Origin of the sequence: Streptomyces capillispiralis (assembly GCF_007829875.1) — a bacterium.
Taxonomy (GTDB): Bacteria; Actinomycetota; Actinomycetes; order Streptomycetales; family Streptomycetaceae; genus Streptomyces; species Streptomyces capillispiralis.
In genome coordinates, this window is record NZ_VIWV01000001.1 from 1196687 (window position 1) to 1252455 (window position 55769).

Below are 55769 nucleotides of genomic sequence, written 5' to 3' on the forward strand. Positions count from 1 at the left end.
CGGGCCGAGGCGAGCATGGCCAGGGTGGCGATGAAGGGGACCATCCCGCCGTAGGCGATGAGCACCCCGTTGACCAGACCGCAGCCGACTCCGACGGCGACGGCGGTGAACAGGATGCCGCCGAATCCGTACTCCTGGGTGGCGACCGTGGTGGCCCACACCGAGGCGAGGGCGACGATCGCGCCGACCGACAGGTCGATGCCGCCGGAGATGATGACGAAGGTCATGCCGACGGTGACGACACCGATGACGGATGCCTGGGTGAGGACGAGCTGGAGGTTGCGGGTGTCCAGGAACTCGTCCGGTTTGGTGATGCCGCCGATGAGGATCAGTACGGCGAGCACGCCGAGCAGGGACAGCGTGCGGACGTCGGCGCGGAACAACACGGCGCGCCAGGCGGGCGTTTCGGCGGCCGACGGCACCTTGTCGGTGCTGTCCCGCGGCGGGGAGGCGTGTTGCGTCATGACGCCGGGCTTCCTTCCATGACCAGGTCGAGTACACGGTGTTCGTCGAGTTCGCGGGCGGGCGCCGTGTGGACGACGGTGCCTTCGCGCAGGACCAGGACGCGGTCGGCGAGGCCGAGCACCTCGGGCACCTCGCTGGAGACCAGCAGGACGGCGAGGCCCTCGTCCGCCAGCCGGCGGACGACCGCGTAGAGCTCGGCGCGGGCGCCCACGTCGACGCCGCGGGTGGGTTCGTCGAGCAGCAGCACCCGGCAGCCGCGCAGCAGCCAGCGGGCGAGCACGGCCTTCTGCTGGTTGCCGCCGGACAGGGTGCGCACCGGCACGTCCGGGTTGTCGGGGCGCAGGGACAGTTCGCGCACGGCGGCGCGTGCCGCGCCCAGTTCGGCGCCGCGGTCGATCCAGCCGGCCCGCGCGAAGCGGGACATGGAGGAGACCGACACGTTGCGGGTGACGGACTCCAGCATGAGCAGGGCCTGCGCCTTGCGTTCCTCGGGGGCGAGCCCGAGCCCGGCGCGCACGGCGGCCCGCACGCTGCCCGGTTTCAGGGGCTTGCCGTCGACGAGGACCCGGCCGGTGTCCGGTTTGCGGGCGCCGTAGACGGTCTCCAGGATCTCGGAGCGTCCGGAGCCGACCAGTCCGGCGAGCCCGACGATCTCACCGGGGCGCACCTGGAGGTCGAGCGGGGCGAACTCGCCCTTGCGGGACAGCCCTTCGACGGTCAGCACGGGTTCGCCCTGCGGTGCGGCGGCGGGCCGTTCCGGGAAGACGTACTCGACGTTGCGTCCCGTCATCAGCGCGACGACCTCGCTGGTGGGCGTGGACTTGGCGGGCAGTCCGCGGGCCACGGCGCGGCCGTCCTTGAGGACGGTCACCCGGTCGCCGATGCGCCGGATCTCCTCCAGGCGGTGCGAGATGTAGACGACGGCGACTCCGTCCGCGGTGAGGTCGCCGACGATGCGGAAGAGGTTGTCGACCTCGTCCGGGTCGAGGGCGGCGGACGGCTCGTCCATCACGATGAGCCGTACGTCGTGGGAGAGCGCCCGCGCCATGGACACGATCTGCTGGTGCGCCGCGGACAGGTCGCCGACCAGCCGGCCGGGGTCGATCTCCGGGTGCCCGAGCCGCTTGAGCAGCTGGGCCGTCGACTCCCGGGCGGCCTTGCCCCGTACGACGAACCCGGCGGTCGTGGGTTCGTGGCCGAGGTGGACGTTCTCGGCGACCGACAGGTGTTCCACCAGGTCGAGTTCCTGGTAGATGGTGGCGATGCCGAGGCGCATGGCGGCGATCGGTGAGCGGAGCACGACCTCGTCCGAACGCCAGCGGATGGTGCCCGTGTCGGGCTGGTGGGCGCCGGCCAGCACCTTGATCAGGGTGGACTTCCCGGCGCCGTTCTGGCCGAGCAGGCAGTGCACCTCGCCGGCCTGGACGTCGAGATCGACGCCGTCCAGGGCCCGGACTCCGGGGAAGGACTTGGTGATGCCGGACATGCTGAGCAGCGGTGGTTCTGGTGCCATGCGGATATCCCCTCGGCGGGCATGCGGGCCGGTGTCAGGGCGATCCCCTTGCGGGGCAAGCGTTTTCGGGCAGCGCGGGGTAGGGCGGTGGCGGTGTGTGTGGTGCCTGGTACCGGTGAACTGGTCCGTGCGGTGGAGCGGGTGGGGTGGTGCCGGTGCGGTGTACGTCGCGGTGGAGCAGGTGCGGCGTACGACGCGGTGGAGCAGGTGCGGGTGCGGCGTACGACGCGGTGGTGCGGCTCGGTGGAGCGGGCGCGGTGGTGGCCGTGCCGTGAAGGTGCTTACGCGGGTGAGAACAGGTGGTCGCTGATGAGCCGGGCCGCGCCGATGACTCCGGCGGTGGGTCCCAACTCGCCCAGGACGATGGGCAGGTTGCCGGTGGCCAGGGGCAGTGACTGTCGGTAGACCTGGGTGCGGATCGCGGCGAGCAGGGTGTGCCCGAGGCCGGTCACCCCACCGCCGATCACCACCAGGCCGGGGTTGAAGAAGCTGACCAGGCCGGCGATGACCTGGCCGGTGCGGTTGCCGCCCTCGCGGATCAGATCGAGGGCGGTGGCGTCACCGGCCGCGGCCGCGGCGGCGACGTCGACGGCGCTGAGTGTGCCGTTCGACTCCAGCCGGCCGGCGAGTTCGGCGGAGAGCCGCTGTTCGGCGGCTTCCATGGCGTCCCTCGCGAGGGCCGCGCCGGAGAAGTGCGCCTCCAGGCAGCCCCGGTTGCCGCAGGCGCACGGGCGGCCGTCGGGCACGGCCTGGATGTGCCCGATGTCGCCCGCGCTGCCCGTCGTACCGCGGTAGACCTCACCGCCGACGACGATGCCGCAGCCGATGCCCGTTCCGATCTTGACGACGAGGAAGTCGTGCACGGTGCGGGCGACGCCCGCGTGCTGCTCCCCCATCGCCATCAGGTTCACGTCGTTGTCGACCATGACCGGGCAGCCGAGGTCCTGGCTGAGCGCCTCCCGCACGGGGAAGCCGTCCCAGCCGGGCATGATCGGCGGAGCCACGGGGATGCCCTCGGGGAAGCGGACCGGGCCCGGGACGCCGATGCCGGCGCCGTCGAACCCCTCCGCGAGCCCCGAGGCCCGCAGCTTCGCCGCCATGGACAGCACTTGCTCGAAGACCACGACCGGGCCCTCGCGCACGTCCATGGGCTGGTTGATGTGTCCCAGGATCTCCAGTTCGGCGTTGGTGACGGCGACGTCGACCGAGGTCGCGCCGATGTCGACGCCGAGGAACCGCAGGTGCGGGTTGAGCCGGATGTTGTGGGAGCGCCGGCCGCCGCGCGAGGCGGCGAGTCCGTCGGCCACGACGAGATCCGTCTCCAGCAGCCGGTCCACCTCCACGGCCAGTTTCGACCGGGAGAGGTCGACCTGGTCGCCGAGCTGGGCCCGGGAGTTGGGGCCACCGTCGCGCAGCAGCCTGAGCAGTCGGGCCTGGTGAGCGTTGGCGGGTCGCGCGGTCATACGTCTCACGAGCCCCTCCCCGCCTCGATCGGCCTGTGCGCGCCGGATTCCGGCCACGTGTGTGTGGCGTGCTTTCGGATGGGAAAGTAGCAGCGCCTGCCGGAGGTGGGAAGAAGTCGCGCAGGAATTGGCCCCTACTTTTTCCACTCACAGGACAAAGGAGCGCGCGGGGACGCCTCAACAAGGGGCAAAGGGTGCGAACCGACGCGCCGGAGGGCTCAGGACTTCGAGCGCGCGTGGTACGAGCGGCGGGTGTGTTCGGTGTGTTCGCGCATGAGCCCGGTCGCCAGCTGCTCGTCGCGGGCGGTGATGGCGGCGATCATCTCGCGGTGCTCCACCCAGGACTGCGCCCCGCGCTGGCGGGCGACCGGCGTGTAGTACCAGCGCACGCGCCGGTCGACCTGGGCGGCTAGCTCCGCCAGCACGGCGTTGCCGGCGAGCTCCATGATCTTGGCGTGGAAGCGGGCGTTGAGGGCGACGGCGGCGTCCACGTCGTCGGCGTCGACGGCCTTCAGGCCCTCGGCGAGGATCGCCTCCAGCACCTCGATGCCCGCGCTGTCGGCGTGCCTCGCGGCGAGCCGGGCCGCCTCGGCCTCCAGCAGCGTGCGGACGGTGAGGAGCTGGTCGGCCTCCTCCTCCGTGGGCTCGTGCACGAACGCGCCCTGCGCGGGCCGCAGATCGACCCACCCCTCGGTGTTGAGCCGCTGCAGCGCCTCGCGCACCGGCTGGCGGGAGACGCCGAGGTGCCCGGCGAGCTCGCTCTCGACCAGGTGCTGGCCCGGCTGGAGGGCGCGGGTGGTGATGAGTTCGAGCAGTGCCTCGTAGACACGGTCGCGCAGCGGGCCGGGCCGTTCGAGCCTGGGCACCGCCCCCTGGGGCAGTCCTGCCGACAACATCGCGGTCCCCCTCCTCGGCGGCGCCGCTCACCGCCACGCACGCCGGTGTCACCGCCACGCCAGTAGTGATTGTCTTTCGTCTACAGTCTACGGCGCACACCGGCGAGTGGGGCGAGGAGTGTCCGCGGGCCGGCGAGTCGGCCTCGTCACACCCCTCCGGGGGATGCGCGCGGAGCCGCTCAGGGGCAGCGCACGACCTGTCCCGCGTACGACAGGTTCCCACCGAAGCCGAAGAGCAGCACCGGCTGCCCGGTCGACACCGCGCCCTGTTCGACGAGCTTGGAGAAGGCCAGCGGGATGCTGGCGGCCGAGGTGTTCCCGGACTCGACGACATCGCGGGCGACGACGGCGTTGACGGCGCCGATCCGGCGCGCGAGGGGTTCGATGATCCGCAGGTTGGCCTGGTGCAGCACCACGCCGGCCAGGTCCTCCGGCGCCAGCCCGGACTTCTCGCAGGCCTGGCGGGCGACGACGGGCAGCTGGGTGGCCGCCCAGCGGTAGACGCTCTGGCCCTCCTGGGCGAACCGCGGGGGCGTGCCCTCGATCCGTACCGCGCGCCCCATCTCGGGCACCGAGCCCCACAGCACCGGGCCGATGCCCGGCTCCTGGCCCGGCGCACAGGCCTCCACCACGGCGGCGCCCGCCCCGTCCCCGACGAGCACGCAGGTGGAGCGGTCGGTCCAGTCGGTCACGTCGGTCATCTTGTCGGCGCCGACGACCAGCACCCGGCTCGCGCCGCCGGCCCGGACGGCGTGGTCGGCGGTGGCGAGGGCGTGGGTGAAGCCGGCGCACACCACGTTGATGTCCATGACGGCGGGCCCCGGCATGCCGAGGCGGGCCGCGACCCGGGCGGCCATGTTGGGCGAGCGGTCGATCGCGGTGGAGGTGGCGACCAGGACCATGTCGATCTCGGCGGGGGTCCGGCCGGCCGCCGCCAGCGCCTTGGCGGCGGCGTGCGCGGCCAGCTCGTCGACCGGCTCGTCGGGGCCGGCGACGTGCCGGGTGCGGATGCCCACCCGGCTGGTGATCCACGCGTCGCTGGTGTCGACCATGCCCGCCAGGTCCTCGTTGGTGAGGACCCGGGCGGGCTGGTAGTGGCCGACGGCGGCGATGCGCGAGCCGATCATGGGTGCTTCCCCCTTGTGGGTCAGTTGCGGGATGCACCAGTCTGATCAGTGACTCACCGGTACGACGGCAGGTGAAGCGACAGGAAACCGGTGCCTGCCTTGTCGGCTTCCGTCAGACCTGGCGGGGGCCGCGCGGGGGGGCGGGGCTGTCAGCCGGTGAACAGCTGTGTCGCCTTGCGCACGAGCTCGTACAGCCCGTAGGCGAGCGGCACGCCCACCCACAGCCAGGCGAAGGTGATCAGCCCGCGGCGGCCGGGGCTAGGCGGACTCTGGCTGCTCTCGCCGGTCATCGGCGGCCTCCTTCGGCGTCTCGGGGCTCTGGACGTGGTGGCGGGGGTGGACGGGCCGGACGAGTTCGTTGGCGACGAAGCCGACGACGAGCAGCCCGATCATGATCATCAGTGACGTCCCGTACAGGGACGGGCCGTGCCGGCCGGCCTCCTCCTGCCGGTCGGCGACCCAGTTGACGATCAGCGGGCCGAGCACGCCGGCCGTGGACCAGGCGGTGAGCAGCCGGCCGTGGATGGCACCCACCTGGTAGGTGCCGAAGAGGTCCTTCAGATACGCCGGGACGGTGGCGAAGCCGCCGCCGTAGAAGGAGAGGATCACCAGGGCGCACAGGACGAACAGCGGTGTGGAGGAGTCGCCCAGCAGCGCGATGAGCGCGTACATCAGCGCGCCGACGCCGAGGTAGACGCGGTAGATGTTCTTGCGGCCGATCAGGTCGGAGGTGGTCGACCAGCCGATGCGGCCAGCCATGTTCGCCGCCGAGAGCAGGGCGACGAACCCGGCGGCGGCCGTCGCCGACACCGGCGTGGAGGTGTCGGCGAAGAAGTCGGTGATCATCGGGGCGGCCTTCTCCAGGATGCCGATGCCCGCGGTGACGTTCATGGTGAGCACGATCCACAGCAGCCAGAACTGCGGGGTGCGCACGGCGGAGCGGGCCGAGACCTGCGGTCCGCCGGCCGCGGCGGGCGCGCCGGGCACCGGGCGGTCGGTGCGCGGCACCCGCACCAGCACCACGCCGAGCAGCATGAACACGGCGTACGTCAGTCCGTGCACCAGGAAGGCGAGCGCGATGCCGGTGCTGTCGCTGCCGAAGGAGTCGAGCATCCGCGCCGACCAGGGCGAGGCGATCAGCGCGCCGCCGCCGAAGCCCATGATGGCGATGCCGGTGGCCATGCCGGGCCGGTCCGGGAACCACTTGATGAGCGTGGAGACGGGCGAGATGTAGCCGATGCCCAGGCCGACGCCGCCGACGAAGCCGTAGCCGAACACGATCAGCCAGTACTGCTCGGTGGCCGCGCCCAGCGCGGAGAGCAGGAAGCCGGAGGAGAAGCAGACCAGGGCGACGGTCATCGCCCAGCGCGGGCCCCGGCGTTCGACGAGGGTGCCGCCGAACGCGGCGGACAGGCCGAGCATGACGATGCCGAGCTGGAAGGGCAGCGCGCTCTGGGTGCCGCTGAGGCCGAGCGCGGACTCCAGCGGCGGTTTGAACACGCTCCACGCGTACGCCTGGCCGATGGAGAGGTGGACGGAGAGCGCGGCGGGCGGAACGAGCCAGCGGCTCCAGCCCGGGGGTGCGACGGGGGGACTCATGAGTCCCCAACCGTAGGGAGCGAAGTGGCCCTTGAGAAGGCAGTTGAGCAGACAACCACTGGTGCTGCACAAAGCCTTGCTGGGGCCACCTCCATACTGTAGACAATATTTCGTCGACAGAGATTCGGCAGTTCCCGTCATCCCTCGGTATCCCTCGACCGGACGGAGCTCCCCTCGCCATGAAAGTCGCAGTCCTCGGCGCCGGGGCGATCGGCGCCTACGTCGGTGCCGCGCTCCACCGTGCGGGCGCCGACGTGCATCTCATCGCCCGTGGACCGCATCTGGCGGCCATGAGGCGGTACGGAGTGCGGGTGCGCAGCCCCCGCGGTGACTTCACCGCCCATCCCCACGCCACCGACGACCCGGCCGAAGTGGGCCCGGCCGACTACGTGTTCCTGGGGCTGAAGGCCCACTCGTACGCGGCGTGCGGGCCGCTGATCGAGCCGCTGCTGCACACCACCACGGCCGTGGTGGCCGCCCAGAACGGCATTCCCTGGTGGTACTTCCACCGGCACGGCGGGCCGTACGACGGCCGCCGCCTGGAGAGTGTGGACCCCGACGGCGCGGTCAGTGCGGTGCTCGCGCCCGAACGGGCCGTCGGCTGCGTCGTCTACGCGGCCACCGAACTCGAACAGCCCGGGGTCGTCCGGCACGTGGAGGGCACCCGCTTCTCCCTCGGCGAGCCCGACCGGAGCGTCTCCCCGCGCTGTCGGGCGCTGAGCGAGGCGATGCGGGCGGGCGGCCTGAAGTGCCCGGTCGAGCCGGACCTGCGCAACGACATCTGGCTGAAGCTGCTGGGCAACATCTCCTTCAACCCGATCAGCGCCCTCGCGCGCGCCACCATGCGGCAGATGTGCCTGCACGGCGGCACCCGCCGGGTCATCGAGACCATGATGGCCGAGACCCTGACGGTCGCCGGCGCCCTCGGCTGCGAGGTCGGCGTCTCCATCGAACGCCGGCTCGCGGGCGCCGAGAAGGTCGGCGACCACCGCACCTCCACGCTCCAGGACCTGGAACGCGGCAAGCCGCTCGAACTCGACGTGCTGCTCGCGGCCGTGGTCGAGCTGGCGGAGATCACCGGCGTCCCGGTGCCCACCCTGCGCACCGTGCACGCCCTGTCGGACCTGCTCGCGCTGAGGAGCGCCGCATGAGCGAACGCGAACCGAACCGACCCGGCCCGGAACGACGGGACCGGAGGCAACCGAACCCGAACCCACGCGACCGGAGCCCGAAGACCTACACCCGCCTCACCCACCCGCTCGTCCGGGACACGCGCGACGCGCCGTTCCGCCGGGCGACGTGGGACGAGGCCCTGGACCGTGCCGCCCGGGGATTCCGGGCGGCGCGGGGCGCGTTCGGCATGTTCTCCTGCGCCCGCGCCACCAACGAGATGAACTACGTGGCGCAGAAGTTCGCCCGGGTCGTCATGGGCACCCACAACGTCGACTCCTGCAACCGCACCTGCCACGCCCCGTCCGTGGCGGGTCTGTCGGCCGCGTTCGGCTCGGGCGGCGGGACGTCGTCATACGAGGAGATCGAGCACACCGACGTCATCGTGATGTGGGGCTCCAACGCCCGCTTCGCCCACCCGATCTTCTTCCAGCACGTGCTGAGGGGGATACGCAACGGGGCCCGGATGTACGCGGTCGACCCACGGCGGACGTCGACGGCCGAGTGGGCGGAGAGCTGGCTGGGCCTGAACGTCGGCACCGACATCCCGATGGCGCACGCGATCGGCCGCGAGATCATCCACGCGGGCCTGGTCGACGAGGCGTTCGTGCGGCGGGCGACCACCGGCTTCGACGCGTACAAGGCGCTGGTCGAACCGTGGACGCTGTCCCTGGCCGAGAAGGTGACGGGCGTACCCGCCGCCGCCATACGGGAGTTGGCGCACGCCTACGCCCGCGTCGAACGCGCCCAGCTCTGCTGGACCCTCGGCATCACCGAGCACCACAACGGCACCGACAACGTCCGGGCCCTGATCAACCTCTCCCTGCTCACCGGCCACGTCGGCCGCTACGGCTCGGGGCTCCAGCCGCTGCGCGGCCAGAACAACGTGCAGGGCGGCGGCGACATGGGCGCCATCCCCAACCGCCTCCCCGGCTTCCAGGACATCCTCGACGCCGGCACCCGGGCGAAGTTCGAGTCCGCCTGGGACACCGTCATCCAGCCGCGCTACGGGCTGAACCTGACGGAGATGTTCGAGGCGATGGAGGACGGCTCGCTGCGGGCGGTGTACTGCATCGGCGAGAACCCGGCCCAGTCGGAGGCGGACAGCGAACAGGCCGTACGACGGCTGCGGCAGCTGGACTTCCTGGTGGTGCAGGACATCTTCCTGACGAAGACCGCCGCACTCGCCGACGTCGTCCTGCCCGCGACCGCCGGCTGGGCGGAGACCGAGGGCACCACCACCAACAGCGAGCGGCGGGTGCAGCGGGTCCGCCGGGCCGTGGTCCCGCCCGGTGAGGCGCGCGAGGACATCGACATCCTCTGCGACCTCGCCGTCCGCCTCGGCCACGACTGGAAGTACGCCGACGCCGAGGCCGTCTGGAACGAGCTGCGCTCGCTCTCCCCCGACCACCACGGCATGACGTACGAGCGCCTGGAGGAGCACCAGGGCATCCAGTGGCCCTGCCCCCGCACGGACGCGCTCGAACCGCCGTACCTGCACGGCCGGTTGTGGGACCCGGACCCGGCGGCGCGCGGCCGGCCCGCGCCGTTCGGCATCGTGCGGCACGACCCGCCGGTGGACCTCACCGACGAGGAGTACCCGATCCGGCTGACCACGGGCCGGCGCCTCGACTCCTACAACACCGGTGTGCAGAGCGGTGGTTACGCCTCGCCGCTGCGCCGGGGCGAGTCCGTCGAGCTGAGCCCGGAGGACGCCGAGCGGTACGGCGTCGTGGTCGGCGAGCGGGTGCGGGTGACCTCGCGGCGCGGGTCGGTGCTGGCGCCGGTGTGGGTCGACACCGCGCTACGGCCGGGGCTCGCGTTCATGACGTTCCACTTTCCCGACGAGGTGGACACCAACCGGCTGACGATCGAGGCGAACTGCCCGATCGCGGGGACGGCGGAGTTCAAGGCGTCGGCGATCCGGATCGACAAGCTCCCGGCTCCGACACACGTGAGGTGAGCACCAGTGGACCTGCACTTCGGTGACAGCAAGCCCACCGACGAGGAACGGGCGGCGGTCGACGCGCTGCTCGGGCCGCCCGAGTCCTCCTGGGAAGGCGCCGACCGCTCCGACGCGGACCTCAGGTGGGCCCGCGGCGGCCGGGCGGCCCGCGACCGCCGCGACCTGCTGCTGCCGGGGCTGCACGCCCTCAACGACCGGGTCGGCTGGATCAGCGAGGGCGCCCTGGACTACCTGTGCCGCCGGCTGACGGTGCCCCCGGCGGAGGCGTACGGCGTCGCCACGTTCTACGCGATGTTCTCGGTCCGCCCCCGCCCCGCGACCGTCCTGCACGTCTGCACCGACCTGGCGTGCACGGCGGCCGGGGCGGCCGGGCTGTGCGCGGGCGTCGAGGCACGCCTGGGCCCGGGCAGCGGCGTACAGGTCGAACGCGGCCCCTGCCTGGGCCTGTGCGAACGGGCACCGGCGGCCCTGGTGATCCGGGCCGGGGAGGATCCGGCCGGCCCGGCGCCCGGGAACCCGGGCGGAAAGGTGCCGACCGGCCCGGCTCACGGGGATCAGGCCGGGGGGAATGCGGCCGGGAAGGATCCGGCCCGTCCGGCGTTCGCGGGGGAGGCCGTTCCGGCCGGAGGGGTGCCTGGCGGCTCGGCCCCCGGGGCCGGAAGCGGGGCCGGGGACACGGCCCCCGGGGCCGGAAGCAGGGCCAGGGACACGACTCCCGGCGTCGGAAGCAGGGCCAGGGACACGACTCCCGGCGTCGGAAGCAGGGCCAGGGACACGACTCCCGGCGTCGGAAGCAGGGCCAGGGACACGACTCCCGGGTGGCGGCGGGACATCCCACGCGCCACCGCCGTCGTCGCCCCCGCCACCCCCGACGCCACCGTCGCAGCGGCCACCGCCCCCGAGAACGCCCCCGCCGAACCCCCGCCCGCCGCGGCCGTCCCCCAGGCCGGCGATCCCGCCCTCACGCTGCTCCGCCGCGTCGGCACCACCGACCCCGCCTCCCTCGACGACTACCGGGCGAACGGCGGCTACGCCGCCCTGCGCCGCGCCTTCGCCCTCGGCCCCGCCGGCGTGATCCGCGAGGTCACCGACTCCGGGCTGCTCGGGCGCGGCGGCGCCGCCTTCCCCACCGGCCGCAAGTGGCAGGCCACCGCCTCCCAGCCGGACCACCCGCACTACCTCGTCTGCAACGCCGACGAGTCCGAACCGGGCACCTTCAAGGACCGCGTCCTCATGGAGGGCGACCCGTACGCCCTGGTCGAGGCGATGACCATCGCGGCGTACGCGACCGGCGCCCACCGGGGCTACCTGTACCTGCGCGGTGAATACCCGAGGGCCCTGCACCGCATGGAGCACGCCATCGGCCGGGCCCGCGCCCGGGGTCTGCTCGGCGACGACATCCTCGGCCAGGGCCACTCCTTCGACATCGAGATCCGGCGCGGCGCGGGCGCCTACATCTGCGGCGAGGAGACGGCCCTGTTCAACTCCATCGAGGGCCACCGGGGCGAGCCGCGCTCCAAGCCCCCCTTCCCGGTGGAGAAGGGCCTGTTCGGCAAGCCGACGGTCGAGAACAACGTGGAGACCCTCGTCAACGTCCTGCCGGTCCTCACCATGGGCGCCCCGGCCTACGCGGCGATCGGCACCGAGAGGTCCACCGGGCCGAAGCTGTTCTGCGTCTCCGGCAGCGTGGCCCGCCCCGGCGTCTACGAACTCCCCTTCGGCGCGACACTGGGCGAACTCCTCACCCTCGCCGGTGTGCGGGACAACCTGCGGGCGGTCCTCCTCGGCGGCGCCGCCGGCGGCTTCGTACGCCCGGACGAGCTGGACATCCCGCTCACCTTCGAAGGCACCCGGGAGGCGGGCACCACCCTCGGTTCCGGGGTCGTCATGGCCTTCGACGACACCGTCCCGCTGCCCCGCCTCCTGCTGCGCATCGCCGAGTTCTTCCGCGACGAGTCGTGCGGCCAGTGCGTGCCCTGCCGGGTGGGCACCGTGCGCCAGGAGGAGGCGCTGCACCGGATCGTGGAGCGCACCGGCGCCGACGCCGCCGGGGACGTCGCCCTGCTGCGCGAGGTCGGCCGCGCGATGCGGGACGCCTCGATCTGCGGTCTCGGACAGACCGCGTGGAACGCCGTGGAATCCGCCATCGACCGTCTGGGGGCGTACGAATGACCGTGACACCGCTGGGGATTCCCCGACGGCTGCTGGAGTTCACCCTCGACGGGGAGCCGGTCCGCGCGCCCGAGGGGTCGACGATCCTGGACGCCTGCCGGGCCGCGGGCAAGGACATCCCGACGCTGTGCGAGGGCGACACACTGACCCCGAAGAACGCCTGCCGGGTCTGTGTGGTGGAGGTCGAGGGCTCGCGCACCCTCGTGCCCGCCTGCTCGCGCAGGGCGGAGCCGGGCATGCGGGTGCGCACCGGCACCGAGCGGGCCCGGCACAGCCGCAAGGTCGTGCTGGAACTCCTCGCCTCCTCCGTCGACCTGTCGACCACCCCCCGGGTCGCCGCATGGCTCAAGGAGTACGAGGCGAAACCGGACCGCTTCGGCCCGGACGCGGCCCGGCTCAACGAGGAGCCGAAGGTCGACAACGACCTCTACGTGCGCGACTACGACAAGTGCATCCTCTGCTACAAGTGCGTGGACGCCTGCGGCGACCAGTGGCAGAACACCTTCGCGATCTCGGTCGCCGGCCGGGGTTTCGACGCGCGGATCGCGGTCGAGCACGACGCCCCGCTCACCGACTCGGCGTGCGTGTACTGCGGGAACTGCATCGAGGTGTGCCCCACGGGCGCGCTGTCGTTCAAGTCGGAGTTCGACATGCGCGCGGCGGGTACATGGGACGAGGCGCGGCAGACGGAGACGACGACCGTGTGCGCGTACTGCGGAGTGGGCTGCAACCTCACCCTCCATGTGCAGGACAATGAGATCGTGAAGGTCACCTCGCCGCACGACAACCCGGTGACCCACGGCAACCTGTGCATCAAGGGCCGCTTCGGCTACCAGCACGTACAGAACCGGGACTGATCGGGGCTGAAGGACACATGGGACGAGTCACGGAACGACGCAAGGTGCTCCGCATCCGGGACGGGGCGGTCTCCAGCCGCCCCGACACACTCGTCGCCGAGGAACCCCTGGAGATCCGGCTGAACGGCAAGCCGCTGGCGATCACCATGCGCACACCGGGCGACGACTTCGCGCTGGCGGCCGGCTTCCTGGTGAGCGAGGGCGTGCTCGCCGCCGCGTCGGACCTGCGGAACATCGTCTACTGCGCCGGGGCCACCGCCGACGGTTCCAACACCTACAACGTGGTGGACGTGCAGACCGCGCCCGGCGTGGTGATCCCGGACATCACGCTCGAACGCAACGTGTACACCACGTCCTCCTGCGGCCTGTGCGGCAAGGCCAGCCTGGACGCGGTCCGCACCACGGCCCGCCACCCCATCGCCGACACTCCCCCGCTGCGCGTGACCCCGGAGCTGCTGGCGAGCCTGCCCGACCGGCTGCGCGCGGCCCAGCGGGTCTTCGACCGCACGGGCGGACTGCACGCGGCGGCCCTGTTCGACGAGGGCGGTGAACTGCTCGACGTCCGGGAGGACGTGGGCCGGCACAACGCGGTCGACAAGCTGGTCGGCCGTGCCCTGCAAGGCGGGAACCTGCCGCTGTCGCGGACGATCCTGCTGGTCTCCGGACGGGCCTCGTTCGAGCTGGCGCAGAAGGCCGTCATGGCCGGGATCCCGATGCTGGCGGCGGTCTCGGCGCCGTCCTCGCTCGCCGTCGACCTGGCGGCGGAGACGGGTCTGACGCTGGTGGGCTTCCTGCGGGGCAGTTCCATGAACGTGTACGCGGGTGAGGACCGCATCGCCCTGCGGGCCGCGGCCGCCCGCGGCTGACCGGTCCCCTCGCTGCACGGCGGCGGGGCCCCTGCCGGCGGGGAGCGCCCCCTGCGCCGCGGGGTCCCGCCTCAGCCGTCCCCCCAAAGGCGCCATGGACCGGGGCCGTGGCAGCCACTAACGTCCCGGAGCGTGCCCGACGACGCAGCACGAGCACGACGGCGGACGGGGACCGGGATCGCCCTGGCGCTGGCCCTGGTCCTCGGGGCGGTGCTGGTCACCGGTCTGCCGGAGGACGACGGCCGTTCACCGGGCGGCGCCGGCTGCCGGCCGCGTACGGTCGCGTCCGTCACCGCCGACGACGCCCTGACCTCCGAGTTCGCCCGCTACGGTGACGACGCCGCCCGCACCGACGACTGGACCGGCGGGGACGGCACCCACTCGGTGCGGCTGCCGGACGGCCGGCTGCTGTGGCTGTTCTCGGACACCTATCTGGGCCGGGTGCACCGCCCGCCCAACCCGGTCGGCGAGTCCACCGCCTGGCGGGACACCACGGCCCCGCTGGTGCGCAACTCGGCCGTGCTGATGCGCGACGGCCGCCTGGAGGGCACGCTTCCCGCCCCGCTCTTCCCCGACCCGGCGCCGGACCGGTGGCGCTGGCCGGTCGCCGCCCGGGTCGAGCCGCGCTCCCCCGGTTCCGCCGAGCGGGTCGTCCGGGTGCTGCTGTGGGTGCGTACGGCCGGGCAGCCGCCGTGGATCTACGGCGTGCCCACCGCCACCGAGGTCGCCACGCTCTCCCTGCCGGACCTGCGGCTGGAGTCGGTCGTGACGGTGCACGACCAGCGGCGGGTCGCCGACCCGTCCCGGCGGGTGCTGTTCGGGACCACCCTGGTCGGGGAGGACGGCTGGACGTACGTCTTCGGCGGCGACGACGGGAGGCCCGCCGCCCGCCCGGCCTCCCACGCGTACGTGGCCCGCGTTCCCGAGGGCGGGCTCGGCGATCCGGCGGCCTGGGAGTACTGGAACGGCTCGGACTGGCAGAGCCGGGCCCGCCCGCGCCCGGTGCTCGGCGACGGGCGGCGCACCGGTGTGGGCAGCGCGTTCTCCGTGGTGCGGGACGGCGGGACGTATGTGCTGTTCACGATGGCCGCGGGCGCCGAGGGGCTGACCACGGTGGCGTCGTACTGGTCCTGCTCGCCGACCGGGCCGTGGCACGGACCGGTGGAGGCGTTCGCCCCCGCGCTGCCCGGGGACGGGACGGCGGCCTACAACCCGCAGACGCACCCGGAGCTGAGCGGCGACGGGCGGCTGGTGCTCAGCTACGACGTCAACTGGCTGGAGACGACCGGCGCGGCCGTGATGCTCAGCCGGAACGTGTCCCTGTACCGACCTCGGTTCGTGACCGTCCGGCTGGGTCCGGGACGGTGACCTCCGCCTCCGGGTCGCGGGACCGGCGCTTGGCGATCACCGCGCACACCATCAGCTGCATCTGGTGGAAGAGCATCAGCGGCAGCACGGCGAGCGAGGCCTCGGCCCCGAACAGCACGCTCGCCATGGGCAGCCCGGCGGCCAGCGACTTCTTGGAGCCGGCGAACTGGATGGCGATCCGGTCCTCCCGGCCGAACCGCAGCGCCTTCGCGCCGTACCAGGTCAGCAGGAGCATCACGGCGAGCAGCACGGCCTCCACGGCGAGCAGTCCGCCGAGCCGGGCCGGGCTCACCCGGTCCCAGACGCCCTGCACCACGCCCGCGCTGAACGCGGTGTAGACGACGAGCAGGATCGAGCCGCGGTCGACCAGCCCCAGCACCTTGCGGTGCCGGGAGACGAAGGAGCCGATCCAGCGGCGCATGAGCTGCCCGGCGACGAACGGCGCCAGCAGCTGCAGGACGATCTTCAGCACCGAGTCGGCGGAGAACCCGCCCCCGCTGCCGCCGAGCACCGTCGCCGCGAGCAGCGGGGTGACGACGATGCCGACCAGTGAGGAGAAGGAGCCGGCGCAGATCGCGGCGGGCACGTTGCCGCGGGCGATCGAGGTGAACGCGATCGACGACTGGATGGTGGACGGGACCAGGGTGAGGAAGAGCAGCCCTTGGTACAGCGGGTCGGTCAGCAGCACCGGAACGAGTCCGCGGGCGGCCAGGCCCAGCACCGGGAAGACGACGAAGGTGCAGGCCAGCACGGTGACGTGGAGCCGCCAGTGCTTCAGCCCGTCCAGCGCCTCACGGGTGGAGAGCCGGGCTCCGTAGAGGAAGAAGAGCAGGGCCACGGCGGCCGTGGAGGCGCCGGAGGCGACGTCGGCGCCGGTCCCGCGGGCCGGGAGCAGCGCGGCGAGCCCCACCGTCCCGAGCAGGAGCAGGATGTAGGGGTCGATCGGCATCCGGCTCGGCGGGCGCAGGCGTTTCACGGGGCTCCACTGCTTCATGTGCTCGGTGGCGGGTTCGGGAGGCCGAGGGCCCCCTCTCCATCGTGCTCCCTCCCGCCGTGATCGGGAATCCGGTATACCGCTCTCACTGTCATCACGTTCCACGATGACCGCGTAGGCTGCCCGGTATGTACGACCCCACGCAGCTGCGGACCTTCCTGTCGGTGGCGCAGACGCTGAGCTTCACCCAGGCGGCGCGGCGGCTCGGGCTGCGCCAGTCGACCGTGAGCCAGCACGTGCGGCGGCTGGAGGAGGCCGCCGGGCGGCAGCTGTTCACCCGGGACACCCACTCGGTGGAGCTGACCGAGGACGGCGAGGCGATGCTCGGTTTCGCGCGGCGCATCCTGGACGTGCACGAGCAGGCGGCGCAGTTCTTCACCGGCACCCGGCTGCGCGGCCGGCTGCGGTTCGGCGCGTCGGAGGACTTCGTGCTGACGCGGCTCCCGGAGATCCTCGAGCGGTTCCGGCACGAGCACCCGGAGGTCGATCTGGAGCTGACGGTCGAGCTGTCGGGCACCCTGCACGAGCAGCTCGCGGCGGGCCGGCTGGACGTGGTGCTGGCCAAGCGGCTGCCGGAGGATCCGCGGGGCGAGCTGGTGTGGCACGACGAGCTGGTGTGGATCGGCGCGCCGGGGCTGCGGCTGGACCCCGGCCGTCCGGTGCCGCTGATCGTCTACCCGCCGCCGGGCATCACCCGGGCCCTGGCCCTGCGGGCGCTGGAGCGGGAGGGCCGTCAGTGGCGCATCGTGTGCACCAGCGGCAGCCTGAACGGTCTGCTCGCGGCGGCCCGTGCCGGGCTCGGGGTGATGGTGCACTCACGCGGGCTTATCCCGCCGGGGCTGGTGCGGATGCCGGAGCGGGCGGGACTGCCGGAGCCGGGCGAGGTGGACTTCGTGGTGGTGCACGGCCGACGCCGCCCCTCCGCGCGGGGCGCGGCCGACGCCCTGGCGGCGGCAATCCTCGCGGGCGGCGACCGGCTGCACCGGGGCGGGCGGCGGTGACGTTTCGGCCCGCCCGTGCGCTGACCTGAGGGGGCGGTTCCGCGACCCCAAGGGCCGGTCATGCGGGCGTACAGATTCGGTGGAGATTACGGCACCGGAACTTACTCCACCGTCAGGTTTCCGCCCGGCACCTCCCCGTCTGCGCGCATATTTCCGTCACCGACCAGCGTGAACGGGAGCCGCACCCGCGCCGCGACCCCCTCCCGCCCCGTGGCCGTGTGGGGTAGCTTTCACGGCGCTGTGCGGGACGACGCCGTCGCCGCACCAGTCCGGGCGCTGAGGAGCGGGGAGCGGGATTGCGCGAGTTCACCAACCCTGCGTTGCCGTTGGCACCTCCGGTGGGCGGTCTGGCCGACGTGGTCTTCACGTACGCCGACGAGGACCCGTCGTACGTCGCGCTCGGCCGCAAGGACGACTCCGGCCGGTGGCGCGACGTGACCAGCGCCGAGTTCCGCGACGAGGTGCTCGCCCTCGCCAAGGGCCTGCTCGCGGGCGGGATCCGGTTCGGCGACCGGGTCGCGATCATGTCCCGCACCCGGTACGAGTGGACGCTGTTCGACTTCGCGCTGTGGACGATCGGCGCACAGGTCGTCCCCGTCTACCCCACCTCCTCCGCCGAGCAGTGCTGCTGGATGCTGTACGACGCCGAGGTGACGGCCGCGGTCGTGGAACACGAGGACCACGCGATGACCATCGCCACCGTCATCGACCGGCTGCCGGCCATGCGCCGGCTGTGGCAGCTCGACGCGGGCGCGGTGCAGGAGCTGTACGACGCCGGCGCGCACCTGGACGACGAGGTGGTGCACCGGCACCGGCAGGCGGTCACGCCCGACTCCGTGGCGACGATCATCTACACCTCGGGCACCACCGGCCGCCCCAAGGGCTGTGTGATCACGCACGGCAGCTTCATGTACGAGGCGGACACCGTCATCGAGCGCTGGGAGCCGGTGTTCCACTCCCGCCGGGGCGACCAGGCGGCGACGCTGCTGTTCCTGCCGCTCGCGCACGTCTTCGGGCGGATGGTGCAGGTCGCCGGGATCCGCGGGAAGGTGAAGTTCGGCCATCAGCCGCAGCTGAACGCGGCGGCCCTGCTGCCCGACCTGGCCGAGTTCCGGCCGACGTTCTTCCTGGCCGTGCCGTACATCTTCGAGAAGGTGTTCAACGCGGCGCGGCGCAAGGCGGAGCGGGAGGGGCGCTCGGGGCCGTTCGAGAAGGCCGTCGAGGTGGCGATCAAGTACGCGGACGCCGTCGAGTCCCGGGCCTGGGGCACCGGTCCGGGGCCGTCCGCGGCGCTGCGGATGCAGCACCAGCTCTTCGACAAACTCGTCTACTCCAAGATCCGCGCCGCGATGGGCGGCAGGATCCGGCAGGCCATGTCGGGCGGCTCGGCGATGGACCGGCGGCTCGGGCTGTTCTTCGCGGGCGCGGGCGTCCGCGTCTACGAGGGGTACGGCCTGACCGAGTCGACGGCGGCGGCCACCGCCAACCCGCCCGAGCGCACCCGCTACGGCACGGTCGGCCAGCCGATTCCCGGGGTCACCGTGCACATCGCGGACGACGGCGAGATCTGGCTGCGCGGCGACAACATCTTCGCGGGCTACCTGAACAACCCCAAGGCCACCGACGAGGCCCTGCACGAGGGCTGGCTGGCCACCGGTGACCTCGGCTCGCTGGACGAGGACGGCTATCTGACCATCACCGGGCGCAAGAAGGAGATCCTGGTGACCTCGGGCGGCAAGAGCGTCTCGCCGGGGGTGCTGGAGGAGCGGGTGCGGGACCATCCGCTGGTCAACCAGTGCATCCTCGTCGGCAACGACCGTCCGTACATCGCCGCCCTGGTCACCCTCGACCAGGAGGCCGTCGAGCACTGGCTGGCGATGCGCGGCAAGCCACGGATGCCGCCGGTGGAGCTGGTGCGCGACACGGAGCTGGAGACGGAGGTGCGGCGCGCGGTGGTCGCCGCGAACACCCTGGTCTCCCAGGCCGAGTCGATCCGCACGTTCCGGATCCTGGCGCAGCCGTTCACCGAGGAGCACGGACTGCTCACGCCGTCGCTGAAGCTGAAGCGGAAGGCGATCGAGAAGGCGTACGCGCGCGAGGTCGAGGCGCTCTACCAGGCATGAATCCGGCCGTCAGGAATGCGGCGCGGGCCGTGATCGTTGACGATGGGAGTACCACCTGACCACAACCGAAGGATCAAGAGCTCGTGAGCAAGGTCCCCCCGATCATCCTGAACAACGGCGTCGAGATGCCCCAGCTGGGCTTCGGCGTCTGGCAGGTGCCGGACGACGAGGCCGAGACGGCGGTCGCGACGGCGCTGGAGGCCGGCTACCGCAGCATCGACACCGCGGCGATCTACGGCAACGAGGAAGGCACCGGCAGGGCCATCGCGCGCTCCGGCGTCGCCCGCGAGGACCTCTTCGTCACCACCAAGCTCTGGAACAGCGACCAGGGGTACGAGTCCACCCTGCGGGCCTTCGACACCTCCCTGTCGAAGCTCGGCCTGGACTACGTCGACCTGTACCTCATCCACTGGCCCACGCCGAAGCGCGACCTGTACGTCGAGACGTACAAGGCGTTCGAGAAGCTGTACGCGGACGGCCGGGTCCGGGCCGTCGGCGTGTCGAACTTCCTGCCCGAGCACCTGGAGCGGCTGACCGGCGAGACGTCGGTCGTGCCGGCGGTCAACCAGATCGAGCTGCACCCGCACCTGCAGCAGCACGAGGCGCGTGAGTACCACGCGGAGCGGGGCATCGCGACCGAGGCGTGGTCGCCGCTGGGTTCCGGCAAGGGCATCCTGGAGATCCCGGCGATCGTGGCGATCGCGCAGAAGCACGACCGCACCCCGGCGCAGGTCGTGCTGCGCTGGCACCTCCAGCTCGGCAACGTCGTCATCCCGAAGTCGGTGACGCCGTCCCGGATCGCGGAGAACATCGACGTCTTCGGGTTCACCCTGGACGCCGAGGACCTCGCGGCGATCAGCGCGCTGAACGAGGACCGGCGGCTGGGCTCGCACCCCGCGGAGTTCAACGCCGGCTGACCCGGTGCGCGTCGCGTGACGGCCTCCCCGGCGGCGGGGAGGCCGTCACGCGTTTCCGGGCGCGGGCGGCCGGTACGGCCGGGGGCGTCGTCCCGCCCGCGGTCCGGGAGGGGAGGAACGCCACGCCGAGCGCTACACGGGCCGCACCGCCGAGTGGACCGTGTGGGCCGCGAGCACGAACACGTCCGGGCGCTGGTGCACGCCCGCCGGGTCGGCCGGGTCGAGGAGGCGGTCCAGGGTGGCGCGGTCGTCGGCGTCCAGGTCCTCGGCGACGACCTCGCGGGTGCGGGTGAGGGCGGCGACGACATAGGCGCGGGCGCGGTCCGTGGCCGGGGCGGGCAGGTCGAGGAGGAAGGTGCGCGACCGGGTGTGGTGCAGTCCGGCCGAGGTGAGCAGGGCCGGCCAGTCCTCGACGTGCGCCACCGAGCCGGGCAGCTCGGCGCGCATCCGGCTGAAGCGCTCCTCCTCCGCCGCGTCGATGCGCGCCTGGAGTCCGGGCCGGCCGAAGCCGATGTCGCGGGGCAGGAACCGGGCGGGCAGGCCGCCCTCCATCACCGCGAGGGTGCCGCCGGGCGCGAGCCGCTCGGCGCACGCGGCGAGCGCGGCCCGCTGGTCGCCCAGGTGGTGCACGCTGCGGCTGGCCCACAGCAGGTCGGCCGGGTAGTCCAGTTCACCGAGCACCTCGGGGAGCTCACCGGCGAGGGTGCCGAAGCGGTCGGCGACGCCCTGGCGGACGGCCCGGGCGCGGGCCCGCTCCAGCAGCGGTTGGGAGGAGTCGACGGCCACGACCCGGGCGCCCGGGAAGGTCTCGGCGAACAGGGAGGAGATGACGCCGGGACCGCTGCCCGCGTCCACGATCAGGCCCGGCTCGGTGACCTCCTTCGCCAGCCAGGTCAGGGCCCGCTCGTACAGCGGGGTGAACAGTTCCGCCTGTGCTTCGAGCAGGGGAGCCAGCTCGGCCCAGTCGATGTCGCCGTGGTCGTGGCCGTGCCGCTGCTCGTGCTCGTGGTGGTGCGCCATGGTGGTCAGCCTCTCCGCTCGGACGCCGTCAGGGTGCGACGGCACACCGGGTGGGAGCAAACGAAGTTGCCGCTCCCGCAAGCCCGGCCCGGGGGCGAGGGTGTGCGCGTTCCGCCGGGACCGGGGGCCGGCCCCGGCGGAACGCCGGTCAGCCCGTCACGACAGCGGCGGGTAGGCGTTCTTCATCAGCTCCTGGAACTGGGCGGAGAACCAGTGCCCGGAGATCGGGGCATTGCCCAGCGCACCCGACATGTTGTTGTCGTTGCGCGGGTTGCCGGTGTACGTAGGGTCGCACATCCGGTCGAAGCCCTTGCCCTCGTCGTTGTCGATGGGCTCGCTCGCACCGTCGGACTCACCCGGGGGCTTCATCCAGACGTACGCGTCGATTCCGGACTCCGGGGCGGCCTGCGGCCGCTCACCGAGGCCGGCTCCGGACTGGTTGCACCAGTTGCCGGTGTTGAAGCGGCGGTCGTAGCGGCCGCCGTCGACGTAGGTGTCCACGCTGGTCGTGGCGCCGGGTCCGGTGGGCCGGTTCGCCCCGCCCCAGCCGTTGCGGGAGGTGTCGATCAGCATGCCGATCTTCGAGTCGAAGCCGAGCGAGACCAGCTTCTCGCGCAGGGCCTTCGCGTACGACAGCTCGTCGACGTAGCGGTTCCAGCTGACCCACTTCGACTCGCGCACCGACTTGCCCGCCACGGTGTCGCCGATGGAGAAGTGGTCCTCCTTCAGCGCGCTGTAGTTGGCCGTGTTGGCGATGAAGCCGTGCACGTCGGCGACGGTCGCGCCCTCGGCGGTCGCGGCCTGCTTGAACATCTCGGCGGAGGCGCCGAAGTTGTCGTCCCAGCCGAGCCAGCCGTGGTGTCCGGCGTCCACGTAGTTGTAGACGTTGGGCGCGTCGCCCAGCTTGTTCAGGGCGTAGCCGACGCCCTTCACGTAGTTGCCGTTGGCCTTCATGGTGTCGCAGTTGGGGGTGGCCGTGGCGCGCGGGGAGACGTTGGTGACCAGGTTGGGCAGGGAGTCGATCTCGACCGTGGTGACGATCCGCAGCGAGGCGTACTTCGGGTCGGCGAGGATGGCCGCGATCGGGTCGATGTACTCGGTCTTGTAGCGGTCGATCTCCGTCGGGCCGAGCTCGCCGTTGGAGGCGAGGGCGGCGCAGTCGCGGCCGGGCAGGTTGTAGATGACGAGCTGGACGACGAGTTCGCCCGAGCCCTTCTGCGTCAGCGCCTCGTCGAGGTGGTCGCGCAGGCCCATGCCGCCGTTCACCCCGTTGATGGCGGCGGTACGGTCGAGCCAGACACCGGTGGGCTGGTTGGCGATGCGGCTGCCGCCCGGCTCGGCGGCGGCCTTCGCGGACCACTCGGGGTTCACGTACACCTTGGCGCCGCTGTAGGGGTTGTCCACCCGGGTGCCCGGGGCGGGCGGGTCCGTCGGGTCGGGCGGGTCGGTCGGGCCGCCGGAGTCGACGTTGCAGGTCACGCCGTCGAGGGTGAACGTGGCGGGGACGGCGTTGGTGCCGCTGTAGCTGCCCTGGAAGCCGAAAGTGGCCGAACTCCCGGTCGCCAGGGTGCCGTTGTAGGACTCGTTGGCCGCGGTGACGTTCGCGCCGGACTGGGTGACCTTGGCGTTCCAGCCGCTGGTGACCTTCTGGTTCCCGGCATAGGTCCACTTCAGCGCCCACGACGACTTGGCGGCGCTGTTGTTGGTGACCGTCACGGAGGCGGTGAAGCCGGTGCCCCACTGGTTCTGCACCTTGTAGTCCACGGTGCAGGGAACTGCGGCCGCGCCGGTGTCGCCGGGGACGACGGCGAACGCCGTCCCGGAGGCGCCGGCGACCAGCGCCATGGCGGCGAGGAGCGCGGTTCTGGTGCGACTCATGAGTGCGGGTTTCCTTATCCGTAGGGGGCTGTCCTTCATCGGCGCGCGACGCGGTCGCACGCCTGGTGCCTTACGGGGTGGGAGTGCCGTGGCGACCCGGTTGGGGCGGGTCTCGGTGCGGGCCCGGAAGCGTCCGGGCAGCACGCGACGGCGCGGGATCCCACGGGAGGGCGCAGACCCCGCGTCAGGTGATCCACTGGTACGCGGGGATGGCTAAAAGTACTGAACGCGGGGGGTGGCGCATGAGCGACTCCTTGCAGATCGGACGCGTCGTGACGGACGCGCCGGCTGATGGAACCGCTCCCACTGGTGCTCTTGAAGCTAGCGCCAAGTGACGGCGAAGAACAGAGGAGTTACCGACTTTCCCTCAGGTCGGGGCGTCGAATCTTTTCGACTCAGCACAAGCCTTGACCGCTCCGTACCCCGTCCTCACTATGGGAGCGCTCCCACTGGTTCAAGGCTTGACATCACCGAGTCGCAGGAGGAACCAGCACATGCATCCCCCACCCAGGAGACGCGGCGGCGTCCGGCGGCTGTTGACGGCCGCCGCGGCCGCTCTGGCGCTTCCGCTGACGATGCTCTCGTCGGGCTCGACCCCAGCTCAGGCGGCGGCCGTCCAGTGCAGCGTCGACTACCGCACCAATGACTGGGGCTCCGGCTTCACCGCGGAGCTGACCCTCACCAACCGCGGTGCGGAGGCCGTGGACGGCTGGACCCTGACGTACGACTACGCCGGTAACCAGAGGCTCGTGAACGGCTGGAACGGCGGCTGGTCGCAGTCCGGGAAGACCGTGACCGTGAAGAACGCCGGGCACAACGCCCGGATCGCCGCCGGCGCCGCCGTCACGACCGGCGCCCAGTTCTCCTACAGCGGCAGCAACGCCGCTCCCACGTCCTTCGCGATCAACGGCACCACCTGCACCGGCGCCCACCAGCCGCCGATCACCGTGCTGACCAGCCCCCAGGCCGGCGCCGTCTACACCCAGGGCGAGACGGTCCCGCTCGCGGCCACCGCTGCGGCGGCCGACGACGCCACGATCACCAAGGTGGAGTTCTACGACGACACCGAGCTGCTGGGCACGGACAGCAGCGCGCCCTTCACGCTCTCCGTCGCCGGTTTGACCGTGGGCAGTCATTCACTGGTGGCCAAGGCGTACGACAGCATGAACGCCTCCGCGAGCTCCACGCCGGTCGGCATCACGGTGGCCTCGGGTCCCGCCGTGGTGGCCACGCCGTCCCAACTCGGCGTCCGGCAGGGCGAGTCGGGCACGTTCGAGGTGAAGCTGTCCAAGCAGCCGAGCGCGAACGTGACCGTCACGACGGCCCGCGCGAGCGGCAACTCGGGGCTGTCGGTCTCGGCCGGCGGCTCGCTCACCTTCACCCCGTCGAACTGGAGCACCGCCCAGAAGGTGACGATCGCCGCCGGAGCCTCCGGCACCGGAACGGCCGTCTTCGAGTCCTCGGCGCCGGGCCACGCCAAGGCGGCGGTCACCGTGACGCAGCTGGGGGCGACGAAGGCGTACGACGCCCGCTTCCTGGACCTGTACGGGAAGATCACCAACCCGGCGAACGGCTACTTCTCCCCCGAGGGCATCCCGTACCACTCGGTCGAGACGCTGATCGTCGAGGCGCCGGACCACGGTCACGAGACCACCTCGGAGGCGTACAGCTACCTGCTGTGGCTCCAGGCGATGTACGGCAAGGTCACCGGTGACTGGTCGAAGTTCAACGGGGCCTGGGACATCATGGAGAAGTTCATGATCCCGACCCACGCCGACCAGCCGACCAACTCCTTCTACAACGCCTCCAAGCCCGCGACGTACGCGCCCGAGCACGACACCCCCAACGAGTACCCCTCCGCGCTCGACTCGGGTGTCTCGGTCGGCCCCGACCCGATCGCCGGCGAGCTGAAGTCCGCCTACGGCACGGACGACGTCTACGGCATGCACTGGATCCAGGACGTCGACAACGTCTACGGCTACGGCAACTCGCCCGGCAAGTGCGAGGCGGGCCCGTCGGACACCGGGCCGTCGTACATCAACACCTTCCAGCGCGGCCCGCAGGAGTCGGTGTGGGAGACCGTCCCGCAGCCCACCTGCGACGCCTTCAAGTACGGCGGGAAGAACGGCTACCTGGACCTGTTCACCAAGGACGCGTCCTACGCCAAGCAGTGGAAGTTCACCAACGCCCCGGACGCCGACGCGCGCGCCGTGCAGGCCGCCTACTGGGCGGACAAGTGGGCCAAGGAGCAGGGCAAGGGCTCCGACGTCTCCGCGACCGTCACCAAGGCCGCGAAGATGGGCGACTACCTGCGCTACGCCATGTTCGACAAGTACTTCAAGAAGATCGGCAACTGCACCAGCCCGTCCTGCCCGGCCGGCACCGGCAAGGACGCCTCGCACTACCTGCTGTCCTGGTACTACGCCTGGGGCGGTGCCACCGACACCTCGGCGGGCTGGGCCTGGCGCATCGGCTCCAGCCACGCCCACGGCGGCTACCAGAACCCCCTCGCCGCGTACGCGCTGAGCGAGTACGCGCCGCTGAAGCCGAAGTCGGCGACCGGCGCGGGCGACTGGGCCAAGTCGATGCAGCGGCAGCTGGAGTTCTACCGCTGGCTGCAGTCCGACGAGGGCGGCATCGCCGGCGGCGCGACCAACAGCTGGGCCGGCCGCTACACGACCCCGCCGTCCGGCACGCCGACCTTCTACGGCATGCACTACGACGAGAAGCCGGTCTACCACGACCCGCCGTCCAACCAGTGGTTCGGCTTCCAGGCGTGGTCGATGGAGCGGGTCGCCGAGCTGTACCAGCAGACCGGCAACGCGCTCGCCAAGCAGGTCCTCGACAAGTGGGTCGACTGGGCGCTGTCGGAGACCACCGTCAACCCCGACGGCTCCTTCCGGATCCCGTCGACGCTGCAGTGGTCGGGCAAGCCGGACACCTGGAACGCCTCGTCGCCCGGCGCCAACAGCGGGCTGCACGTCACCGTCGCCGACTACACCAACGACGTCGGTGTGGCCGCGGCCTACGCCAAGACGCTGACGTACTACGCCGACCGCTCCGGTGACACCGAGGCGGCGGCCACGGCGAAGGCGCTGCTCGACGGCATGTGGGAGAACAACCAGGACGCGCTCGGCATCGCCGTCCCGGAGACCCGCGCCGACTACAACCGCTTCGACGACCCGGTGTACGTGCCGGGCGGCTGGAGCGGCACCATGCCGAACGGCGACGCGATCAACTCCTCGTCGACCTTCGAGTCGATCCGGTCCTTCTACCAGGACGACCCGGCCTGGTCGAAGATCGAGAGCTATCTCGCGGGCGGCGCCGCGCCGACGTTCACGTACCACCGGTTCTGGGCCCAGGCCGACATCGCCCTGGCCATGGGCTCGTACGCGGAGCTTCTCGAATAGCCCCCGCCGACGCTCCGCGTACCGGCCCCGGCACCTGACGCCGGGGCCACCCGCGGCCGGGCGGCCTCCCCCGGGCCCGCCGTCCCTCTCCCGTCCGCCTCAGGGCGGGAGCGGGGCGGCGGGACCCCCACACGGGAGGCCGCCCGGCCCTCGCACGCTCCCCACTCCCCCTCCCCCACGAGGAAGGAACACACCGTGCGAAGAACCCGTGTCCTCACGGCCGTGCTCGCGCTGGCGGCCGGTCTGCTGGCGGGCGGCCCGCCCGCCCTGGCCGCCGGCGCCCCGGAACCGGCCGGGACCCTGGCCGCCGACACCTACACCTGGAAGAACGCGCGCATCGACGGCGGCGGCTTCGTGCCCGGCATCGTCTTCAACCGCACCGAGAAGGACCTCGCCTACGCCCGCACCGACATCGGCGGCGCCTACCGCTGGCAGGAGGCGACGAAGACCTGGACCCCGCTCCTCGACTCGGTGGGCTGGGACGACTGGGGGCACACCGGGGTGGTGAGCCTCGCCTCCGACTCCGTCGACCCCGACCGGGTGTACGCGGCGGTCGGCACGTACACCAACGACTGGGACCCGAAGAACGGCGCGGTGCTGCGTTCCACGGACCGCGGCGCGACCTGGCGGAAGGCCGCGCTGCCCTTCAAGCTGGGCGGCAACATGCCGGGGCGGGGCATGGGCGAGCGCCTGGCCGTCGACCCGCACCGCAACAGCGTGCTCTACCTGGGCGCGCCCAGCGGCAAGGGCCTGTGGCGGTCGACCGACTCGGGGGCGAGCTGGTCGCAGGTGGCGAACTTCCCCAACGTCGGGAACTACGCGCAGGACCCGGGCGACACCACCGGCTACGCGTCCGACAACCAGGGCATCGTCTGGGTCACCTTCGACGAGTCGACGGGCACGCCGGGCAGCGCGACCAAGACGGTCTACGTCGGGGTCGCCGACAAGGAGAACGCGGTCTACCGGTCGACGGACGCGGGCGCCACCTGGCAGCGGCTGGCCGGGCAGCCGACGGGACACCTGGCCCACAAGGGCGTCCTGGACGCCGAGAACGGTCACCTGTACCTCGCCTACAGCGACACCGGCGGCCCCTACGACGGCGGCAAGGGCCGCCTGTACCGGTACGCGACGGCGACCGGCACCTGGACCGACATCAGCCCGGTCGCGGAGGCCGACACCTACTACGGCTTCAGCGGGCTGACCGTGGACCGGCAGAACCCGGGCACGGTGATGGCGACGGCCTACAGCTCCTGGTGGCCGGACACCCAGATCTTCCGCTCCACGGACAGCGGCGCGACCTGGTCCAAGGCGTGGGACTACACGTCCTACCCGAACCGGGAGAACCGCTACACCATGGACGTGTCGTCGGTGCCGTGGCTGACCTGGGGCGCCAACCCCTCCCCGCCCGAACAGACCCCCAAGCTGGGGTGGATGACCGAGGCGCTGGAGATCGACCCCTTCGACTCCGACCGCATGATGTACGGCACCGGGGCGACGATCTACGGCAGCGAGAACCTCACGAACTGGGACACGGGCGCGAAGTTCACCGTCACGCCCATGGTGCGGGGCCTGGAGGAGACGGCCGTCAACGACCTCGTCTCCCCGCCGTCGGGCGCGCCGCTGATCAGCGCGCTCGGGGACGTCGGCGGCTTCCGGCACACGGACCTGACCAAGGTGCCGCCGATGATGTTCACCCAGCCGAACTTCACCTCCACGACCAGCCTGGACTTCGCGGAGTCGAACCCCGACACCGTGGTCCGCTCCGGCAACCTGGACTCCGGTCCGCACATCGCCTTCTCCACGGACAACGGCGCCAACTGGTTCGCGGGCACGGACCCCTCGGGGGTCAGCGGCGGCGGGACGGTCGCGGCGGCGGCCGACGGCAGCCGCTTCGTCTGGAGCCCGCAGGGCGCCGGCGTGCACCACACGACCGGCTTCGGCACGTCCTGGGCGGCGTCGAGCGGCATCCCGGCGGGGGCGGTCGTCGAGTCCGACCGGGTGGACCCGAAGACGTTCTACGGCTTCAAGTCCGGGAAGTTCTACGTCAGTACGGACGGCGGCGCGACCTTCACCGCCTCCTCGGCGACCGGCCTGCCCGGCGGTGACAGCGTGCGTTTCAAGGCGCTGCCCGGCGCGAAGGGCGACGTCTGGCTGGCGGGCGGGGCGAGCGACGGGGCGTACGGCCTGTGGCACTCCACGGATGCCGGGGCGACGTTCACGAAACTGGCGAACGTCGACGAGGCCGACGCCGTCGGCTTCGGCAAGGCGGCGCCCGGTGCCTCGTACCAGACCCTGTTCACCAGCGCGAAGATCGACGGCGTACGGGGCATCTTCCGCTCCACGGACAGGGGCGCGAGCTGGACCCGGGTCAACGACGACGCCCACCAGTGGGGCTGGACCGGCGCGGCCATCACCGGTGACCCGCGGGTGTACGGCCGTGTCTACGTGGCGACCAACGGCCGCGGTGTCGTCTACGGCGACACCTCCGACACCGGGGGCGGCACGGGCCCCGGCCCGGACCCGGAGCCCACGGGCGCCTGCGCGGTGACGTACAAGGTCACCAACCAGTGGTCCGACGGCTTCCAGGCGGACGTCCGGCTGACCAACACGGGGTCGGCCGCCTGGAACGGCTGGTCGCTGGCCTGGTCCTTCACGGACGGCCAGAGGATCTCCCAACTCTGGAACGCCTCCCACACCCAGTCCGGCGCGACGGTGACGGCCCGCAACACCGACTGGAACGGCACGGTGGCGGCGGGCTCCTCGGTCGCCTTCGGCTTCACGGCGGCCAAGTCGGCGGCCAACACCGCGCCCACGGCCTTCCGCCTGGGTGAGAAGGCCTGCACGGTAAGTTGACGCCAGCGCACTCCGGCCCGCCCGTACCGGGTACGGGCGGGCCGGAGTGGTGAGACCCCTGGGAAGGACACGACCATCATCGGCTTTCTGAGACCCGCCCTCGCCGTCGCGGTCCTGGCGTCGGTCACCGCCTGCGGAACGTCGCCCGAGCCGGACACCCCGGCGGCCCTGGCGACCGGTGCCGACGGCGCGCAGACACGCCCCGCGGCGGACGCGACACCGGTCACCGCCACCGTGCCCGACGTCATCGGCGGCAACGCGGGGCGCGCGGCCGAGCAGCTGGGTTCCGGACTCGACCTGGTCTTCGAGGACACGAGCGGGCGGGGCCGCCCGGTGGTCGACCCCGCCGAGTGGAGGATCTGCGGCTCCCGGCCGGGACCCGACGAGCGGATCACCGCGTACCCGGTGGTCTTCGAAGTGGTGAAGGTCTCGGAGAACTGCCCGTAGGCCGGGTCCGCTCAGGGCGTGAAGACCGCCGGCCTCGGGGGTGTCGGCATGTCGGCGCCGATGAAAAAGCCGGTGTGCGGGGGCTGGTTGTAGGCCGTGTTCTGCCAGGCCAGGGACGTGCGGTACAGGGTGTCGTGCAGGAGCGTGGTGATCCTGCGGTCGGTGTCGTGGGGGGTGGAGTAGATGCGCAGGGCCGTGTTGTCGCTGGTGCGCCAGACGACCTCCTCGCGCCAGTCGCCCAGGATGTCACCGGACAGCACCGGGGTGGCCTTGGTGCCGTTGTTGGAGGCCACGCCGGAGCCGGTCAGCAGACGGGTGTCGGCGGAGGTGCCGTACTTGTCGATGCGGGTGCCGTCGAGGAGTTCGCGGACCGGGTCGCCGTCCCACCAGGACACGAAGTTGGCGGAGGACGGCTTGCGGCCCTTGGTGCCGCCGCCCTCGTCACGGACGGAACCGTCGGAGGAGGACCACATCTCGGGGCCGGAGTTGCCCGACCAGATGTCCGCCGCGACCCCGCGCCCGTTGTCGCAGCAGGCGGCGAGCTTCCAGCGGACCGCGCCGTTCGCGGGGTTGAGGTACAGCGCGGCGGGCTGGCCGGTGGACTCGGAGACCTTGTAGTACTCCAGGCCCGCGGTCGACGCGTCGAGGTCGCCGAGGTGCTGGGCGTCGCCGTGGCCGGTCTTCGCCGTCCACAGGCCGTTGCCGTTGTCGTCGACGGCCATCGAGCCGTAGACGATCTCGTCCCGCCCGTCGTTGTCGACGTCCCCGACGGAGAGGCTGTGGGAGCCCTGGCCGTCGTAGCCCTTGCCGCTGTTGGTGGAGGAGTTGGTGTCGAAGGTCCAGCGGCGGGTGAAGGCGCCGTTCCGCCAGTCCCAGGCCGCGATGACCGTGCGGGTGTAGTAGCCGCGCGCCATGATCAGGGAGGGGCGGGCGCCGTCCAGGTAGGCGGTGCCGGCTAGGAAGCGGTCCACGCGGTTGCCGTAGGAGTCGCCCCAGGAGGAGACGGTGCCGCGGGCCGGGACGTAGTCGACGGTGCCCATGGCCCTGCCGGTGCGGCCGTGGAACATGGTCAGGTACTCGGGACCGGAGAGGACGTACCCGCCGGAGTTGCGGTGGTCGGCGGAGGAACTGCCGATGACCGCGCCGGTGCCGTCCCTGGTGCCGTCGGCGGTCTTCATGGCGACCTCGGCCTCGCCGTCGCCGTCGTAGTCGTACACCTGGAACTGCGTGTAGTGGGCGCCGGAGCGGATGTTGCGGCCCAGGTCGACGCGCCACAGCCGGGTGCCGTCGAGCTTGACGCCGTCGACGATCGTGTTGCCGGTGTACCCGGACTGGGAGTTGTCCTTGGCGTTGGTGGGCTGCCACTTCAGGACGATGTCGAGGGCGCCGTCGCCGTCGAGGTCGCCGACGGAGGCGTCGTTGGCCTCGTAGGTGTAGGAGACGCCGTCGGGGGTGGTGCCGCCGGACGGCGGGGACAGGGGGACGTCCTTGTAGCCGGTGCGGAACTGGATCGCGTGCACGGAGTCGCCCTGTTCCACGCCGTTCACCACCGCGCGGACGGTGTAGTCGGCGTGGCTGGGCGCACCGGAGTGGAAGAACGTGGTGGAGCCGGTGACCGGGCCGGAGTTGACCTTGGTGCCGGCCCGGTACACGTTGAAGGCGACGTTGTCGGGGTCGGTGCCCAGCCAGCGCCAGCTGACCAGGTTGCCGGTGCCGGTGTGGACGCTGACCACGCCCCGGTCGAGGGCCTCGACCTGGCGGGCGGTGGCGGCCTCGGCGGACGACGGCGACAGCGCGGTCAGGCCGGCGCCGGCCAGCGCCGCCACGGCGAGCGCCGCGGGCAGCAGGACACGGCGTCTGCCGTGCCGGTGCGGGTGCTTCACGGGGGCCTCCTGGGAGGACGGAAGTGTTCCGCCTCTCAGTCGCCGCCATCGCCCGCCGGGTTGCCGTGCTCCGGCTTCCGGTACGCGCGGAGGCTGAACACCGGGTCGGGGCGGGGCCGGTCCTGGTCGGGGAGTGCGGCCAGCAGGGCGGCGAAGCGCTCCGCGAGCGGGCCGCCGGGCGGCAGGGTGACGAACCAGCCGCGCCGCAGGTCCTCGATGGTGCGACGGGGGCTGCGGCCCTGTCCCTCGAAGCGGGCCCGCCCGGCGGGGACCAGGCCGTGTGCGGCGGCCGCGGCGTCGACCGTCCCGGGGGCGTCCGGCACCGGGCTGGGCGGGCGGGCCGCGAGGATCGCGTCGATGTCGCTGCCGACGTTGTGGGAGGCGCCCTTGTGGACGGTGGTGACGTAGACCCCGCCGGGCCGCAGCACGCGGGCGCACTCGCCGATCACCGCCCGTACCTCCTCGGGGCCGGGCAGGAGGTGCAGCAGCCACACGCTGACCACCGCGTCGAACCGGGCCCCGGCGAAGGGCAGCCGACGGCTGTCGGCGCGGACCACGGCGCCCGGCAGACGGGCGGCGGCCATCCGGGTCATCGACGCGGCGAGGTCGACGCCCGTCACGCGCAGACCGGCGCGGGCGGCGGCGAACCGCCGGGTCACGATGCCGGTGCCGCAGGCCACGTCCAGCAGGTCCCGCGCCCGTTCCGGCACCAGGTCCAGCACGGCGTCCGCCGCCGCCCGGGCCCGCGGTTCACCGCCGCGTGAGGTGTCGTAGCGCTCCGCTTCTTCCTCGTAGTCCAGCACGGACCTCAGTGTGCACCGTGGCCGGGTGCCAGGGCCTCCACCTTTCGCGCCAGCTCGAAGTCCTTCTCGGTGACCGCGCCGCCCGCGCTGTGGGTGTTCACGGACAGCGAGACGGTGTGGTATCCGAGGGTGAGGTCGGAGTGGTGGTCGAGCTCCTCCTGCACCTGGGCGATGTGGACGACCATCGCCGCCGCCGCGACGTGCGAGCCGAGCCGGTAGGAGCGGGTGAGGCGGTCCCCGTCGAGCGACCAGCCCGGCAGCTCGGCCAGCCGGTCCTCGATCTCCTTGGGCGACAGCGGTTCGACGGGCATGGGCTGCGCTCCTTCGCCGGTTCGGTCTCTGCTCGGGATCCGCTCCCAGGCTGCCACAGACGCGGGCCGCGGTCCCGTCGGCCGGCGCCCCGCTCCCCGGTCCGGCCGCCCCTCGACTACGGTCCTGGCATGACCACTGCACCGTCCGGTACCGCGTCCACCGCCGACGGCGTCGGCCCGCTGCTGCGGGCCTGGCGGGAGCAGCGGCGGGTCAGCCAGCTGGAGCTGGCCCTGCGCGCCGACTCCTCCGCCCGGCACATCAGCTTCGTCGAGACCGGCCGCTCCCGGCCCAGCGAGGAGATGGTGCTGCGGCTGGCCGAGCACCTGGACGTCCCCGTGCGGGAGCGCAACGCGCTGCTGCTGGCGGCCGGTTACGCTCCCCGGTTCCCGCACACCCCGCTGGACGATCCCGCGCTGGAGCCGCTGCGGGAGGGCATCGAGCGGCTGATCGGCGGCTTCGAGCCGTATCCGGCGCTGGTGGTGGACGCCATGTACGACGTCGTGGCGGCCAACCGGGGAGTGATGGCGCTCTTCGAGGGGGTGCCGGAGTCCCTGCTGGAGCCGCCGCTGAACGCGGTGCGGCTCACCCTGCACCCGCGGGGTCTGGCACCGCGGATCGTGAACCTGCGGGAGTGGCGCGGTCATCTGCTGGAGCAGATGGAACGGCACATCGCGCTGCGCCGCTCCGAGCCGCTGCGGGCGCTGTACGAGGAGGTCGCGGCGTATCCGGTGCCGGACACCGGGGAGTCCGTGGCGGAACCGGGCGCGCCGGTGGCGTACTTCGCGCTGCCCATGGTGATCGAGCACGAGGGGCGCAGGCTGTCCTTCGTCTCGTCGATCTCCACCTTCAACACGCCGCTGGACGTGACCGTCGCCGAGCTGGCCGTGGAGACGCTGCTCCCGGCGGACCCGGCGACGGCCAAGTACCTTCAGTCCTGGCTGAGCTGACGCTGTCTCAGGGCCAGGTGCTGGAGCAGGGCGAAGCCGGCGACGGAGAGCGCCTGGAGGACCGTCCACACCGCGCCCGCCGTGGTCGGTGTCAGCCACAGCGCGAGGGCGGCCAGACTCACCGTCGTCCAGGCGAGGTTGGCCTCGACGACGATCCGCACGCCGGTGGCCGGCGGGTGCGGGCGGGCGGCCAGCAGGCCGACGCCGGCCGCGTAGACCGCGAGGAACGCGCCGACCCCGAGCAGCAGCCCGGAGCCGGTGCCGAGGAACCGGCCGAGCGGACCGGACAGGGCGAGGTAGGCGAGTGCGTTGGCGCCGGTCACCACGGCGTCGAGGGCCAGGAAGCGGCGCAGCATCCGCTGCGGCTGCACGGTCCGGGCGAGTGCGGCGAGCTGGATCGCGGACATGGTGGATCACCTTCCGTCGGGACGGTCCGTGGCGGTTGCTGGGCCGGGTCCCGGGCCGGAGTGCGCCGGCCCGGGACCCGGTGCGTCCACGATCCCGCGGGGACGGGACCCGGTCGATTACCCCCGGGGTCATGGGGGGGGGAGGGAGCGGCGGGACGGGGGCGGTTTCCTGCGGCTCGTGAGAGTGTCGGTGGAACATGACAGACTGAGCGCATGCCCGGGCGCGTTGGGGAGGCGTGGCGTGAGTGAGCGGCGGGCCGCACCCACCGTGGGCCAGGTGGTTCTGGGAAGGCGGCTGCAGGAGCTTCGGGAGGCCGCGGGCCTCGCGCGGGAGGAGGCTGCCCGGATCCTGCGGGTGGCACCCGCGACCGTGCGGCGGATGGAGACCGCCGAGGTCGCGCTGAAGATCCCGTACGTGCAGCTGCTGCTGTCCGCGTACGGGGTGCCCGAGAGCGAGGCCGAGGCGTTCGTGGGTCTCGCGGAGGAGGCGAACCGGCCGGGCTGGTGGCAGCGGTACCACGACGTGCTGCCGGACTGGTTCAGCCTGTACGTGAGCCTGGAGGGCGCCGCCCGGATCATCCGCTCCTACGAGCCGCACTTCGTGCCGGGGCTGCTGCAGACCGAGGAGTACGCGCGGGCCGTCCTGGAGGCCGGGACGGTCGGGAACATCGGGTCCGAGGCGGTCGAGCGGCACGTGGCGCTGCGCATGGAGCGCCAGCGCCTGCTGGAGCGCCCCGATCCGCCGCACCTGTGGGTGCTGATGGAGGAGACCGTGCTGCGGCGTCCGGTGAGCCTCGACGGGCGGGTGATGCGCGACCAGCTGGACAAGCTGCTGGAGTGGTCCTCGCGGGACCGGATCACGCTGCAGATCGCCGAGTTCGCGGACGGTCCGCACCCGGGGACGTACGCGCCGTTCTCGCTGTTCCGGTTCGCCGAGCCGGAGCTGCCCGACATGGTGTTCACCGAGTACCTGACGGGTGCCCTGTACCTGGACTCCCGCAAGGAGGTCTCGGCGCACCTGGAGGTCCTGGACCACATGACGGCGCGGGCGGCCTCGGCGCAGCGCACGGAGAAGCTGCTGCGGGAGTTCCGCGAGCACTACTGACCGGCGGACGGCGCCGCCGTCCGGTCAGGCCGCGCCGTCCTTGCGGTCCCCGGTACCGGTGTCCTTGTCGTCGTCGATGATCTCCGCGTCGACGACGCCCTCGTCGTCCTGCGGCGCGCCGTGCTGTTCGGCGCCCTCGGAGGGCGTCTGCCCGGCCTGCGCGTACATCGCCTGGCCCATCTTCTGGCTGACCGAGGCGAGTTTCTCCACGCCGGCGCGCAGCTCGGCGGTGTCGGTGGCCTCCCGCTCCAGGAGCCGCTTCACCTCGGTGACGGCCGCCTCGACCTCGGCCTTGGTGTCGCCGGGGATGCGGTCGCCGTTGTCCCGCAGGAACCTCTCGGTCTGGTAGACGAGTTGTTCGGCCTGGTTGCGGGTCTCGGCGGCCTCCCGGCGCCTGCGGTCCTCCTCGGCGTACTGCTCGGCCTCGCGCATCATGCGGTCGATGTCGTCCTTGGGGAGCGCCGAGCCGCCCGTGACGGTCATCTTCTGCTCGCGGCCGGTGGCGAGGTCCTTCGCGGAGACGTGCATGATCCCGTTGGCGTCGATGTCGAAGGCCACCTCGATCTGCGGGACGCCGCGCGGGGCCGGGGGCAGGCCGGTGAGGTCGAAGACACCGAGCTTCTTGTTGTAGGCGGCGATCTCGCGCTCGCCCTGGTAGACCTGGATGCCGACCGAGGGCTGGTTGTCGGTGGCGGTGGTGAAGATCTCCGAACGGCGGGTGGGGATCGTGGTGTTGCGCTCGATCAACCGGGTCATGATGCCGCCCTTGGTCTCGATGCCCAGGGACAGCGGGGTGACGTCGAGGAGCAGCACGTCCTTGACGTCGCCGCGCAGGACGCCCGCCTGGAGGGCCGCGCCGACGGCGACCACCTCGTCGGGGTTGACGCCCTTGTGCGGGTCCTTGCCGGTGAGCCCGCGGACCAGGTCGGTGACGGCGGGCATCCGGGTGGAGCCGCCGACGAGGATGACGTGGTCGATCGCGGAGAGCTGCACGCCGGCGTCCTTGACGGCCTGGTGGAAGGGCTTCTTGCAGCGCTCCAGCAGGTCCTCGGTGAGCTCCTGGAACTGGGCGCGGGTCAGCTTCTCGTCGAGGTGCAGGGGTCCTTCGGCGGAGGCGGTGATGTAGGGCAGGTTGATGGTGGTCTCCGACGAGGAGGACAGCTCGATCTTCGCCTTCTCGGCGGCCTCCCGCAGCCGCTGCACCGCCATCCTGTCCTGCGCCAGGTCGATGCCGTACTGCCCCTTGAAGCGCTTGGCGAGGTACTCGACGACGCGCTGGTCCCAGTCGTCGCCGCCGAGGTGGGTGTCGCCGTTGGTGGCCTTCACCTCGATGACGCCCTCGCCGATGTCGAGCAGCGACACGTCGAAGGTGCCGCCGCCCAGGTCGAAGACGAGGACGGTCTGGTCGTTCTCCTTGTCCAGGCCGTACGCCAGGGCCGCCGCCGTCGGTTCGTTGATGATCCTCAGCACCTTCAGGCCGGCGATCTCCCCGGCCTCCTTGGTGGCCTGCCGCTGGGTGTCGTCGAAGTACGCCGGCACGGTGATCACCGCGTCGGTGACGTCCTCGCCCAGGTAGGACTCGGCGTCCCGCCGCAGTTTCTGCAGCACCCGGGCGGACAGTTCCTGCGCCCGGTAGCGGGTTCCGTCGACGGAGCCCTGGTCCGGGAAGCGCCAGTGGGCGTCGCCCATGTGCCGCTTGACCGAGCGGGCGGTGCGGTCGACGTTCGTCACGGCCTGCCGTTTGGCGACCTCGCCGACCAGCACCTCGCCGTTCTTGGCGAACGCGACGACGGAGGGGGTGGTCCGCGCGCCCTCCGCGTTGGCGATGACGGTGGGCTCGCCGCCCTCCAGCACGGCCACCACCGAGTTCGTGGTTCCCAGGTCGATTCCGACGGCACGTCCCATCGCTGTCCCCTTCCGCCAGGGCACCTCTCCGGAGTTCCAGCACAAAACTTGAGCGCCCTGTTGTCAATAGGTTGAGTGGGCGATTGTCAACGAGGAGGCCGCGTGTCCGGGTGGTCGCGCAGCTCCACGGCGCGGCGGGGACGGTCGGTGATCAGCACGTCCACGCGCGGGTCGCCGAGGAAGCCGCGCAGCGCCGCGTCCTCGTTGACCGTCCACACCATGGTGAACAGTCTGTTACGGGCCGCCTCGCGCAGCACGGTGGCGCGGGCCAGACGCTGGTGCACGGCGACCCCGTGGGCGCCGCAGGCGCGCACCCGGCGCATGGGCAGCAGTTCGCCGAGCCGGGTCGCCACCAGGCGGCCGCGGCCGATCTCCCTGCCGTCGCGGCCGAGGGACAGGGCGGTGCGCACACGGGGGTGGGCCGCGGTGATGGCGGCGACGGAACGGTCCTCCAGGGTGGTGGCGACGAAGCCGTCCTCGCCGAGCAGGGCGATCGCGCGGTCGATCAGCTCCCGCTCGTGGCCGGTCTCCTTCAGGTCCAGGTGCGCGACGAGCTTCCCGGCGACCAGCTCCAGCACGTCCTCGACGACGGGCACGGGGTGTCCGGCGCGCTCGTTCAGCTCGGCGTGGGTGAGCGTGGACAGCAAGGGGCCGGTGTGCCCCGCCCGGGCGTCGTGGTGGACGACGAAGACGCCGTCCGCGGTGCGCCGGACGTCCAACTCGGCGTACTCCGCGCCGGAGCGCAGCGCGTCCTCGTAGGCCTCCCAGGTGGCGGGGGCGGCGCGTTCGGAGCCGCCCCGGTGGGCGGAGACGGCGGGGCGTGACGTCATGGGGGTCTGCTCCCGGAGGGGGACGTGCCGCAGGCCGCCCCGGGAGGGGGCGGCCTGCGGTGGTGCGACGCCGCGAGCGGGTCAGGCGAGCTTGGCCGTCAGGGTGATGTTCGTCCCCTTGAGGGCCTGGCTGACCGGGCAGTTCACCTTGGCGTCCTCGGCCGCGGCGACGAAGCCGGCCTCGTCCAGGCCGGGAACGGTGCCCTCGACCGTGATGTGGATGCCGGTGATGCCCTCACCGGGCACGAAGGTGACGTCGGCGGAGGTCGTCAGACGGGTCGGCGGGGTGCCGGCCTTGTCGAGTCCGTTGGACAGGGCCATCGAGAAGCAGCTGGAGTGCGCGGCGGCGATCAGCTCCTCCGGGCTGGTCTTCCCGTTCGCCTCCTCGGCACGCGACGCCCAGGTGACCGGCTGCTCACCGATGCTGCCGGAGGAGTCGAAGGAGACGACCCCGCTGCCCTTGAACAGGTTGCCTTCCCAAACGGTGTGTGCGGAGCGCGTGGCTGCCATGACGCATCCTTTCCAAAAAAAATCCGGCCGTGTGTCCGGCGGTGCTCGGTCCGGGAGGCGGTGTCACCCGACTCCCGCCCCCATCCGATCACATCACGGCTCACCCCACCCGGAAGACGGGCCCCCTCGGGGTGAACGGCAGGCGAGCACCCGGTGGGATCGGGTGGGCGTGCCCGCGGCGCTCCCGCGGGACGTCGCACCGGCCGTCGGTGCTCACCGGGACGGGCGGCGATGGTGCCGAGCGCCTTGCCGAGCAGGACCCGGTCCATGGACCCTGCCCGGCAGGGGGTCAGGCCGCGCGTTCCCGGTCGGGGGCCGTCGGCAGCTCCGCCTCGTCGGACTCGGTCAGCCAGCGGCGCAGCACCTGGTGGATCTGCTCGGCCCCGGCCGGCTCCGCCCCGTCGGCGGCCGGCGCGGACAGTGCGAGCGGGGACAGCAGGAAGGGGCGGGACTGGGCGCCGCCGAGGCCGCCGTGGGAGCCGATCTGCTCCTCGAAGGCGAGGACCTCGCCGTCGGCCGGGTCGTGGAAGGAGTTGACCATGATGTCGGCGGTGTGCGGGAAGGTGTGGGTGCGGCGCACCACGTCGGCGGCGCCGGGCCCGAACGCGGCGAGCGGCCCCGGGGTGCCGTCGAGCTCGTCCAGCGGGATCTCGGCGCCGTACGCGCCGAGGACGACCCCGCCGTGGCGTTCGCTGCGGACCAGGAGGAAGCCGATGCCGGGGTGGTTGGCGAGGGTCGGCAGGAGGGCGGGGTGGCGGGCGTCGATCTCCTCCTTGGTCATCCGGTGCGGCACGTCCGGGAAGGAGACCAGGCCGAGGTTGCCGGAGGCCAGCACGACGGGTTCCGAGCCGCGGGTGGGCCGGTAGTGCTCGGAGCCCTCCTCGACGGGGCGGCGCAGCGCGGCCCGGACGGCGGCGCGGGCCTCGGCGCCGCTGTGGGTGCGCCGGGCGCGGCGCGGCACGGGCAGTCCGCAGCCGGCCCGCACCAGGTCGCCCAGGGTCAGGCCGTAGCGGGAGCGGAAGGTCTCGCCGGGGCTCTGCCCGTGGTCGGACAGGACGACGATCCGGTAGGGGCGGGGGGCGTGCTCGGTGACGTTCTCGATGAGGGCGAGGGCGCGGTCCAGGCGCTGGAGGACCTTCTCGGTGTCCCTGCTCGCCGGCCCGGAGTGGTGGGCGACCTCGTCGTAGGCCACCAGGTCGGCGTAGACGGCGGTGCGGCCGGCCAGTACGTCGCCCATCACGGCGGCGACCACCACGTCCCGTTCGACGACGGTGGCGAAGGCGCGGACGAACGGGTAGAGCCCGCCGCGCGACACGCGCGGGCGCTGCTTGCGCAGCCGGGCCCGGGTGGACTGGCCGATCTCGCGGCCCACCTCGGCGATGAAGGACAGGGCGGTGCGCACGGCGTTGGCGGGGTCGGAGAAGTACGCGAAGTAGCCCGCGCGGGAGCGGGCCGCGGGGCCGCGGCGGCGGGTGGCGATGGACAGGACCAGGGCCTGTTCGCCGGCGCCGCCGCTGAAGAGGTTGCCGCGGCTGGCGCCGTCGTGGGCGAGGAGCCCGGCGTGCCCGGAGTACTCGATGGCGCGGGCCTGGAGTTCGGCGGCGCTGGTGGGCCGGTTGCACACCATCACCTCGCGGCGGGCCTTCTCGTACCAGCGGAAGGCGGGCACGTCGTGGTTGCTGCCGTGCAGGATGCCGAGCTGGCTGGCGCCGGTCTGGCTGGACCAGTCGGTGCGCCAGGGGGTGAGGCGGTGGGTGGGGCGGTCGCCGCCGCTGCCGGTGCCGAGCCAGCGGGCGATCGTGGGCATCAGCCCCTTGCCGACGGCGTCCACCAGCATGTCGTGGCCGACGCCGTCAAGTTGCAGGAAGACGGTGCCGGGGGTCGGCGGGCAGGGCGGGGTGGTGCGGCGTCTGCGGTCGGCGAGGCGGTAGAGGCGGCGGCGGTAGGCGTCGTCGTCGCGGACCGCGAGGGCGGCGCCGGTGGCGGAGGCGACGGCGGACATGACCGCGGCGACGACGACCGCCGTCTCCGGTGCGGCGGCGCCCCGTTCGACCGGGTTGACGCGCAGGGCCAGCCACAGCAGCGCGCCGTTGAGGAAGAACACCAGCAGCCCGAGGACGAGCGCCGGTACGAGCAGCAGCAGCCGCACCAACAGTGGCCAGACCAGCGCGGACAGCAGGCCGAAGGCGCCGGCGCCGAGGGCCCCGGTGACCGCGATGTCGGTGGCGCTGTCGCCGTCCGCCGAACGCAGCCGGAAGTCCGGGAGGATCCCGGCGAGCAGCAGCATCGTGAGCGTGGAGACCACCCATACGGCGACACTCCGCCCGACCTGACTGGCGACCCGTCGCCAACGCTCGCCACGCACGCCCCGCACACCTCGCGTCCCGGCCCGTCCGTCACCGTGACGGACGGCCCCTAGCCCGTACCCACCCTGCCACAACGACCGGTAGAGGTGTTTTGTCCCCGCTCGCGCGGGTCACCGGGGTTCAGCGGCCGTCGTAGCCGGCGGTCGGCATGGACAGCCTGCGGTGCACGCACGCCTTCATCTCCGCGTCGTACGACGGTTCGGCGCGGCCCACCACCTCCACGCGCGCCCCGCGCCGCGCGCACTGGGCGGTGAACTCCTCGACGGAGGACAGGGCGCGCTCCAGCACCCGCAGGCTGGGCGCCACGAACAGGTCGGCGCCGGGCCGCACGCCCTCCCACAGCATGCCGTGGTCGGGGCGCAGCCCCCGGACGAGGAGTTCCCTGGCCACCACGTAGCCGTGTTCGGCGGCCCAGCGGGCGCACATGGCGTACTGGCTGCGGGCGTCCACCAGGAAGGGGTCGGTGTCCAGTTCCACCAGCGGCGTCAGACTCGCGATCGCCGTCACCCGCACCGGCCCCATGGCGTCCCCCTCACCTCCGGTTTCGTCGCCGACCCTACTCCTGCACGTAGGCTTCGGGGAGTCGCGCGAAGGAGGCGGGGAAGTGCCGGTGGAGATCACCTGGTGGGGTCACGCCACTTGCACGGTCGAGGACTCGCACGTCCGTGTGCTCACCGACCCCCTGTTCGCCCGCCGGCTCGCGCATCTGCGGCGCCGGCGGGGCGCGGTGCCGCCGGCCGAGTCCCGGCGCGCGGACGTGGCCCTGGTGTCCCATCTGCACGCGGACCACCTGCACGTGCCGTCGCTGGCCCGGCTCGCCCCGGGCACCCGCCTGCTCGTGCCCCGGGGCGCACCCTGGGCGGTGCCGGGGCTGCGCCGGCTCACGCACCTCGGTGTGACCGAGGTGGCGCCCGGCGATGTGACGACGGTCGGGGGCCTGGTCGTACGGGCGGTGCCCGCGCGGCACGACGGGCGGCGGCTGCCGCTCGGACCGCACCGCTCCCCCGCCCTCGGCTACGTCGTGGAGGGTGAGGCGCGGACGTACTTCGCCGGGGACACCGGCCTGTTCGACACGATGGCCAAGGAGGTCGGGCCGGTCGACGTGGCGCTGCTCCCGGTGGGCGGCTGGGGCCCTTACCTCGGCGAGGGACATCTGGACGCGGGGCGGGCGGCGGAGGCGCTGGCCCGGCTGGGGGCGTCCAGCGCGGTGCCGGTGCACTACGGCACGTACTGGCCGATCGGGATGGACGCCGTGCGCCCGCACGAATTCCACGCGCCGGGCCACGAGTTCGAGCGGCTGGCGGCCCGGCACGCGCCCGGCGTGAGGGTGCACCGGCTCGGGCACGGGGAGCGCGTGCGCCTGGAGGTCACGCGGTGATCCCGCCCGCCGCTCTGGGCCGGGCGGCCGACGCCTGGCTTTCGTCGGCGGCCGGGCCGGCGCTCGTGCCGGCCGTGGCGCCGGAGTCCACCCAGCAGGCGATCGGCTATCCCTCGCTGTTCCTGCTGGTGCTGATCGGGGCGCTGGTGCCGGTCGTGCCGACGGGCGCGCTGGTGAGTTCGGCGGCGGTGGTGGCCTTCCACCGGACGGCGCCGTTCTCGATGGCACTGGTGTTCGTGACGGCGTCGCTGGCCGCGTTCCTCGGAGACGTGGCGCTGTACTGGCTGGGGCGGCGCGGCATGAAGTCGCGCAACGGCTCGCGCTGGCTGGAGGCGATCCGGGCGCGGGCGCCGGAGGACCGGCTGGCGCAGGCGCAGCGCAAGCTCGCCGACCACGGGGTGGCGGTGCTGGTGCTGTCCCGGCTGATGCCGGCCGGGCGGCTGCCGGTGATGCTGGCCTGTCTGCTCGCGAAGTGGCCGCTGCGCCGCTTCGTGCGCGGCAATCTGCCGGCCTGTCTGGCGTGGGCGGTGACCTACCAGTTGATCGGGGTGCTCGGCGGTTCGCTGTTCAAGGAGCCGTGGGAGGGCGTGCTCGCGGCGGTCGTGCTGACCGTGCTGATCAGCGTGGCCCCGAGCGTGTGGCGGCGGATGCGGGGGACGACGGCGGGGTGACACGGCGCCCCCCTTCCCCGCCGGTCACTCCGAGGACGCGGGAGGTTCCGCCGGTCGCTCCAGGACGCGGGAGGCCCCCACCGGCAGGTCCCACAGGTCCTCGCGGGGCATCCCCGCCTTGTCCCAGGCGGCGCGCACGCGCGTGAGCGGTTCCAGGACGGGTTCGGCGGAGAGGACGAACGTGCCCCAGTGCATGGGCGCCATGCGGCGCGCGCCGAGGTCCTCGGCGGCGCGCACCGCCTCCTCCGGGTCGCAGTGGACGTCGGCCAGCCACCAGCGGGGGTCGTAGGCGCCGATGGGCAGCAGGGCGAGGTCGATGCCCGGGTAGCGGCGGCCGATGCGGGAGAACCAGTGGCCGTAGCCGGTGTCGCCGGCGAAGTACACCCGCTGCCCCTCGGGGTCGGTGAGCACCCAGCCGCCCCACAGGGAGCGGCAGGTGTCGGTGAGGCTGCGCTTGGACCAGTGGTGGGCCGGCACGAAGTCGAAACGGACCGCCGCCCGTCGCCCGGTGCCGCCCCCGGCCGGGGCGCCGTCCCGCGGACGCAGTTCGGCGGCCTCCCACCAGTCGAGTTCGGTGACCCGGGTGAACCGGCGGCGCTGGAACCAGCGGGCGAGGCCGGCCGGCACGAACACCGGGGTGTCGCGCGGGAGCCGGCGCAGGGTGGGGGCGTCGAGGTGGTCGTAGTGGTTGTGGCTGATGACGACCGCGTCGACGCGCGGCAGCGCCTCCCAGGCGACGCCGACCGAGGTCAGGCGGGCCGGGGTGCCGAGGATGCGGCGGGACCAGACCGGGTCGGTGAGCACGGTGAGCCCGCCGATCCGCACGACCCAACTGGCGTGCCCCGCCCAGGTGACGGCGACCGTGCGGGCGTCCACACGGGGCAGCGGGGCGGGGGCGTAGGGCAGCCGGGACACATCGGCGAGACCGTCCGGACCGGGCCGTACGGCGCCCTCGCGGGCGAAACGGGCCATGGCCTTCAGCCCGGGCAGCGGGGCGGTCAGCCGGTCGTGGAAGGTACGTGGCCACACCCGGCGTTCGGCGAGCGGGCGGGGCTCTGCCAGTGGGGGGTACGGGGGTGCGGGGCGGGGAGGAACGGCCGGGGCGGCGACGAGCGGCGCGCCGCGCGTCTCGGCGAAGCGGAGGGCCGGAGCGTGAACACCGCCCGGGGCGACCGGGCCCGTGGGGGTGGTGCGCGGGGGCGGGGCGGATGGGGTGGTGCGCACGGGAGGTTCGGGTGCGGCGGGCGTCGTCGCGGGGTCGGGCGCGGTCGCTCTCGTGGGCGGGGCGGGGGCGGTGGTCCACGTGGGGGGCTGGGGCGGCGTCGGGCTCGTGGCGGGCTCGGGTGTGAGGGTGCGCGTGAGGGGCTCGGGCGGCGTCGGACTCCCGGCCGGCTCGCGAGCCGGGGCCGGCGTCACCGGCTCGGGCTGCTTCGGTCCGGCGGCCGGCTGGGGCCGCTTCGGTCCGACGGCCGGATCCGGCGGCTTCGGTCCGGCGGCCGGCTCCGGCGGCTTCGGTCCGACGGCCGGCTCCGGCGGCTTCGGTCCGGCGGCCGGCTCGCTTGCCGTCGGCCTCGTGGCCGGCTCGGGTGCCGTCGGCCTCGTGGCCGGCTCGGGCCGCTGTGTCATCGAGGGGACTCCCATCGTCGGGCGTCGTCGCGGAGATCGTCGAAGACCGATGTCAGACGGAGCAGGGCACGCCGCACCTGCGGCAGTTCCAGGGGCGCGGGTGACCGCAAGCATTCCGCGCGCTCGTCCGCGGTGTCGCCCAGCAGCGGGGCCGTGCACAGCCGCACGCGCGGCGCCTCGAGGTCGTCGCCGAAGCGGTGTCCGCCCGGAGCGGGCATGCCGAGCCGGGCGGTGAGGAAGTCCTCCAGTTCCTGGGCGTCGCCGATGTCCCGCCCGGCGAGCGCGGGCGCCAGGGGCGTGAGGTCCACGTACAGGTGCCGGCCGCAGGACGGCGGCCGGGCCAGCGCGCCCGCGGCGACGACCGCGCGGTGCGCGGCCGCGGCCACGCGCGCGTGCAGGCGCACGGTGCCGGCGACGCGCGCGGTGACCGGTTCCGGTTCGGACAGCGCGTACGCCGCCGCCGCGGCGACGGGGGCGGCGATCCGCGCGTCGAGGGCGGTCAGCACGTCGAGCACGCGCGCGTGGAGCGCGTACGCGTCCCCGCCCGCCGGGAAGCGGGCCACCGCCGCCGGCCAGCCCGGCGGGAGCAGGGCGCCGGCCAGATCGGTGACGACGGTGACCCGGTCCGGCAGCATCTCGGCGGGGCTGAGCAGCACGGTGTCGTGCGGGTCGTGCACGGTGTCGCGCCAGGTCTCGTCGCTGACCAGGTGCAGCCCTTCGCCGACGGCGGCTTCGAGGGTCTCGTGCAGCAGTTCCGGCGGGGCCACCGTGGCGGTGGGGTCGTCGGCGACGGAGAGCACCAGCAGGCGCGGGTCGCCGCCCTCGGCGCGCAGCCGGCGCACGGTCTCCAGCAGGGCGTACGGGTCGGGGACACCGCCGCTCTCGGCCGGAGTCGGCACGTGGAAGGCGGGCCGGCCGAGCAGGCGTGCGTAGGGGGCCCACCAGGCGGCGCAGGGGCGGGGCACCAGGACGTCGCCGCCGATGGCGGCGGTGAGGGCCACCAGCAGGGCGGGGGCACCGGGGGCGACGGCCATCCGGTCGGGGGCGGCGGGCAGCCCGCGCCGCTCGCCGTGGCCGCACGCGGCGTCCAGCAGCGCGGGGCCGCCGCCGACCGGCTCGGCGTCGGGGCGGGAGGCCGCCGCGGCCAGTACGGCGGACAGCTCGGGCAGGACGGGCAGCCCGTCCTCGGGAACGGACGGCCCGAAGCGGACCGGGCCGTGTCCTTCCGGGTCCGTCCGCCGCATCCCTACCTCCGCGCAGTCCGTGGCGCCCCGGCGCCGGGGCCGGGCACCCGCTCGTGCTCCAGGCGAGTCAGTACCCATCGTGCCGCGTGCCATGGGTGCCGGAACCGGGCGCGTTCCACGGCGTCGGCCTCGGTGGCCGGGGAAGGGCGGTGGCCGTCAGCCGTCCGTACGGGTGGTCCGGTCCCGGTACAGCCGGTGCGCGGCGGCGCCGAGGGCGCCCGCGATCAGCAGGCCGCCGGCGGCCAGGGCGGGCACGGAATCGGTGAAGGTACCGCCCTCGCCCGCGTGGACACCGTGGTGCACGGGCGCGTCGGCGCAGTGGGTGCCTTCCGGCCCGGGTTCCTTCGGCGCGGGTTCCTTCAGTCCCGTCTCCTCCGGCGCGGCTTCTTCCGGCTCGGAACCCATCGGCACGTGGTCCTTCGACGCGTAGTCCTTCGGCCCGCTGCCCAGCGCCTCGGTGTCCAGTGCCTGGCTGTCCAGCCCTTCGGTGTCCAGCGCCTCGGTGTCCAGCACCCCGCTGCTGTCCGTCGCACCGGGGTCGTCCCGGGGGGCGGTCCGCTTCGGTGCCGTGGCGCTCGGTTCCGCGGCGTGTGCGCTTCCCTGGGGAGCGGGGATCTCGCCCTCGGCGCCGTCGGGGACGGCGGTGTCGTCCGGAACGAGTTCTTCCAGGGCCGTGCCCGGCGGTTCGAGAGCCCCGGGCGCCGCGGCGTCCGACTCCGGGGCCCCCGGTGCGGTGCTCCTCGTCCCGTGCCCCTCCCACCCCTGCCCCTTTGGCGCCGGGCAGGGCGAGGGGGAGGCGCTCCCCCACGCGGGCCGGACTCCCGGGACGGTTCCCGCGGTCGCGGCCGGTGCGAGTGCGGCGCCGAGGACGGTACCGGCGACGGCGGCGAGGGACAGGGCACGGGCGGTGCGGCGCATGGGACGGGCTCCTTCGAGCGGCGGCGGGGGCACGGCGGTCGGTCGTGCCCCACCGCCATCACAGCCCGCGCTCCGCCCCGCCGCGCGCGGTCGCACACCATTGGCGGGACCGGACACGCCCGTACGGGTGAAGGGCGGCTACGCCTCCTCGTCCCGCATGACCTGCTCCCGCACCCGGCCGCAGCAGCGGCTGATCAGCCGGGAGACGTGCATCTGCGAGATGCCCAGTTCCTCGGCGATGCCGCTCTGGGTCATGTCGCCGAAGAACCGCATGTAGAGGATGGCCCTCTCGCGCTCCGGCAGGGCGGCCAGCCGTTCCCTGACGGCTTCGCGGTCGACCACGGTGTCCAGCGCCGGATCGGGTGCGCCGAGGGCGTCGCCGAGCGAATGGCCGTCGTCGCTGCCGGGCAGCTCGGCGTCCAGGGACAGCGCGGAGAAGCTCTCCAGCGCCTCCTGCCCCGCGCGCACCTCCTCCTCGCTCAGGTGGGCGTGCTCGGCGATCTCGGTGACGGTCGGCCGGCGGCCGGAGACAGTCTGGGACAGGTCCTGCGCGGCACACCGCACACGGTTGCGCAGTTCCTGGACCCGGCGCGGTACGTGCAGGGTCCACATGTGGTCGCGGAAGTGCCGCTTGATCTCACCGGTGATGGTCGGCACGGCGTAGCTCTCGAACGCGTTGCCGAGTCCGGGGTCGAACCGGTCGACCGCCTTCACCAGGCCGAGGGCGGCGACCTGGCGCAGGTCGTCCAGGTTCTCGCCGCGGCTGCGGAAGCGGCCCGCGAGGCGGTCGGCCATGGGCAGCCAGGCCTCGACGATCTCGTCTCGGAGCGTGGCGCGCTCGGGGCCGGGGGGCAGTGCCGCGAGCCTGCGGAAGGCGGCCGTGGTGTCGGGGGCGTCGTCGTGCGGGTGGCGCTTCGCTGTCGCTCGGGTCGGCATGGTGCGTCGCAACTCCCTCGGGCGGGGACGGACGGTCACCGTGGTGGCGCACGGTCGGGATCAGGTGCGCCCGGGGCGGCGTCAGGCCGCTCCCACGGACGTGCCTCCTGTCCGAAGCACTGCACGGGCGCCTGCCCCCGGATCACTGCCCCAAACTGCGCAGCCGGGATTCCGGCAGGTCGGTCCCGGGCGGCCGGGGCGGTAACACCAGGTCCTCGTAGCGGCCCAGCAGCAGGATCACGCCGAGCATGAGCGGGGGGATGAGCACGGCGAGCACCGCCATGGCCGGTCCTTTCCAGGAGGCGCGTGGGGGGCGTCCGCACCGGGTCTCCCGCCGTCCGGGGGCCAAACCCCGGGCGGCGGGAGATCCGGCGCCGGTACCCGGTGTCGGCTCCCGCTCCCCGGGTACGCGGTGCCCACCCCCGAGGCATCTGGAGGGAGACATGCAGCGAGGCAGTGACCGGCTCAGCGTCCACCGCGACGACGAGATGAAGCACGAACTGCAGGGTCTGCTGAGGTCCGGGCACCCCACCCGCACCGAGGAGTGGCACGACCCGGAGCCGTACGCCGACGACGACCCCGAGGTCGCGTACGGCCCGGTGACCCCGAGTCGAGGCCCCACGTCACTGGAGTCCGTACGACTGGAGCTGGCCAGGTTCCTGGGCCGCGGGGCGTTCCCCGCGGGTCCGCGGGAGCTGATGCGCACCCTGGACCGGCGGTACGCGCCCGACCAGCTCATCGAGGCACTGGAGCGGCTGCCGCGCCAGGCCCGCTACGGCAGCGTCCAGGAGCTGGCCGAAGCACTGACCCGGTCCCGGGAGACCGGGACCGCGTGACCGGCCGGTTCTCCGAGGGAGGGCGAGGGAGGCCCTGACCATGGCCGAGTTCGTCAAGGACGTGATGACACCGGGCGTGGTCGCCGTGCGTCCGGACGCCTCGATCGTCGAGGCGGCGCAGTTGATGCGCGCCCAGAACATCGGTGACGTCGTGGTGGCCGACGGACAGCGGATCGTCGGTGTGCTCACCGACCGCGACATCACCGTCCGTGCGGTCGCCGAGGGCGCGGACCCGCTCGGGGTGAGCGTCGGGTCGGTGTGCACCCCGGACCCGCTGACGCTCGCCCCGGACGATCCGGTGTCCGCGGCCGTCGCCCTGATGCGGGAGCACGCGATACGCCGTGTCCCCGTGGTCGAGGGCGGCCTGCCCGTCGGAGTGGTGACCCTCGGGGACCTGGCCGAGGCAAGGGACCCCGGTTCGGCGCTGGCCGACATCAGCCGTGCGGAGCCGGACGTGGGCGGCGTGGCCGGACACGAACCGCCGAAAGCAGACGAAGGGATCTAGGACCACCATGCGCATCGCATTTCTGACCGCGCCCGAGGGCGTCGAACAGGTGGAGCTGACCGAGCCGTGGAAGGCGGCCGTGGACGCCGGGCACGAACCCGTGCTCGTGTCGACGCGCCCGGGCACCGTCCAGGCGTTCCACCACCTCGACAAGGGGGACACCTTCCCCGTGCAGGAGGTCGTCGGCGAGACGTCGGCGGACTCCTTCGGCGGGCTGGTGCTGCCGGGCGGGGTGGCCAATCCGGACTTCCTGCGCATGGACGCGAAGGCCGTCGCGTTCGTGCGGGACTTCTTCGACCGGGGCCGTCCGGTCGCCGCGATCTGTCACGCCTCCTGGACCCTGATCGAGGCCGATGTCGTCCGGGGCCGGGAGCTGACCAGCTGGCCCAGTCTGCGGACCGACGTCCGCAACGCCGGCGGGACCTGGGTCGACGAGCAGGTGAAGGTCTGCGACCACGGGCCGAACAAGCTGGTCACCAGCCGCAAGCCGGACGACCTGAAGGCGTTCTGCGAGACGTTCCTCGACGTGTTCGCGGCGGAGGGGGCCTCGCAGGGGGTCTGACACCAGGGGCGTCCCGTGCGGGACGCCAGCGCCCGGGAACGGGGCCGGCACGCGTGCGGGCCCCGTTCCCGCGTGTCGCGGAACCCGCTCGTGGTGCGCGCCTCCCGGAGCACCCGCCGGTGACGGCGTACACGGACGAGCCCTCCGCACCCTCGCCCGCCCGTGGCGGGGGTTCAGGTGCCCGGAGTCGTGGGTGTCGTGGTGTCCCCGGCGGTCCGCTCGCGGGCTCCCTCACGGGTGCGGCCCGCGGCGACCGGGCGGCGCGGGTTGCGGCGCAGGTACTCGCCCTCCAGCTGCGCCATCCGCTCGTTGTGGGCCCGCAGCGCGTCGTTGGAGCCGTACAGCAGCGTGTCGTGGCGCGTGCGGTGGATGGTCTCCAGCTCCTTCATCAGCTGCTGGTCGTCCAGGCGGCTCGGCTCGACTCCGGTCATGGTGGTACCCCGCTCGTCGTGTGCGTCTCTGCGGTACGGGTACCCGCCCGGCCGGCACAGGCACTACCTCGAACGGCAACCGGGAGGGAGCCATGGAACTCGCTTTCCTGCATCCACTCTACGAACGTCCCGGCCCCTGGGCCTCCGTCTACGTCGACACCTCCCGGCACACGGAGCACACCCCCCAGGAGCGGCGGCTGACGGCGCAGGCGATGGCCCGCGAGCTGGCCGACCAGGGCGCGGACGAGGCGACCTGCCAGGCGGTGCGACGCGCGCTCGAGGAACTGCGGCACTCCACGGAACCGCACGGCCGTGCCCTGTTCGCCCGGGACGGCAAGGTGGTGCTGGATCCGCCGCTGGCCCGCTCCCCCCAGCGCGACTGGGCGCGGTGGGCGCCGCTGCCCAGGGTCGCCCCGCTGCTGGAGCTGGCCGGTGAGGACCCCGTGTGCATCGTCGCCTACGTCGACCGCAGGGGCGCCGACTTCGAGCTGCGCAGCGCGCTCGGCCGGGACGACGCCGGCGGTGTCACCGGACGCCAGTGGCCCCTGCACCGGACCGGTTCCGTCGACTGGTCGGAGCGCCATTTCCAGCTGCGGGTGGAGAACACCTGGGAGCACAACGCGGCGGAGATCGCCGACGCGCTCGCGGTCTGCCAGGAGGAGACCGGGGCCGATCTGCTGATCCTCGTGGGCGAGGAGCGCGAGCAGCGCTCCGTGCGCCGGCGGCTCCCGCAGCGGCTGCACGACCTGGTGGTCGAGGCCTCGCGCGGCGCCGGCAGCCGGCTGCTCGACGAGGACGTCGAGCGGATCCGCACGGACCACATCCATGAGCGTGCCGCCGCCGAACTGGAACGGTTCCTCGCGGCCCGCGACCCCGACGACGAGGGCCGGGCGGGCGCCGTGGAGGGGGTGCCCGCGCTGATCGAGGCCGCCCGCGAGCACCGGATCGACGAGCTGCTGATCCGGCCGGACGGGCCGGACGCGCACCGCGAGGTGTGGATCGGCGAGGACCCGGACCAGCTGGCCGTACGGCGTACGGACCTGAAGGTGCTCGGTGAGCAGAACTCGTGGTCGGCGCGGGCGGACGACGCGCTGATCCGGTCGGCGGTCGCGACGGACGCGCCGGCGCTGGCGGTGAGCCTCGCGCCGGACACGCCGCAGGACGCACCGGTCGGCGGGCTGGGGGCGCTGCTGCGCTGGAAGTGAGCGCGAGCCACGCGTCCAGGGCCTGTCCGGTACGTACCGGGCGGGCTTTTCAGCGCGCGCGTTCCACCCGGCGTTCGTCCCAGACCGGTTCGGGGGTCTCCCTGACCCTGCCGTCGGCGCCGAAGACCAGGAACCGGTCGAAGGAGCGGGCGAACCAGCGGTCGTGGGTGACGGCGACGACCGTGCCCTCGAAGGACTCCAGTCCCTCCTGAAGCGCCTCGGCGGACTCCAGGTCGAGGTTGTCCGTCGGCTCGTCGAGCAGCAGGGCGGTGACGCCCTGGAGTTCCAGGAGCAGGATCTGGAAGCGGGCCTGCTGGCCGCCGGAGAGGCGGTCGAAGGTCTGCTCGGCCTGGCCGGTCAGCTCGTAGCGGCGCAGCCGGGACATGGCGGCGCCCCGGTCCTGGGAGTGCTCCTTCCACAGGATGTCCAGGAGCGTGCGGCCCTGGAGTTCGGGGTGGGCGTGCGTCTGCGCGAAGTGGCCGGGGACGACGCGCGCGCCGAGGCGCCACCCGCCCGTGTGCGCCACGTCCTCACCGGCGAGCAGGCGCAGGAAGTGCGACTTGCCCGAGCCGTTGGAGCCGAGCACGGCGACCCGCTCGCCGTAGAACACCTCCAGGTCGAAGGGGCGCATCAGACCGGTGAGTTCGAGCTGCTCGCAGGTGAGCGCGCGCACTCCGGTACGGCCGCCCTTCAGCCGCATCGTGATGTTCTGCTCGCGCGGCGGCTCCGGCGGGGGCCCGGCCTCCTCGAACTTGCGCAGTCTGGTCTGGGCGGCGTGGTACCGGGAGGCCATCTCGTGGCTGACCGAGGCGGCCTGGCGGAGGTTCAGCACCAGCTTCTTGAGCTGGGCGTGCTTCTCGTCCCAGCGCCGGCGCAACTCCTCGAAGCGGGCGAAGCGTTCACGACGGGCCTCGTGGTAGGTGGCGAAGCCCCCGCCGTGCACCCAGGCGTCGGCGCCCGCGGGACCCGGCTCCAGGGAGACGATGCGCTGCGCGGCGCGGGCGAGGAGTTCGCGGTCGTGGGAGACGAACAGCACGGTCTTGCGGGTCTCCGTGAGCCGCTCCTCCAGCCAGCGCTTGCCGGGTACGTCGAGGTAGTTGTCCGGCTCGTCGAGGAGCAGGACCTGGTCGGTGCCGCGCAGCAGCGCCTCGAGGACCAGGCGCTTCTGCTCGCCTCCGGACAGGGTGCGGACCTGGCGCCACTGCGCCTTGTCGTACGGGACGCCCAGCGCGGCCGTGGTGCACATGTCCCACAGCGTCTCCGCCTCGTAGCCGCGGGCCTCGGCCCAGTCCGCGAGTGCCTGCGCGTAACGGAGCTGGGCGGCCTCGTCGTCGACGGTCATGAGGGCGTGCTCGGCCCTGTCGACGGCGTGGGCCGCCTCCCGGATGCGGGGCGTGGCGACGGAGACGAGGAGGTCGCGGACGGTCGTCTCGTCGCGGACGGAGCCGACGAACTGGCGCATGACGCCGAGGCCGCCGGTGACGGTGACGGTCCCGCCGTGCGGCTTCAGCTCGCCGGCGAGCAGGCGGAGCAGGGTCGTCTTGCCCGCGCCGTTGGGGCCGACCAGGGCCGTCACGGCGCCTTCGCCCACCCGGAAGGACACATCGCCCAGCAGGGCCCTCCCGTCGGGGAGGTAGTACTCGAGGTGTGCTGCTTCCAGGTGACCCATGGGGGGATTCTGCGGCGTCGCCGACGCGGGGGGCAAACCGGTTTCGGCCGGGCCACGATCGGCCCGAATGGTGAGACGCGTGTCTCATTATTCGAGTGGGCGCGTAGCGTGAGTGCCCTCCTACGAGAGTGGAAGGGGTGGGTTCGGCATGCCGGAGGCACGGGAGAGCGCCGTCTACACGCATGGGCACCACGAGTCGGTGCTGCGGTCGCACACCTGGCGGACCGCCGAGAACTCGGCGGGGTATCTGCTGGGAGCACTCAAGCCCCACCTGCGGATCCTGGACATCGGCTGCGGGCCCGGCACCATCACCGCCGACCTGGCCGGGCTCGTCCCCGACGGGCACGTCACCGGTCTCGACCGGGAGCCGGGGATCCTCGGGCGGGCCCGGGCGGTGGCCGAGGAGCGGGGGCTGACGAACGTCGCCTTCACGGTGGGGGACGTGCACGCCCTGGACTTCCCGGACGACACGTTCTGCGTGGTGCACGCCCACCAGGTGCTCCAGCACGTGGGCGATCCGGTGGCGGCGCTGCGCGAGATGCGCCGGGTGACCAGGCCGGGCGGTGTCGTCGCGGTACGGGACGCGGACTACGCGGCGATGACCTGGTATCCGGCGTCGCCGGGGATGGACCGCTGGCTGAACCTGTACCGGCGGGTGGCTCGGGCCAACGGGGGTGAGCCGGACGCGGGGCGGCGGCTGAGGTCCTGGGCGCTCGCCGCCGGCTTCACCGATGTCACCGCGACCTCGGGCACCTGGACGTTCGCGACCGATCAGGAGCGGGCCTGGTGGAGCGGCCTGTGGGCGGACCGCACCGTCGCGTCGTCGTACGCCGGGCGAGCGGTGGAGGGGGGCCACGCCACCCGCGAGCAGGTGCGGGAGGTGGCCGGGGCCTGGCGGGAGTGGGGAGCGCGGGCCGACGGCTGGTTCTGCGTGCTGCACGGGGAGATTCTCTGCCGCAAGGAAGTCTGAAGCGGGTTTTACGGGCAATCAGAATGGCAGGAGGTTGACACTATGGTTCCCATTCTGCTTGTTCTGCTGCTGGCGCTGATCCTTTTCGGTGCCGGATTCGCGGTAAAGGTCCTCTGGTGGATCGCCCTGGCGGTTCTGATCGTATGGCTGCTGGGATTCTTCATGCGCAGCACGTCGGCAGGCGGGGGCAGGGGCCGCTGGTACCGGTGGTGAGCCGACGATAATCTCACTCCACTGACGGTAATTCCCCGGGACCTCGTCCCGGGGAATTACCGTCGTCCCTGCCGTCCTTTCACGGCTCGGCCCCGGATCATTCCCGGGGAAGCAGCGGTCCCAGCGGCCCGAGGTCCAGGTTCAGGTCCTCGGGCCGCAGTCCGTAGCGGTCGCGCAGTTCCGCCATGCGGTCCTCGAGCAGCATGAGGGTGAGCCCCACCCGCTCCTCCTGCTCCTCGGTCAGGTCGCCCTCGTCGAACCGGCGCAGCGCCTGGCGTTCCATGAGCTGGCGCAGCAGCTCCACGACGGTGAGCACCAGTTTCACCAGGTCCCGCTCGACCGTGTCCGGCTCCAGGTCCAGCCGCTTGCGCCGGCTCCCGCGCGCCTCGGCAGACGGCTCGGCAGACGGCTCGACGTGCGGCTCGGTGCGCGGTTCGACGATCCGGGCGTCCGGGTCGGCGCTCACTGCGACTCCTCGAAGGGTGAGGGGACCCGCGCGTTCACCGAGCTGATGAGCGCGTTGAGGTCGATACGGACCAGATCGACATCCGCGATGCGCAGCGTGATGTCCCCCGTGATGACGACGCCGCCGGCCAGCAGCCGGTCGAGCAGGTCCACCAGCGCCACCTCGCGGCGTTCGACGACGGTCACGCCCCCTCCTCCCCCGCCGTTTCCTCACCGGCGAACGAATAGGCCGCCCAGGGCCCGGTGAGTTCCACCCGTATTCCGGGAGCACCGTCCTTCGTGCGGTCCACCCTTTCGACGAATTCCTCGGATTCCGCGCGCGGGACCAGATAGGCGGCATTGAGCACATTGCGTCCGGCGGCGCCGGAGAGCGCGGGATTCTGCGGGGCGTGCAGCCGGGAGTCCTCCGCGCATTCCGAAAGGGTCTCGTGCAGCCGGGTCGCGAAGGTCTCGGCCCGCTGCCACAGGTCGTCCTGCGCCTTCGTCCGCATGCGCCGCTGCCGCAGGTAGTCCCGGCCGGACGCCGGCTTCGCCGCGGGCTCGGCCGGCGCGTCCGTGGGGCGCTCCGGCTCGACGTACACCTTGACGCCCCATTCGACGCGGCCCTCCAGCCGCTCCAGGGTCCGCAGGAAGCTCTCCTCACGCGCCTCGATCATCGTCCGTACGCCGCTGTCGTCGCGGAAGACGGTGCCGAGCCGCAGCGGCAGCGGGGTGGTGACGGTGGTGAGCGCGTCGATCACACCCTGGTGGGCGCGGGCGACCCCGGTCAGCCAGTCGAGGTCCTCCAGGTGCGCGCGCAGCGGCTCCTCGGCGAAGTCCGCCTCGGGGACGTGGCTGACGACCGCCACCAGGCCGTGGTGGGGCACCAGCCGGGGCGGGTCTCCCCCGACCCCGGTCAGCTGGGCCTGGAGCGGCGTGCCGAAGGGCCGACAGACCGCGTAGACGTACCGCAGTCCGGTCACGGGGC

At 72.9% G+C, this 55769-nt stretch carries 52 protein-coding genes (2 of these 52 running past the window's edge); 22 read left to right on the plus strand and 30 right to left on the minus strand.

Annotation, left to right across the window (positions count from 1 at the left end; genetic code table 11):
• From FHX78_RS04710 to FHX78_RS04735, 7 genes are all read right to left on the minus strand, one after another.
• A protein-coding gene (locus FHX78_RS04710) for an ABC transporter permease (RefSeq protein WP_145866203.1) crosses the window boundary here: on the minus strand, positions 1-464 show its start. Its footprint begins 556 nt before the window's first position; 464 of the gene's 1020 nt are visible here — the first part of the coding sequence; the start codon lies at positions 462-464; its stop codon lies off the left edge, out of view.
• Complete coding sequence (locus FHX78_RS04715; RefSeq protein WP_145866204.1) at positions 461-1978, minus strand: sugar ABC transporter ATP-binding protein; 1518 nt, start codon at positions 1976-1978, stop codon at positions 461-463. Before FHX78_RS04715 ends, FHX78_RS04710 begins: the two co-directional genes overlap by 4 nt.
• A 281-nt stretch (positions 1979-2259) precedes the next feature.
• A complete protein-coding gene (locus FHX78_RS04720; protein ID WP_145871644.1) occupies positions 2260-3441 on the minus strand; it encodes an ROK family protein in 1182 nt (393 codons plus the stop codon).
• Positions 3442-3659: 218 nt separating this feature from the next.
• Positions 3660-4337, minus strand: a complete 678-nt coding sequence (locus FHX78_RS04725) for a GntR family transcriptional regulator (RefSeq protein WP_145866205.1) — start codon at positions 4335-4337, stop codon at positions 3660-3662.
• Between the two features lie 179 nt (positions 4338-4516).
• Positions 4517-5464 (minus strand): beta-ketoacyl-ACP synthase III, encoded by a 948-nt coding sequence (locus tag FHX78_RS04730; RefSeq protein WP_145866206.1) that lies wholly within the window; start codon positions 5462-5464, stop codon positions 4517-4519.
• Between the two features lie 149 nt (positions 5465-5613).
• Positions 5614-5754: an MFS transporter small subunit gene (locus FHX78_RS36675; RefSeq protein ID WP_167531681.1), complete on the minus strand. Its 141-nt coding sequence runs from the start codon at positions 5752-5754 to the stop codon at positions 5614-5616.
• On the minus strand, positions 5723-7063 hold the full coding sequence (locus tag FHX78_RS04735; protein ID WP_145866207.1) for an OFA family MFS transporter: 1341 nt from the start codon (positions 7061-7063) through the stop codon (positions 5723-5725). Before FHX78_RS04735 ends, FHX78_RS36675 begins: the two co-directional genes overlap by 32 nt.
• 179 nt (positions 7064-7242) lie before the next feature.
• Between FHX78_RS04735 and FHX78_RS04740 the strand changes: the two genes are divergently transcribed.
• The 6 genes from FHX78_RS04740 to FHX78_RS04765 all read left to right on the plus strand — a co-directional run bounded on the left by FHX78_RS04740 (position 7243) and on the right by FHX78_RS04765 (position 15462).
• Positions 7243-8214 carry a 2-dehydropantoate 2-reductase gene (locus FHX78_RS04740; RefSeq protein WP_145866208.1) on the plus strand — a complete coding sequence of 324 codons (972 nt, stop codon included), beginning with the start codon at positions 7243-7245 and terminating at the stop codon, positions 8212-8214.
• A complete protein-coding gene (locus tag FHX78_RS04745) occupies positions 8211-10196 on the plus strand; it encodes a molybdopterin oxidoreductase family protein (RefSeq protein WP_229924009.1) in 1986 nt (661 codons plus the stop codon). The genes FHX78_RS04740 and FHX78_RS04745 overlap by 4 nt, the downstream gene beginning before the upstream one ends.
• A gap of 6 nt (positions 10197-10202) precedes the next feature.
• Positions 10203-12371 carry an NADH-ubiquinone oxidoreductase-F iron-sulfur binding region domain-containing protein gene (locus FHX78_RS04750; RefSeq protein ID WP_167531682.1) on the plus strand — a complete coding sequence of 723 codons (2169 nt, stop codon included), beginning with the start codon at positions 10203-10205 and terminating at the stop codon, positions 12369-12371.
• Positions 12368-13228 carry a 2Fe-2S iron-sulfur cluster-binding protein gene (locus FHX78_RS04755; RefSeq protein ID WP_145866209.1) on the plus strand — a complete coding sequence of 287 codons (861 nt, stop codon included), beginning with the start codon at positions 12368-12370 and terminating at the stop codon, positions 13226-13228. Before FHX78_RS04750 ends, FHX78_RS04755 begins: the two co-directional genes overlap by 4 nt.
• 17 nt (positions 13229-13245) lie before the next feature.
• Positions 13246-14094: a formate dehydrogenase accessory sulfurtransferase FdhD gene (fdhD, locus tag FHX78_RS04760; protein WP_145866210.1), complete on the plus strand. Its 849-nt coding sequence runs from the start codon at positions 13246-13248 to the stop codon at positions 14092-14094.
• A 132-nt stretch (positions 14095-14226) separates the two neighbouring features.
• Positions 14227-15462: a DUF4185 domain-containing protein gene (locus tag FHX78_RS04765; protein WP_145866211.1), complete on the plus strand. Its 1236-nt coding sequence runs from the start codon at positions 14227-14229 to the stop codon at positions 15460-15462.
• Here the strand turns inward: FHX78_RS04765 and FHX78_RS04770 are convergent.
• Positions 15398-16411, minus strand: coding sequence for a bile acid:sodium symporter family protein (locus tag FHX78_RS04770; protein WP_167531947.1), 1014 nt, complete (start codon positions 16409-16411; stop codon positions 15398-15400). The two genes, FHX78_RS04765 and FHX78_RS04770, sit on opposite strands and share 65 nt — an antisense overlap.
• 173 nt (positions 16412-16584) lie before the next feature.
• On the opposite strand from FHX78_RS04770, the gene FHX78_RS04775 reads away from it, so the two are divergent.
• The 3 genes from FHX78_RS04775 (at position 16585) to FHX78_RS04785 (ending at position 20497) form a co-directional block, all read left to right on the plus strand.
• The gene (locus tag FHX78_RS04775) at positions 16585-17457 is read left to right on the plus strand and encodes a LysR family transcriptional regulator (protein WP_145866213.1); all 873 of its coding nucleotides are present in this window, start codon (positions 16585-16587) and stop codon (positions 17455-17457) included.
• Positions 17458-17753: 296 nt separating this feature from the next.
• Positions 17754-19580, plus strand: coding sequence for an AMP-dependent synthetase/ligase (locus tag FHX78_RS04780; RefSeq protein ID WP_145866214.1), 1827 nt, complete (start codon positions 17754-17756; stop codon positions 19578-19580).
• 125 nt (positions 19581-19705) lie between these two features.
• A complete protein-coding gene (locus tag FHX78_RS04785; protein ID WP_145871647.1) occupies positions 19706-20497 on the plus strand; it encodes an aldo/keto reductase in 792 nt (263 codons plus the stop codon).
• A 132-nt stretch (positions 20498-20629) separates the two neighbouring features.
• On the opposite strand, the gene FHX78_RS04790 is transcribed toward FHX78_RS04785, so the two are convergent.
• Together FHX78_RS04790 and FHX78_RS04795 are read right to left on the minus strand one after the other, a co-directional pair.
• Positions 20630-21517 (minus strand): class I SAM-dependent methyltransferase, encoded by an 888-nt coding sequence (locus FHX78_RS04790; RefSeq protein ID WP_145866215.1) that lies wholly within the window; start codon positions 21515-21517, stop codon positions 20630-20632.
• 156 nt (positions 21518-21673) lie between these two features.
• Positions 21674-23395 carry a glycoside hydrolase family 6 protein gene (locus FHX78_RS04795; RefSeq protein ID WP_145866216.1) on the minus strand — a complete coding sequence of 574 codons (1722 nt, stop codon included), beginning with the start codon at positions 23393-23395 and terminating at the stop codon, positions 21674-21676.
• 494 nt (positions 23396-23889) lie between these two features.
• Here FHX78_RS04795 and FHX78_RS04800 point away from each other — a divergent pair, with 494 nt between their 5' ends.
• The 3 genes from FHX78_RS04800 to FHX78_RS04810 all read left to right on the plus strand — a co-directional run bounded on the left by FHX78_RS04800 (position 23890) and on the right by FHX78_RS04810 (position 30105).
• Positions 23890-26805: a glycoside hydrolase family 48 protein gene (locus FHX78_RS04800; RefSeq protein WP_145866217.1), complete on the plus strand. Its 2916-nt coding sequence runs from the start codon at positions 23890-23892 to the stop codon at positions 26803-26805.
• A gap of 195 nt (positions 26806-27000) precedes the next feature.
• Positions 27001-29658, plus strand: a complete 2658-nt coding sequence (locus tag FHX78_RS04805; RefSeq protein WP_145866218.1) for a cellulose binding domain-containing protein — start codon at positions 27001-27003, stop codon at positions 29656-29658.
• Positions 29659-29892: 234 nt separating this feature from the next.
• Entirely contained in the window at positions 29893-30105 is a 213-nt protein-coding gene (locus FHX78_RS04810) for a hypothetical protein (protein ID WP_145866219.1), read from the plus strand.
• 11 nt (positions 30106-30116) lie between these two features.
• On the opposite strand, the gene FHX78_RS04815 is transcribed toward FHX78_RS04810, so the two are convergent.
• Genes FHX78_RS04815 through FHX78_RS04825 form a run of 3 tightly spaced genes read right to left on the minus strand, consistent with a single transcriptional unit; the run spans position 30117 to position 33102 of the window.
• Positions 30117-31988, minus strand: coding sequence for a rhamnogalacturonan lyase (locus FHX78_RS04815; protein WP_145866220.1), 1872 nt, complete (start codon positions 31986-31988; stop codon positions 30117-30119).
• A 35-nt stretch (positions 31989-32023) separates the two neighbouring features.
• Positions 32024-32791: a class I SAM-dependent methyltransferase gene (locus tag FHX78_RS04820; protein ID WP_145866221.1), complete on the minus strand. Its 768-nt coding sequence runs from the start codon at positions 32789-32791 to the stop codon at positions 32024-32026.
• Between the two features lie 5 nt (positions 32792-32796).
• Entirely contained in the window at positions 32797-33102 is a 306-nt protein-coding gene (locus FHX78_RS04825) for a 4a-hydroxytetrahydrobiopterin dehydratase (protein ID WP_145866222.1), read from the minus strand.
• Positions 33103-33231: 129 nt separating this feature from the next.
• Between FHX78_RS04825 and FHX78_RS04830 the strand changes: the two genes are divergently transcribed.
• On the plus strand, positions 33232-34050 hold the full coding sequence (locus tag FHX78_RS04830; protein ID WP_145866223.1) for a helix-turn-helix domain-containing protein: 819 nt from the start codon (positions 33232-33234) through the stop codon (positions 34048-34050).
• Here FHX78_RS04830 and FHX78_RS04835 read toward each other — a convergent pair.
• Positions 34032-34457, minus strand: a complete 426-nt coding sequence (locus FHX78_RS04835) for a hypothetical protein (protein ID WP_145866224.1) — start codon at positions 34455-34457, stop codon at positions 34032-34034. The genes FHX78_RS04830 and FHX78_RS04835 overlap by 19 nt on opposite strands.
• 241 nt (positions 34458-34698) lie before the next feature.
• Between FHX78_RS04835 and FHX78_RS04840 the strand changes: the two genes are divergently transcribed.
• Positions 34699-35562 (plus strand): helix-turn-helix domain-containing protein, encoded by an 864-nt coding sequence (locus tag FHX78_RS04840; RefSeq protein ID WP_145866225.1) that lies wholly within the window; start codon positions 34699-34701, stop codon positions 35560-35562.
• Between the two features lie 24 nt (positions 35563-35586).
• Here FHX78_RS04840 and dnaK read toward each other — a convergent pair whose 3' ends face one another.
• From dnaK to FHX78_RS04865, 5 genes are all read right to left on the minus strand, one after another.
• Complete coding sequence (gene dnaK, locus FHX78_RS04845; RefSeq protein ID WP_145866226.1) at positions 35587-37467, minus strand: molecular chaperone DnaK; 1881 nt, start codon at positions 37465-37467, stop codon at positions 35587-35589.
• Positions 37468-37553: 86 nt separating this feature from the next.
• The gene (locus tag FHX78_RS04850; RefSeq protein ID WP_145866227.1) at positions 37554-38297 is read right to left on the minus strand and encodes a glycerophosphodiester phosphodiesterase family protein; all 744 of its coding nucleotides are present in this window, start codon (positions 38295-38297) and stop codon (positions 37554-37556) included.
• 81 nt (positions 38298-38378) lie between these two features.
• Complete coding sequence (locus tag FHX78_RS04855) at positions 38379-38807, minus strand: OsmC family protein (protein ID WP_145866228.1); 429 nt, start codon at positions 38805-38807, stop codon at positions 38379-38381.
• Positions 38808-39096: 289 nt separating this feature from the next.
• On the minus strand, positions 39097-41181 hold the full coding sequence (locus FHX78_RS04860; protein ID WP_189908626.1) for a phage holin family protein: 2085 nt from the start codon (positions 41179-41181) through the stop codon (positions 39097-39099).
• 112 nt (positions 41182-41293) lie between these two features.
• Positions 41294-41695, minus strand: coding sequence for a hypothetical protein (locus tag FHX78_RS04865; RefSeq protein ID WP_145866230.1), 402 nt, complete (start codon positions 41693-41695; stop codon positions 41294-41296).
• A gap of 82 nt (positions 41696-41777) precedes the next feature.
• Here FHX78_RS04865 and FHX78_RS04870 point away from each other — a divergent pair, with 82 nt between their 5' ends.
• On the plus strand, positions 41778-42551 hold the full coding sequence (locus FHX78_RS04870; protein ID WP_167531683.1) for an MBL fold metallo-hydrolase: 774 nt from the start codon (positions 41778-41780) through the stop codon (positions 42549-42551).
• Between the two features lie 65 nt (positions 42552-42616).
• Entirely contained in the window at positions 42617-43222 is a 606-nt protein-coding gene (locus FHX78_RS04875; RefSeq protein WP_145871649.1) for a DedA family protein, read from the plus strand.
• A 24-nt stretch (positions 43223-43246) separates the two neighbouring features.
• On the opposite strand, the gene FHX78_RS04880 is transcribed toward FHX78_RS04875, so the two are convergent.
• The 5 genes from FHX78_RS04880 to FHX78_RS36680 form a co-directional block, all read right to left on the minus strand.
• Positions 43247-44446: an MBL fold metallo-hydrolase gene (locus FHX78_RS04880; RefSeq protein ID WP_229924008.1), complete on the minus strand. Its 1200-nt coding sequence runs from the start codon at positions 44444-44446 to the stop codon at positions 43247-43249.
• 398 nt (positions 44447-44844) lie between these two features.
• Positions 44845-46092: an aminotransferase class I/II-fold pyridoxal phosphate-dependent enzyme gene (locus tag FHX78_RS04885; RefSeq protein ID WP_145866232.1), complete on the minus strand. Its 1248-nt coding sequence runs from the start codon at positions 46090-46092 to the stop codon at positions 44845-44847.
• A 156-nt stretch (positions 46093-46248) separates the two neighbouring features.
• Positions 46249-47010, minus strand: coding sequence for a hypothetical protein (locus FHX78_RS04890; RefSeq protein ID WP_145866233.1), 762 nt, complete (start codon positions 47008-47010; stop codon positions 46249-46251).
• 138 nt (positions 47011-47148) lie between these two features.
• Complete coding sequence (locus FHX78_RS04895; RefSeq protein WP_145866234.1) at positions 47149-47946, minus strand: RNA polymerase sigma factor SigF; 798 nt, start codon at positions 47944-47946, stop codon at positions 47149-47151.
• Between the two features lie 142 nt (positions 47947-48088).
• Positions 48089-48229 (minus strand): hypothetical protein, encoded by a 141-nt coding sequence (locus tag FHX78_RS36680; RefSeq protein ID WP_167531684.1) that lies wholly within the window; start codon positions 48227-48229, stop codon positions 48089-48091.
• Between the two features lie 160 nt (positions 48230-48389).
• On the opposite strand from FHX78_RS36680, the gene FHX78_RS04900 reads away from it, so the two are divergent.
• From FHX78_RS04900 to FHX78_RS04910, 3 genes are read left to right on the plus strand one after another with little or no spacing between them, the layout of a single operon-like run.
• Positions 48390-48782, plus strand: coding sequence for a DUF2795 domain-containing protein (locus FHX78_RS04900; protein ID WP_145866235.1), 393 nt, complete (start codon positions 48390-48392; stop codon positions 48780-48782).
• A 40-nt stretch (positions 48783-48822) separates the two neighbouring features.
• The gene (locus FHX78_RS04905; RefSeq protein WP_145866236.1) at positions 48823-49287 is read left to right on the plus strand and encodes a CBS domain-containing protein; all 465 of its coding nucleotides are present in this window, start codon (positions 48823-48825) and stop codon (positions 49285-49287) included.
• 7 nt (positions 49288-49294) lie between these two features.
• Complete coding sequence (locus FHX78_RS04910; RefSeq protein WP_145866237.1) at positions 49295-49849, plus strand: type 1 glutamine amidotransferase domain-containing protein; 555 nt, start codon at positions 49295-49297, stop codon at positions 49847-49849.
• A gap of 173 nt (positions 49850-50022) precedes the next feature.
• On the opposite strand, the gene FHX78_RS04915 is transcribed toward FHX78_RS04910, so the two are convergent.
• Complete coding sequence (locus FHX78_RS04915) at positions 50023-50280, minus strand: DUF6158 family protein (RefSeq protein WP_145866238.1); 258 nt, start codon at positions 50278-50280, stop codon at positions 50023-50025.
• Positions 50281-50372: 92 nt separating this feature from the next.
• Between FHX78_RS04915 and FHX78_RS04920 the strand changes: the two genes are divergently transcribed.
• Positions 50373-51485 carry a baeRF2 domain-containing protein gene (locus FHX78_RS04920; RefSeq protein WP_145866239.1) on the plus strand — a complete coding sequence of 371 codons (1113 nt, stop codon included), beginning with the start codon at positions 50373-50375 and terminating at the stop codon, positions 51483-51485.
• Between the two features lie 49 nt (positions 51486-51534).
• Here FHX78_RS04920 and FHX78_RS04925 read toward each other — a convergent pair whose 3' ends face one another.
• Complete coding sequence (locus FHX78_RS04925) at positions 51535-53154, minus strand: ABC-F family ATP-binding cassette domain-containing protein (protein WP_145866240.1); 1620 nt, start codon at positions 53152-53154, stop codon at positions 51535-51537.
• 148 nt (positions 53155-53302) lie between these two features.
• Here FHX78_RS04925 and FHX78_RS04930 point away from each other — a divergent pair, with 148 nt between their 5' ends.
• Together FHX78_RS04930 and FHX78_RS04935 are read left to right on the plus strand one after the other, a co-directional pair.
• Positions 53303-54124 (plus strand): methyltransferase domain-containing protein, encoded by an 822-nt coding sequence (locus FHX78_RS04930; RefSeq protein WP_145866241.1) that lies wholly within the window; start codon positions 53303-53305, stop codon positions 54122-54124.
• Positions 54125-54166: 42 nt separating this feature from the next.
• Positions 54167-54337, plus strand: coding sequence for a hydrophobic protein (locus FHX78_RS04935; RefSeq protein ID WP_073931265.1), 171 nt, complete (start codon positions 54167-54169; stop codon positions 54335-54337).
• 97 nt (positions 54338-54434) lie between these two features.
• On the opposite strand, the gene FHX78_RS04940 is transcribed toward FHX78_RS04935, so the two are convergent.
• The 4 genes from FHX78_RS04940 to FHX78_RS04955 form a co-directional block, all read right to left on the minus strand.
• Complete coding sequence (locus tag FHX78_RS04940) at positions 54435-54698, minus strand: gas vesicle protein K (protein WP_145871651.1); 264 nt, start codon at positions 54696-54698, stop codon at positions 54435-54437.
• A 101-nt stretch (positions 54699-54799) separates the two neighbouring features.
• On the minus strand, positions 54800-54988 hold the full coding sequence (locus tag FHX78_RS04945) for a gas vesicle protein (RefSeq protein WP_145866242.1): 189 nt from the start codon (positions 54986-54988) through the stop codon (positions 54800-54802).
• On the minus strand, positions 54985-55764 hold the full coding sequence (locus FHX78_RS04950) for a GvpL/GvpF family gas vesicle protein (RefSeq protein WP_145866243.1): 780 nt from the start codon (positions 55762-55764) through the stop codon (positions 54985-54987). Before FHX78_RS04950 ends, FHX78_RS04945 begins: the two co-directional genes overlap by 4 nt.
• Positions 55761-55769, minus strand: the 3' portion of a protein-coding gene (locus tag FHX78_RS04955) for a gas vesicle protein (protein ID WP_145866244.1). 327 nt of this gene lie beyond the right edge of the window; only the last 9 of its 336 coding nucleotides appear in the window; the start codon falls outside the window, past its right edge; the stop codon is at positions 55761-55763. The genes FHX78_RS04950 and FHX78_RS04955 overlap by 4 nt, the downstream gene beginning before the upstream one ends.

Excerpts from the sequence above, each read along its gene's own strand:
- FHX78_RS04735 (WP_145866207.1), bottom strand. The coding sequence starts at position 7,063 with ATGAGTCCCCCCGTCGCACCCCCGGGCTGGAGCCGCTGGCTCGTTCCG.
- FHX78_RS04890 (WP_145866233.1), bottom strand. The coding sequence starts at position 47,010 with ATGCGCCGCACCGCCCGTGCCCTGTCCCTCGCCGCCGTCGCCGGTACC.
- FHX78_RS04885 (WP_145866232.1), bottom strand. The coding sequence starts at position 46,092 with ATGCGGCGGACGGACCCGGAAGGACACGGCCCGGTCCGCTTCGGGCCG.
- FHX78_RS04755 (WP_145866209.1), top strand. The coding sequence starts at position 12,368 with ATGACCGTGACACCGCTGGGGATTCCCCGACGGCTGCTGGAGTTCACC.
- FHX78_RS04900 (WP_145866235.1), top strand. The coding sequence starts at position 48,390 with ATGCAGCGAGGCAGTGACCGGCTCAGCGTCCACCGCGACGACGAGATG.
- FHX78_RS04720 (WP_145871644.1), bottom strand. The coding sequence starts at position 3,441 with ATGACCGCGCGACCCGCCAACGCTCACCAGGCCCGACTGCTCAGGCTG.
- FHX78_RS04775 (WP_145866213.1), top strand. The coding sequence starts at position 16,585 with ATGTACGACCCCACGCAGCTGCGGACCTTCCTGTCGGTGGCGCAGACG.
- FHX78_RS04930 (WP_145866241.1), top strand. The coding sequence starts at position 53,303 with ATGCCGGAGGCACGGGAGAGCGCCGTCTACACGCATGGGCACCACGAG.
- FHX78_RS04855 (WP_145866228.1), bottom strand. The coding sequence starts at position 38,807 with ATGGCAGCCACGCGCTCCGCACACACCGTTTGGGAAGGCAACCTGTTC.
- FHX78_RS04830 (WP_145866223.1), top strand. The coding sequence starts at position 33,232 with ATGACCACTGCACCGTCCGGTACCGCGTCCACCGCCGACGGCGTCGGC.
- FHX78_RS04925 (WP_145866240.1), bottom strand. The coding sequence starts at position 53,154 with ATGGGTCACCTGGAAGCAGCACACCTCGAGTACTACCTCCCCGACGGG.
- FHX78_RS04865 (WP_145866230.1), bottom strand. The coding sequence starts at position 41,695 with ATGGGGCCGGTGCGGGTGACGGCGATCGCGAGTCTGACGCCGCTGGTG.
- FHX78_RS04800 (WP_145866217.1), top strand. The coding sequence starts at position 23,890 with ATGCATCCCCCACCCAGGAGACGCGGCGGCGTCCGGCGGCTGTTGACG.
- FHX78_RS04905 (WP_145866236.1), top strand. The coding sequence starts at position 48,823 with ATGGCCGAGTTCGTCAAGGACGTGATGACACCGGGCGTGGTCGCCGTG.
- FHX78_RS04790 (WP_145866215.1), bottom strand. The coding sequence starts at position 21,517 with ATGGCGCACCACCACGAGCACGAGCAGCGGCACGGCCACGACCACGGC.
- FHX78_RS04740 (WP_145866208.1), top strand. The coding sequence starts at position 7,243 with ATGAAAGTCGCAGTCCTCGGCGCCGGGGCGATCGGCGCCTACGTCGGT.
- FHX78_RS04730 (WP_145866206.1), bottom strand. The coding sequence starts at position 5,464 with ATGATCGGCTCGCGCATCGCCGCCGTCGGCCACTACCAGCCCGCCCGG.
- FHX78_RS04850 (WP_145866227.1), bottom strand. The coding sequence starts at position 38,297 with ATGACGTCACGCCCCGCCGTCTCCGCCCACCGGGGCGGCTCCGAACGC.
- FHX78_RS04895 (WP_145866234.1), bottom strand. The coding sequence starts at position 47,946 with ATGCCGACCCGAGCGACAGCGAAGCGCCACCCGCACGACGACGCCCCC.
- FHX78_RS04715 (WP_145866204.1), bottom strand. The coding sequence starts at position 1,978 with ATGGCACCAGAACCACCGCTGCTCAGCATGTCCGGCATCACCAAGTCC.
- FHX78_RS36675 (WP_167531681.1), bottom strand. The coding sequence starts at position 5,754 with ATGACCGGCGAGAGCAGCCAGAGTCCGCCTAGCCCCGGCCGCCGCGGG.
- FHX78_RS04745 (WP_229924009.1), top strand. The coding sequence starts at position 8,211 with ATGAGCGAACGCGAACCGAACCGACCCGGCCCGGAACGACGGGACCGG.
- FHX78_RS04825 (WP_145866222.1), bottom strand. The coding sequence starts at position 33,102 with ATGCCCGTCGAACCGCTGTCGCCCAAGGAGATCGAGGACCGGCTGGCC.
- FHX78_RS04920 (WP_145866239.1), top strand. The coding sequence starts at position 50,373 with ATGGAACTCGCTTTCCTGCATCCACTCTACGAACGTCCCGGCCCCTGG.
- dnaK (WP_145866226.1), bottom strand. The coding sequence starts at position 37,467 with ATGGGACGTGCCGTCGGAATCGACCTGGGAACCACGAACTCGGTGGTG.
- FHX78_RS04910 (WP_145866237.1), top strand. The coding sequence starts at position 49,295 with ATGCGCATCGCATTTCTGACCGCGCCCGAGGGCGTCGAACAGGTGGAG.
- FHX78_RS04835 (WP_145866224.1), bottom strand. The coding sequence starts at position 34,457 with ATGTCCGCGATCCAGCTCGCCGCACTCGCCCGGACCGTGCAGCCGCAG.
- FHX78_RS36680 (WP_167531684.1), bottom strand. The coding sequence starts at position 48,229 with ATGGCGGTGCTCGCCGTGCTCATCCCCCCGCTCATGCTCGGCGTGATC.
- FHX78_RS04725 (WP_145866205.1), bottom strand. The coding sequence starts at position 4,337 with ATGTTGTCGGCAGGACTGCCCCAGGGGGCGGTGCCCAGGCTCGAACGG.
- fdhD (WP_145866210.1), top strand. The coding sequence starts at position 13,246 with ATGGGACGAGTCACGGAACGACGCAAGGTGCTCCGCATCCGGGACGGG.
- FHX78_RS04795 (WP_145866216.1), bottom strand. The coding sequence starts at position 23,395 with ATGAGTCGCACCAGAACCGCGCTCCTCGCCGCCATGGCGCTGGTCGCC.
- FHX78_RS04915 (WP_145866238.1), bottom strand. The coding sequence starts at position 50,280 with ATGACCGGAGTCGAGCCGAGCCGCCTGGACGACCAGCAGCTGATGAAG.
- FHX78_RS04935 (WP_073931265.1), top strand. The coding sequence starts at position 54,167 with ATGGTTCCCATTCTGCTTGTTCTGCTGCTGGCGCTGATCCTTTTCGGT.
- FHX78_RS04770 (WP_167531947.1), bottom strand. The coding sequence starts at position 16,411 with ATGCCGATCGACCCCTACATCCTGCTCCTGCTCGGGACGGTGGGGCTC.
- FHX78_RS04785 (WP_145871647.1), top strand. The coding sequence starts at position 19,706 with ATGCCCCAGCTGGGCTTCGGCGTCTGGCAGGTGCCGGACGACGAGGCC.